The 57,671-nt window shown below is 48.8% G+C and carries 44 protein-coding genes, 1 tRNA gene and 1 other annotated feature (1 of these 46 running past the window's edge); of the genes, 6 read left to right on the forward strand and 39 right to left on the reverse strand.

The features are described 5' to 3' along the window. Positions 1-89 precede the first annotated feature (89 nt). Positions 90-686, reverse strand: a complete 597-nt coding sequence (locus Q4G98_RS05505; RefSeq protein ID WP_298562624.1) for an exonuclease domain-containing protein — start codon at positions 684-686, stop codon at positions 90-92. 175 nt (positions 687-861) lie between these two features. On the opposite strand from Q4G98_RS05505, the gene Q4G98_RS05510 reads away from it, so the two are divergent. Then, positions 862-1,761: a DMT family transporter gene (locus Q4G98_RS05510; protein WP_293548390.1), complete on the forward strand. Its 900-nt coding sequence runs from the start codon at positions 862-864 to the stop codon at positions 1,759-1,761. A 56-nt stretch (positions 1,762-1,817) separates the two neighbouring features. Here the strand turns inward: Q4G98_RS05510 and Q4G98_RS05515 are convergent, their stop codons facing one another. The 7 genes from Q4G98_RS05515 to Q4G98_RS05545 all read right to left on the reverse strand — a co-directional run bounded on the left by Q4G98_RS05515 (position 1,818) and on the right by Q4G98_RS05545 (position 5,762). Continuing rightward, positions 1,818-2,477, reverse strand: a complete 660-nt coding sequence (locus tag Q4G98_RS05515) for a M48 family metallopeptidase (protein WP_298562626.1) — start codon at positions 2,475-2,477, stop codon at positions 1,818-1,820. 38 nt (positions 2,478-2,515) lie between these two features. Beyond that, the gene (locus tag Q4G98_RS05520) at positions 2,516-3,430 is read right to left on the reverse strand and encodes an ADP-ribosylglycohydrolase family protein (protein WP_298562628.1); all 915 of its coding nucleotides are present in this window, start codon (positions 3,428-3,430) and stop codon (positions 2,516-2,518) included. Then, positions 3,423-3,662: a DUF1653 domain-containing protein gene (locus Q4G98_RS05525; protein ID WP_177560601.1), complete on the reverse strand. Its 240-nt coding sequence runs from the start codon at positions 3,660-3,662 to the stop codon at positions 3,423-3,425. The genes Q4G98_RS05520 and Q4G98_RS05525 overlap by 8 nt, the downstream gene beginning before the upstream one ends. A gap of 50 nt (positions 3,663-3,712) precedes the next feature. Continuing rightward, on the reverse strand, positions 3,713-4,144 hold the full coding sequence (locus Q4G98_RS05530) for a phage tail protein (RefSeq protein WP_298562631.1): 432 nt from the start codon (positions 4,142-4,144) through the stop codon (positions 3,713-3,715). A gap of 188 nt (positions 4,145-4,332) precedes the next feature. Continuing rightward, complete coding sequence (locus Q4G98_RS05535; protein ID WP_177560599.1) at positions 4,333-4,590, reverse strand: hypothetical protein; 258 nt, start codon at positions 4,588-4,590, stop codon at positions 4,333-4,335. Between the two features lie 329 nt (positions 4,591-4,919). Then, positions 4,920-4,996 (reverse strand) — tRNA-Val (locus Q4G98_RS05540). 85 nt (positions 4,997-5,081) lie between these two features. After that, positions 5,082-5,762: a L,D-transpeptidase gene (locus tag Q4G98_RS05545; RefSeq protein WP_298562633.1), complete on the reverse strand. Its 681-nt coding sequence runs from the start codon at positions 5,760-5,762 to the stop codon at positions 5,082-5,084. 131 nt (positions 5,763-5,893) lie between these two features. Here Q4G98_RS05545 and Q4G98_RS05550 point away from each other — a divergent pair, with 131 nt between their 5' ends. After that, entirely contained in the window at positions 5,894-6,130 is a 237-nt protein-coding gene (locus Q4G98_RS05550) for a hypothetical protein (protein ID WP_293548379.1), read from the forward strand. A 185-nt stretch (positions 6,131-6,315) separates the two neighbouring features. Here Q4G98_RS05550 and Q4G98_RS05555 read toward each other — a convergent pair whose 3' ends face one another. The 11 genes from Q4G98_RS05555 to Q4G98_RS05600 all read right to left on the reverse strand — a co-directional run bounded on the left by Q4G98_RS05555 (position 6,316) and on the right by Q4G98_RS05600 (position 30,538). Then, on the reverse strand, positions 6,316-8,763 hold the full coding sequence (locus Q4G98_RS05555; protein WP_301961881.1) for an autotransporter outer membrane beta-barrel domain-containing protein: 2,448 nt from the start codon (positions 8,761-8,763) through the stop codon (positions 6,316-6,318). A gap of 454 nt (positions 8,764-9,217) precedes the next feature. Then, positions 9,218-13,174 (reverse strand): autotransporter outer membrane beta-barrel domain-containing protein, encoded by a 3,957-nt coding sequence (locus Q4G98_RS05560; protein ID WP_301961882.1) that lies wholly within the window; start codon positions 13,172-13,174, stop codon positions 9,218-9,220. A 514-nt stretch (positions 13,175-13,688) separates the two neighbouring features. After that, positions 13,689-17,600, reverse strand: a complete 3,912-nt coding sequence (locus Q4G98_RS05565; protein WP_301961883.1) for an autotransporter outer membrane beta-barrel domain-containing protein — start codon at positions 17,598-17,600, stop codon at positions 13,689-13,691. 42 nt (positions 17,601-17,642) lie between these two features. After that, entirely contained in the window at positions 17,643-20,072 is a 2,430-nt protein-coding gene (locus tag Q4G98_RS05570; RefSeq protein ID WP_301961884.1) for an autotransporter outer membrane beta-barrel domain-containing protein, read from the reverse strand. A 410-nt stretch (positions 20,073-20,482) separates the two neighbouring features. Then, the gene (locus tag Q4G98_RS05575) at positions 20,483-20,908 is read right to left on the reverse strand and encodes a hypothetical protein (RefSeq protein ID WP_298565498.1); all 426 of its coding nucleotides are present in this window, start codon (positions 20,906-20,908) and stop codon (positions 20,483-20,485) included. Between the two features lie 149 nt (positions 20,909-21,057). Continuing rightward, a complete protein-coding gene (locus Q4G98_RS05580; RefSeq protein WP_301961885.1) occupies positions 21,058-27,594 on the reverse strand; it encodes a YadA-like family protein in 6,537 nt (2,178 codons plus the stop codon). Next, positions 27,591-27,980: a helix-turn-helix domain-containing protein gene (locus Q4G98_RS05585; RefSeq protein WP_177561536.1), complete on the reverse strand. Its 390-nt coding sequence runs from the start codon at positions 27,978-27,980 to the stop codon at positions 27,591-27,593. Before Q4G98_RS05585 ends, Q4G98_RS05580 begins: the two co-directional genes overlap by 4 nt. A 662-nt stretch (positions 27,981-28,642) precedes the next feature. Then, positions 28,643-28,720, reverse strand: coding sequence for a putative holin-like toxin (locus tag Q4G98_RS12385; protein ID WP_366780848.1), 78 nt, complete (start codon positions 28,718-28,720; stop codon positions 28,643-28,645). Positions 28,721-29,130: 410 nt separating this feature from the next. Continuing rightward, positions 29,131-29,286 (reverse strand): YvrJ family protein, encoded by a 156-nt coding sequence (locus Q4G98_RS05590; RefSeq protein WP_301961886.1) that lies wholly within the window; start codon positions 29,284-29,286, stop codon positions 29,131-29,133. 5 nt (positions 29,287-29,291) lie between these two features. Next, positions 29,292-29,504: a DUF2922 domain-containing protein gene (locus tag Q4G98_RS05595; protein WP_293546195.1), complete on the reverse strand. Its 213-nt coding sequence runs from the start codon at positions 29,502-29,504 to the stop codon at positions 29,292-29,294. An 803-nt stretch (positions 29,505-30,307) separates the two neighbouring features. Then, the gene (locus Q4G98_RS05600; protein WP_177562189.1) at positions 30,308-30,538 is read right to left on the reverse strand and encodes a DUF1659 domain-containing protein; all 231 of its coding nucleotides are present in this window, start codon (positions 30,536-30,538) and stop codon (positions 30,308-30,310) included. Positions 30,539-31,064: 526 nt separating this feature from the next. Between Q4G98_RS05600 and Q4G98_RS05605 the strand changes: the two genes are divergently transcribed. Genes Q4G98_RS05605 through Q4G98_RS05620 form a run of 4 tightly spaced genes read left to right on the forward strand, consistent with a single transcriptional unit; the run spans position 31,065 to position 32,575 of the window. Continuing rightward, positions 31,065-31,364 (forward strand): hypothetical protein, encoded by a 300-nt coding sequence (locus Q4G98_RS05605; RefSeq protein ID WP_177562187.1) that lies wholly within the window; start codon positions 31,065-31,067, stop codon positions 31,362-31,364. Further along, positions 31,361-31,588: a hypothetical protein gene (locus Q4G98_RS05610; protein ID WP_177562185.1), complete on the forward strand. Its 228-nt coding sequence runs from the start codon at positions 31,361-31,363 to the stop codon at positions 31,586-31,588. The genes Q4G98_RS05605 and Q4G98_RS05610 overlap by 4 nt, the downstream gene beginning before the upstream one ends. A gap of 13 nt (positions 31,589-31,601) precedes the next feature. Then, entirely contained in the window at positions 31,602-32,195 is a 594-nt protein-coding gene (locus tag Q4G98_RS05615; RefSeq protein WP_177562183.1) for a sigma-70 family RNA polymerase sigma factor, read from the forward strand. Continuing rightward, on the forward strand, positions 32,195-32,575 hold the full coding sequence (locus tag Q4G98_RS05620; RefSeq protein ID WP_177562181.1) for a hypothetical protein: 381 nt from the start codon (positions 32,195-32,197) through the stop codon (positions 32,573-32,575). Before Q4G98_RS05615 ends, Q4G98_RS05620 begins: the two co-directional genes overlap by 1 nt. Positions 32,576-32,650: 75 nt before the next feature. Here Q4G98_RS05620 and ileS read toward each other — a convergent pair whose 3' ends face one another. The 20 genes from ileS to Q4G98_RS05720 all read right to left on the reverse strand — a co-directional run. After that, positions 32,651-35,437, reverse strand: a complete 2,787-nt coding sequence (gene ileS, locus Q4G98_RS05625) for an isoleucine--tRNA ligase (protein WP_177562179.1) — start codon at positions 35,435-35,437, stop codon at positions 32,651-32,653. 35 nt (positions 35,438-35,472) lie between these two features. After that, positions 35,473-35,687, reverse strand: a binding site (T-box leader). A gap of 44 nt (positions 35,688-35,731) precedes the next feature. Further along, positions 35,732-36,403, reverse strand: coding sequence for a histidine phosphatase family protein (locus tag Q4G98_RS05630; protein ID WP_177562177.1), 672 nt, complete (start codon positions 36,401-36,403; stop codon positions 35,732-35,734). A 14-nt stretch (positions 36,404-36,417) separates the two neighbouring features. Further along, positions 36,418-37,335 (reverse strand): DivIVA domain-containing protein, encoded by a 918-nt coding sequence (locus Q4G98_RS05635; protein WP_293548197.1) that lies wholly within the window; start codon positions 37,333-37,335, stop codon positions 36,418-36,420. Positions 37,336-37,353: 18 nt separating this feature from the next. Then, positions 37,354-38,139: an RNA-binding protein gene (locus Q4G98_RS05640; RefSeq protein WP_177562173.1), complete on the reverse strand. Its 786-nt coding sequence runs from the start codon at positions 38,137-38,139 to the stop codon at positions 37,354-37,356. A 3-nt stretch (positions 38,140-38,142) separates the two neighbouring features. After that, a complete protein-coding gene (proC, locus tag Q4G98_RS05645) occupies positions 38,143-38,970 on the reverse strand; it encodes a pyrroline-5-carboxylate reductase (protein ID WP_298564983.1) in 828 nt (275 codons plus the stop codon). Continuing rightward, a complete protein-coding gene (locus Q4G98_RS05650; protein WP_298564985.1) occupies positions 38,958-39,512 on the reverse strand; it encodes a cell division protein SepF in 555 nt (184 codons plus the stop codon). Before Q4G98_RS05650 ends, proC begins: the two co-directional genes overlap by 13 nt. A gap of 26 nt (positions 39,513-39,538) precedes the next feature. Further along, a complete protein-coding gene (locus Q4G98_RS05655) occupies positions 39,539-40,234 on the reverse strand; it encodes a YggS family pyridoxal phosphate-dependent enzyme (protein WP_298564988.1) in 696 nt (231 codons plus the stop codon). Between the two features lie 53 nt (positions 40,235-40,287). Beyond that, entirely contained in the window at positions 40,288-41,088 is an 801-nt protein-coding gene (gene pgeF / locus Q4G98_RS05660; protein ID WP_298564990.1) for a peptidoglycan editing factor PgeF, read from the reverse strand. After that, a complete protein-coding gene (locus Q4G98_RS05665; protein WP_298564992.1) occupies positions 41,085-42,821 on the reverse strand; it encodes a radical SAM protein in 1,737 nt (578 codons plus the stop codon). Before Q4G98_RS05665 ends, pgeF begins: the two co-directional genes overlap by 4 nt. 35 nt (positions 42,822-42,856) lie before the next feature. Then, a complete protein-coding gene (gene pap / locus Q4G98_RS05670) occupies positions 42,857-44,338 on the reverse strand; it encodes a polyphosphate:AMP phosphotransferase (protein WP_301961887.1) in 1,482 nt (493 codons plus the stop codon). 36 nt (positions 44,339-44,374) lie between these two features. Continuing rightward, entirely contained in the window at positions 44,375-44,821 is a 447-nt protein-coding gene (locus Q4G98_RS05675; RefSeq protein WP_298564998.1) for a hypothetical protein, read from the reverse strand. A 30-nt stretch (positions 44,822-44,851) separates the two neighbouring features. After that, complete coding sequence (gene floA / locus Q4G98_RS05680; protein WP_298565000.1) at positions 44,852-45,856, reverse strand: flotillin-like protein FloA; 1,005 nt, start codon at positions 45,854-45,856, stop codon at positions 44,852-44,854. A 10-nt stretch (positions 45,857-45,866) separates the two neighbouring features. Then, on the reverse strand, positions 45,867-46,346 hold the full coding sequence (locus Q4G98_RS05685; protein WP_293661121.1) for an NfeD family protein: 480 nt from the start codon (positions 46,344-46,346) through the stop codon (positions 45,867-45,869). Positions 46,347-46,499: 153 nt separating this feature from the next. After that, positions 46,500-49,382, reverse strand: coding sequence for a filamentous hemagglutinin N-terminal domain-containing protein (locus tag Q4G98_RS05690; protein ID WP_298565004.1), 2,883 nt, complete (start codon positions 49,380-49,382; stop codon positions 46,500-46,502). A 26-nt stretch (positions 49,383-49,408) separates the two neighbouring features. Continuing rightward, positions 49,409-51,040 (reverse strand): ShlB/FhaC/HecB family hemolysin secretion/activation protein, encoded by a 1,632-nt coding sequence (locus Q4G98_RS05695; protein WP_298565007.1) that lies wholly within the window; start codon positions 51,038-51,040, stop codon positions 49,409-49,411. A gap of 75 nt (positions 51,041-51,115) precedes the next feature. Continuing rightward, entirely contained in the window at positions 51,116-51,448 is a 333-nt protein-coding gene (locus Q4G98_RS05700; protein WP_293720362.1) for a helix-turn-helix domain-containing protein, read from the reverse strand. Positions 51,449-51,836: 388 nt separating this feature from the next. After that, positions 51,837-55,367: a GLUG motif-containing protein gene (locus Q4G98_RS05705; RefSeq protein ID WP_301961888.1), complete on the reverse strand. Its 3,531-nt coding sequence runs from the start codon at positions 55,365-55,367 to the stop codon at positions 51,837-51,839. Positions 55,368-55,750: 383 nt separating this feature from the next. Continuing rightward, positions 55,751-56,524 carry a sugar phosphate isomerase/epimerase gene (locus Q4G98_RS05710; protein WP_298565014.1) on the reverse strand — a complete coding sequence of 258 codons (774 nt, stop codon included), beginning with the start codon at positions 56,522-56,524 and terminating at the stop codon, positions 55,751-55,753. Then, positions 56,505-57,611, reverse strand: coding sequence for an ABC transporter ATP-binding protein (locus Q4G98_RS05715; RefSeq protein WP_298565017.1), 1,107 nt, complete (start codon positions 57,609-57,611; stop codon positions 56,505-56,507). Before Q4G98_RS05715 ends, Q4G98_RS05710 begins: the two co-directional genes overlap by 20 nt. A gap of 3 nt (positions 57,612-57,614) precedes the next feature. Beyond that, positions 57,615-57,671 carry the final stretch of a carbohydrate ABC transporter permease gene (locus tag Q4G98_RS05720; protein ID WP_298565020.1) on the reverse strand. It continues 771 nt past the right edge of the window, so only the last 57 of its 828 coding nucleotides appear in the window; its start codon lies beyond the right edge, outside the window; it ends in the stop codon at positions 57,615-57,617.

Here is a 57,671-nt window from a genome sequence, read left to right on the forward strand (position 1 = left end):
GATATTCTACGATACGCTTTTCTTTTTTCTGTCTATTTTCTCTACAGCACTTCAGGATCGATCCTGCAGCGAAGCTTTTTTTATATCTTTTATTTTTCCAGTTCTGCCGCAGCAGCAAAATACGCCTCCGGCGTCCAACCGCCTGCCAGCAATTTTACCAGCAGCTTGCCAGTATTAGCAGCATCGTCATAAGCAGTATGCCACAAGCCGCCCGTATCGACGTTTTGTTCTTCCGTCGCCTTCTTCAACCCGGTCGTATAACTGTCGCCCTTCATCAGCTTGTAGGCGGCCGCCAGATCAAGGTAATCCTCTTCTAAAACAGGGTTTTCCAGCTTATGCCGCCGGCTGCCTTCTGCCACTACCTTATAATCCTCATTGCCCCAGGCCACAAAATAAGTCTTGCCCGGTACATACAACGCTTTGATCTGCTCCAGCATCTCACTAAATTCGATAGCTGTCTCCATATCTTTTTCAGTGATCATACAGAAATCCATCCCCTCTTTAGCCTGCTTCGGATAAAAATGCGGATGGACAAAATTTTGGATCTTACCTGTGACTTCAAGAGAAGTTCCATCAAGCTTCACCGCGCCGATCTCAATGATTTCTGAAAAAAATCCCCGCGGCCGTCCCATTCTTTTAGTATATTGCGTAAACTCAAAGTCCGCTACAAAAAAATCCCTGCTCATCAGTCTGCCCCCAGCTACTCTAAATATTTATCCTCATTATAACACTATCTGTCATCAATGCGCTATCTGCTGAATTTTCCGAATTATAAAATTTTGCATAAATACTTAAACTTTCCTTAAAATAATGCTAAAATATAAAAGTTCTTACTTTTATAAATAACAGGGAGTGTTATAGATGCAGCAACATCAACTTAAAGGCAGCCTGATGCTGTTTTTCTGCGCCTTGATCTGGGGCTTGGCCTTCGTAGCGCAAAGCGTCGGTGCCGACCACGTAGGCGCTTTCACCTTCAACGGTATCCGTTCGCTGATCGGCGCCGCTTTTCTGATCCCCTGCGCAGCCTTTTTTGACCGTCTGGCCGGCAAGCCTTTTTCTATTTGGGGCACTGATAACAAGACCGAACGTCAGGACCTGATCACCGGCGGCATCGTCTGTGGTATCGTGCTGACGATCGCCAGTACACTGCAGCAGATCGGCATCGGCTATACCTCTGTCGGTAAAGCCGGCTTCATCACCACACTCTATATCGTTATCGTGCCCCTGTTCGGGCTCATCGTCCATAAAGCCGTTACCAGGCTGCAATGGCTCAGTGTTTTGATTGCCGCTGCCGGTATGTACTTTATCTGCATCAACGAAAATTTCAGCGTCAACTACGGCGACATGATCATTTTCGCCTGCGCCTGCTTTTTCGCGCTGCATATCATCACCATCGAACGCTTCTCCGTATTGGTAGATGGTGTGCGGATGTCGCTGCTGCAATTTGCCGTCTGCGGCATTTTGAGCCTGCCGGCCATCTTCTTTTACGAAACGCCGACCTTGGAAGCGCTTGAGGCGGCCTGGCTGCCGATCCTATATGCCGGCGTCATGTCCTGCGGTATCGCCTATACCCTGCAGATCCTCGGCCAGAAATACGTCAATGTTATTTTAGCCTCGATTATTTTAAGTATGGAATCCGTCTTTTCCGTTCTGGCGGGCTGGCTGCTGCTGGGCGAGCAGCTTTCCCTGCGCGAACTTGGCGGCTGCGGCCTGGTCTTTGTCGCTATCCTGTTAGCTCAACTGCCGCCCAAACGTCAATAAATCATTAATACGCACATAGATCAAACCCGCTTCTATAAAATTATAGAAGCGGGTTTTTATCTTAACCACTGTAAAATATACGAATGCTCATGTAAATAACGCTGCCGCACCTGATAATCCGGCAAAATGCTGGCTACACGCCGCCAAAACCGACAGCTGTGATTCATATTACCGATGTGACTCAGCTCATGCACGACCACATAATCCAAAACGGACAGCGGATAAAATACCAGCCGCCAGGAAAAATTCAAATTGCCATTCGTACTGCAAGAACCCCAACGCTTCGCCGCTGACGACAGCTTCACGTTTTTGTAAGTGATACCCATCTGCTCCGCAAAAAATTCAGTCCGTTCCTGCAAAACCAGTAAGGCTTGCCCACGCAGCCATTTTTCCAGTGCCTGCTGCGAATCCCGCTGCGGGCACAGCAGTACCGCACCATTTTCCTGCACCTCTTTCACCTCTGCCAACCGCAAAGTATATCTTTTATCCAATACAGGCAGCTGTATTCCGTCTGCCACTAAAAACTGCCGCTTTTTCTGCACAGCAGCATACTGCTGCTGCTTCTGCAGTATCCAGGCGGTTTTTTCCTGCACAAAGCCTTCTATATCGCTTAAACGTGCCTGCAGCGGTGCCCGTACGCTGCATTTTCCCTCGCTGTCGATCACGATGGCAAGCGTCCTGCGTTTACTTCTGATCAACTCATAAGCTACTGTCATTCCTGTCTCCATATCGTTCTGTAGTTTTCTTCATCACGCTAACCGCACACTCTGACTATCGCTTCCAGATTTTTCAGCCCGGCCAGCCATTCGCGCGGAATACTGTCATAGCCATAATACAAACCTGCCAGGCTGCCGGCAACAGCCGCTACCGTATCGGCATCGTCACCCAAATTTACTGCCCACAGCAGGCACTCGCGGTACGAATCCGTATTAGCCAGACACCACAACGCCGCTTCCAGCGTATCTACCACATAACCGCTGCTCTCGATCTCAGCAGCCGGCAAATCATACAAACTGCGGTCAATAATACGGCTGTAATAATGCAGCTCCCGGTTATCATCGGCATCGGCCACCTGCCGCAGCTCCTCCACAGCCTTCGCCACACCACGCATCAGCAAGGTATGCAGTTTAAAGCGTTCGCGGTGCTGAATGATCTCACCGGCAACAGTACAATATAAAAAGCAGCCCAAAGTACAGCAAATATGCGCGTGAGTCAGTGCCGACACATTCCTGATAGCTTCATAACGAGCTGCTTCCGGATGGGCCTGCAGATAAAACTCCACCGGTAAGATCCGCATCAGAGAACCATTACCGCAGTTCCATTGGTTACGAGGCGCGCAGCGTTCCAGCGGCATCCTGTTCAAATAATTCAGCAGCGCCTGCTTCGTTGTCGCGCCAACGTCAAACGCCGTTCCCTCCGGTGTCAGATACCCCTCCTGCAGCCAGCTGGCAAAACGGCGCATCAAATCATAATAATCCAGCCGCCAGTCATTTTCACGCAGGCTCGCCAACGTGCATAAAGTCAGGCTGGTATCGTCCGACCATAAGCCCTGCTGCATTGCCAGTACCGGACTGAATTTTAAACTCTCGCGGCTTTTTCCCTGTGCCGGATAGCCCAAAGCATCACCTACCGCCAGCCCCAGTATGCCGTTTAAAATATGATCAGTCATGATTTTCTTCTACCAGCTCAAAACGGTACTGCTGCTCCGCCTCGGGATACTTTTCACGATCCACCTCAGAAGCAAACATCGCATAAGGCCGTACATAATAGGCAAAATCACCATACAAGGCCTGATAAACAACGCACTGCTCACCTGTTTCCGTATGCTGCGCCACAACCAGCACTTTATAAGCCTTACCTTTAAAATGCCTGTAAACCCTGCCCGCTAAAATCTTACGCATAAAAATTACCTCATTACAATATCTAAAATTTATTATTTTCAAAGACTGTTTTAAACTTCACGATTCAGCCCTTCATGGGCCAGTTCCATACTCTCTACCGCTATTTCTTCACTGCCAGTGCTAACATCAGGACAGCTCCACTTAACAGGCCAGGCGTTAAAAATCTGCCAGCGTGCTACAGCTTTTTGGTCGTCACCCAAAAGCTCGATCATCACATTTTTCCGCTCAAGATCGCCCTTCTTAATACTTGCAAACCAATCCGTCCAATACTGCGAATCAGCCATCCCCCATTTCAGTGTCACGTTGCCAAACTTTACAAAACCCGGCATTCTCCCAGGTGCAGTGGCCTGATGATTGCCTTCCCTGTATTCAATCGGATCGACATCTATATTAGGTGCCGACACCTCTGAAAAATGCCCTACTGATTTATCATCTATCAAAACATTATAATTATATTTTTTAAAAGGGTATACTGTTGCCATTTTCACTCACTCCTTTATAATTGCTGCCCGATATCTCACCACAGCCTGCATCTATATTTTAACCTATTTCAGCGTCAGACGGCCAGCAAAATAATTATAAACTGCAAATAAAAGAAACAGTCTGCAGCAATCATCACAAGCTACAGACTGTCTCAATCACAGCGCTCAACTAATTTATATCTGTGCAGCTAGATAAAATCTAAAAGCGTTACCGGCAATAACTGCATACCAAAGGCCGGCAAAATAACCAGTAAAGCATCGGCAATCAGCAAAAGTACCGTGCTCCAAAACAACAGCTTGCTCAAAATGTGCTCTTCCCGTTCTTCTTCAGTAAGATTGCGTAAAAGAATGTTTTCGACGACAAAACTGGCGGCACCATAATACAGGCCGATCACTGCCAGGCTCATAACTACCGTACCCAACTCACCGCTGACTTTGATTCTCATAATTTACATCCCCTGTCTTTAGTATGTTTTTTATTAGCAATAAGTTTTGTCTAACAATATAACATATATTATTAGCAAAGTCACTATACAGATTTAAAATTAACTGTCCTTTTAACTCGATACCATCATCTGATAAGAAAGTCATTGCCAGCAATCTATATCTGTGTTATAATTCCAATTGATATTGATGAGCCGATATCTTTTGCTCCGCCTGGAGCACAAAGCACCTGCGTTTTCACGCAGGTGCTTTTGTATTTTAAATTTATAGACAGCATGGCAAAAAATCAACCCCATAACTTCCACAGAAGTTATGGGGTTACTCTTCAATTTGGTGGAACTAACTGGACTCGAACCAGTGACCCCCTCGATGTCAACGAGGTACTCTAACCAACTGAGCTATAGTTCCGCAACGATGTTATTTTAGCGCAGAATCGCCTTTTTGTCAAGCTATAGCAGTATAAAAGCCATTATATGCTGAATTTTACGGCAATTTATTCTCTGATCGTGACTTTACTGCCAACCTGAACATAAGGCAGAAGCTCCAGCAGCTCGTCATTCCTCATTCTCACGCAGCCTTCCGAGGCCATCGTACCGATAGATTCCGGCGCGTGTGTGCCATGGATGCCGATGCCGTCCCAGCCTGTTACCAGCGAAATAAATTTAGGCCCGTAAGCGCCTTTGATCTCGCCCTTGCCGTCACCGAAATCATGCGTCCAATACGACGCATCTAAGATCTCGTCCACCTCAAATTTACCTGTCGGCGTAGTCATATCGCCGGCACGCTGCTTTTGCCCAGGCTTAGCACCAACGGCAACGCCCCACTGCTTAACAACTTCGTTATCTTTCAGCACATACAGCTTGTAATCACTTTTATCTATCAATATCGTATAGACCGTTTTAGCCGCTGCCGGCTGCTTCTGTTCTTCCTTCGCCGGTTCTGAAGCAGGTTTTTCAGGCTTTACCTCCTGCTTTGGCTGCTCAGTCGGCGTCGCAGTCTGTGTCTGCATAGTTTGCTGCGTCGCCTGCCGCTCTTTGCTGAGCCCTTCCAAATACCACAAAGCACCCGATACCAGTACGCCGATCAAAATTATTACAGCAGCGATCTGTTTCTGTTGACGGCGTCTGCGTCTGGCACTTTCTTCTTTGAACTGATCTCTATACGATTTACTCACAGTAACATCCCCTTTATGTGTTTATGGTATAACCGTTGCCTATTTTTGTCAATCGCCGCAAAAACATTTACCGGCCGTTATATCCGTGCTAAAATATACATAACGATCAACAACTGATGACGGAGGGCTGTATGGAAAATATCATGACAAACTTTAAGCTGCCTGCCGCTGCCGGCTTCGTACCCCTGCTTCTGGACGACGGCCACGGCGACTACAACCGCAGCTATGAGCAATATGAACATAACGACATAGATTATGCAGATTATTCGACCGACCACCGCGATAATAATTATCGTAACTTTGAAAAAAAGAAACGTAAAAAAACAGACAAAGAAATCGTAGCCGATATTTTGAAACGCTGGGATTAAGTAACGCAAAACCACTCAACTATGCAGTTGAGTGGTTTTTATATTTACAGCTTCCAGCCTATAAGCAAATTCCTAAATTGTGTGCAGAAACAGCTGCTTTTACCTTGCTGTTTCTGCACCTGACAGCAGTCACGACATTTTACCTTTATACATTGCTAATATTCCCCTATAACAATGTAAGCCAGTTAAAATGTCCAGCGTGCGCCGACGTTCCACTGCCAATCCTTAGTAAAGTCGCTGCCGGAGCTGCGCTCCACATCCAGATAAATATGACTTGTCTTGCCGGTAGCAAATGCCGCGCCGATACCATATTCAAACCAGGTATCGTTAAAAGTATCACCAGTCTTCACACTGTCAGTGCCGTCATGCATCGTCACATCATAACCGCCGCCAAACTCGTGCAGCAGATTTGCTTTCGCATAAACGATCCCCTTACTGCCAACCTCTTTACCGATATTGAAACCAATGCGTCCGACAGCACTCTTGATCCCGCTTTGGTCGACCTGGATGCCATTGCTGGTAGTATAGCTATCGCCGCCCAGATAGCCTAAAGTAAACTGCGCCTGCGGCTCGATGTACCAGCCATTTTGCAACGCATTTTTGCGGCCATACTCAGCGCTCAGCGACACACCTGTATTGTTAAAGTCGCCGGTGATCTTGTTATTTCTGGTATCGTAGACCGTAAAATCGTTATCCATATTGCTCACTTTAAAAACTACATCCAGATAATGACCTTTACTGCCTATTTCCGTATTATAGAAGCTGATCGCCTTGCTGCTGTTATCGCCGCTGCCGCGATTATAGCTGCTGTCACCGTCCACATAACTGATCGCAGCACCCTGATAACGCACCTTATCTTCGGTACGCTTAGTCACCGCATCATACCCCAGCTCATAGGCAGTATACTTGTTCTCAAAACTGAATTTACCATCGCGGCCGATCTTCGACCCACGCAGTCTGAACCAGGCCCCCTGCGTTTCTTCACCGTTATGCCGCAGTTCACCCATTCGCTGCAGCAGCTTGTCGTTCTCGCTGCGCCAGGTATGGTAGTTCAAAGCATTTGCCGACAGGATCGTATCCGTACTGGTAGTAGGATTACCGATATTCGTTACCTGCTTCAAATACCAGTCCTTGGTATAATTACCGCTGGTATCAGCAGTATCCTGATGATCCAGTTCATAACGCTTCCAGTACAGCGTGCCTTCGCCGTCCACCGCGGCAAAGCTGCCGTTATGATTGTTGACAGTTGCCAAAACCGTACCGACCCCCTCTGCCCCAAGCGGCTGATAACCGTTGACTTCATACAGATCAATGTACTGCGTCCCTGTCAGAGTATCGGTCACATATAGCTTATCACTGTTCAAAACATTCTGGCTGGCATCGATATCCATTTTGATAACACCATTATTGCCGCTGAGATTCTCGACCGTTAAGGTATGGAAAGTATTCCCGTCCTGCGTCATATCAACGATCGAATTATCATTGACCAGATGCTGCAGATTAGAATCCCCTGTCATATTCCACAGAGAATGCTCCGTCAGACTGAGATTGGTTTCAGCCGTACTGTCGGTTCTGATCCAGCCTTCAAGCAGCGAAGCCCCTTTGGCAGCAAGATCTATTTTCCCGCCGCTTTGGTTGAGTATCTTGCCATAAATGCTGTATCTGCCTTCATTGCCGGTCACAACGCCGTTATCACTGTTATAAATCGCATATCCCATTTCGCTGCCCTGCCTGGCAACGATCTCTCCACCGTTTAAAACCGCATCACTGCCCGTCCCCCGCACTACCAGCCCATAAGCCCCATTTGCTGCATCTTCGCCAGTAACGTGCAGCTTTAAACCATTACCTAAATTCAAATGACCGGTATTAAAGACGAAAGCGCCTACCGCTGAACCGTTTTTGCTCTCGACAGTAATTTCTGCATCGTCACCAATAGTAAGCTGCGCATCATGAAAGCCAACCTCGACTCCTCTGGTTTCCTTTTCGCCCGAAACAAACATCTTCATTTTGTCGCCAACAGTTATCCTGGCATCATCATAAGAATCAATGCCATAGGTCCAACCGTCACCGGCGTTGATAACATTCAGCTCAAACCTGTCACCGACTTCGATACGGCCCGGCCCCAGCGTAGCATTATCGCCTGCATATAATCCCTTCATCGTATAATAGGGATTATTGGGATCGATATTGCTGACATTACCGGAAACGGTGATCTTGGAACTGTCCCCCAGCTTAATAACGCCAGCCGCATAGGTTTTTACACCGTAAACATCCATATTATGTACGATACCCGGATCATCAGTAAAATTCAGTTCTATCTGCTTGAGATCGACTGTACCATTATATCCAAAAATCCCATTAGAACTACTGTTGTTAATAGCACCGGTAAAGCCTGTAATATCCAGCTTCACAGCTCCGCTATTGTAAATAAAATCGCTGTTGCTGACAGAAATGCCCTTATCACGATGGTTGATATTACTTGAATCAATAGACGCAATACCCCCAACCGCCTCTAAAGCACTTACTGTAGAAAAAGGCATATCTATGCCTTCTGCCGCCCATACTGCCTGCTGACAGGTCACAGCCAGCAAACCAGCCAGAACAGACTGTCTGATCAATTTTTTCTTTTTCATGTTAAGCACCCTCTCGCAACAAATATTCCCCTGGAAGATTTGTTTTGTTATTTTATATTCCCTTTGCCAATAATACAACAAATAAATTATAATAGCAAGTTATTTTATAAATATAAATTTTTATACTTTTATACAACAAATAGTTAATATAATGAACACTTTATAATACCCCCTATGTTATAATTCATATTTATTTCAATCAATTACAAAATAATTGTGTATTATATTTTTTCTTTTTTTCTCTGACCTCAAAAAAATTAGAGAAAAATTTACAAATACTCTTGCTGCACTTCTTAAATATGATTTTTGACCCGCTATAACTAAAACATTCCCTATCTTCATAAGAAAAACACCTGGTTTAAAACCAGGTGTTTAGGGGAATATTTTCAAACAGGGTAGAGGGTTTCTGACCCCTGTTGAAAAACAAAAGGAAAAAAAGGGAAACGGCGCTCATTTAAAACTCAAAACGTACGCCGGCGTTGATCTGCCATTTTTTTTGAATATCAGCGCCAAAGCTGCGCTCGATATCGCCATAGAAATGGCTGCTGTTACCTAATTTGACATTAGTTCCCAGCCCCAGCTCAAACCAGGTATCGCCATAATCACGACTGTCACTCAAGGTCTCGCCGTTAGCGGCACGCATATAAATATCGCGGTCACCGCCAAACTCATGCAGCAGATTAGCCTTGAAATACACATCATTGTTCTCCGACGTTTTCTGACCCAGCACAAAGCCTAAACGGCCGATGTAGCTGTTGACCCCGCCCATATAAACATGGTTGCCTCGGTCTGTCGTATAGCTGCTGCTGCTCAAACGGCCCATGATAAACTGCGCCTGCGGCTCGATAAAGACGCCGCGTTCTTTGCTCAGCTCTATCGTTTTGCCATATTCGATGCTCAAACTGTAAGCGTGATTTTTATTATTTGCTTTATCAGGATAATCACCATAAGAACTGATATCTGTATCAAACAAGCCTGCTTTGGCAACTACATCGGTATAGTTACCGTGCTCGCCATACCAGGTGCCATACAGGCTGCCGGCAAACAGCTTGTCCTTACCGCTGCCCAGGCTGTAATCAGCACGCCCTGTGCCTCTTTCCAAAGCAAAACCATAGGTGCTTTTGGCATTATCTGCTTTATCATAGCCCAGCTGGTACATATTATAATGGCTGTCAAAACTACCGCTGCCAAACTTGCCGCCGGTATAACGGGCCCACAAGCCGTCGCCGTCAGTCTGGTTGCTGCGGTGACGCAAGTCGCCCAGACGTTTGCGCAGGGTATCATTGCTGTTACGCCACAAAGCATAACTGTTATCGCCTGCATCCAGCAAAACACTGGTATCATTATTGATTTTTTTCGCAATCTTCGTCAAATACCACTCGTTGACTGTACCCACAGGATTACCGTTAGCATCTAAAGCCGCCAGACCGTTTTCGATCGTCGGCGTCACATCCCACAAACCGCCGGCATTAAGCTCCTTACCTACAAACTGTGCCGCCTGCTCGGCACTGTTGTCCGTTACCAGCAGCAGGTTTTTCACACCTGTCACCTCACCCAGACCGTTCGTCAAGCTGGCGTCTTTAACCTGGATATAAGTTACACCGGCAGTAGTTTTTGTGCCGATAGTGATCTTATCGCCGTCAGTTTCGCTGCCCAGATCCGTATCCATGATAAAATTGCCGCCGTCGCCCTGATACTCAGCCACAGCCAAAGTATCGGCGCCCTGCGTCATATCTATCGTCGCATCATTATCATTCACCAGCTTCGTCGCCACACTGTCGCCTGTCATATTCCACAGCGAACCATTGTCAAAAGACAAACTGGTCGTCCTGTCAGTATTGTTGGCCCCCAAACTGGCGCCGGTCAGGAACGAAGACGCATTTTTAAAGCTGATGTCGATAGACGCACCGTTATTAAGCATAGCCGCATCATCAAAATGCTTGACATCGCCCACCAGCTGCACCTTTTTCCCTGCATCTGGATCAATAGTGATCGAACTGGTGTAGGCATATGTATTATCCTTGCTGTCAATTGTCGCTACAGCAGTTCCCTTATTGGTATTGACGATCACATCGCCGTTATATACAGCATCGCTGGGTTGATAGCTTGATACCAGCAACCCGATACCACCCTCGCTGATGATATTGACATTCACATTACCGCTGGCCTGTACCGCACCGGAAATTCCGATAGCGCCGTTATAGCCGGAAGCATTAACTGCACAGCCGTTGATCGTCACATTAGTCTGCGACCCTTCCCGCAAAACGATCGGAATATAGTTGCTCCAACTTAAAATTCCTACCATGCCTTTTTGCTGCTCGTTGCCGTTGCCGACCGTAGCATTAGGCGCGATCACCGCCACATTCAGCACTGCGTTTTTACCCAGGTCCAGGCCTTCGCGCAGACCATCCAACATCTCTACACTGTTGCTGCCAGTACTGACCACGCTCACATTGGTAACAGAATTATCAGCAATAGTAGCCTTACCGCGGATAGCTCCCGCCCAGCGTAAACCATTGCCATTCTGGTCATAAACATGGATATTATTGACCGCTCCGTTAAGATTGATATGGCTGCCCTGCAGCGCATAATTATTACCGTTGTTCGCTCCATATAAAGTAACATTAGTATCGCCGTCCACATCAAGCGAACCATTCACGCAGTAAATATTGCCCGGCCCGCCGGTAACAGACATATTCAGATCGCCTTTGACAGATGTAGCACCGCTGATACCATAAACCCCGGAACCACTGTCACTGACAACAACCATATTTACATCACCATCAACTGTAGTACTGCCCATGATCCCATATGTAGCGCCATGAGAATTTACCGACATATTCAAATCCCCGGCAACCGTAGTATTACCATTGATGCCGGTAACATTTTTCTCGCCGCTCAATATCGCATTCACATCACCGGCAACTGTGGCCGTACCGTTAACACCCACGACATCACCGGTATTGCCCTTGATATCCAGTCCCAGATCACCGTCGATATCAGCCTTATAGCTGCCGACATTGATACCGGTAGTCTTATCCGTGCCCTTGGTATTATCCAGGATCACCGTTGTATTCTTAGCTGCAAAATCAATATACGGGTTCGATATTCCATGCATACCTGCCGTAGAACCGCCACCGCTATCCTTTTTCGTCAGCTTGACTGTAACATTCTCCAGCCCCATCTGATTGGCAGTCTGGTTTTCAATACCAAACATAAAACTTTTGCCAGTACCATCGATCACGATGTCCCCAGCGCTGAAAGTACTGCCCACCTTGTTAGTTATACCAATGATATTACCATTATTGTCGGCCTTGATATTGATCGAGCCTGCTTTAAAATCAGAAGCATTCGTACTATCCAGACCATTTTGGATACCATAGACCTCGCTGCCGTTACCCTGCAGCTCCATCGTGATATCAGCAGCTTCAAAAGACGATACCTTACCGGAAACGCTGCTGATATTGGCGATCCCCACGACCTGCCCGCCGGTGCTGGACGCAGTGATATCAAGATTTTTAAGGTTATAGCTGCCGCCGGCATAATTATAAATACCAAAAGCTTCACTGCTGCCGCTGCTGCTGGCTGCTATTTTCACATCCTGCATCACCACGGCACCGTCGCCACGGTTTTGGACACCGGCAACACGGCCGCCATTAGCACTGTTGCTCACAGTAATATCAACCGTATCATTAGCAGTATAACTACCGCTCTGCTCTACAGCAATGCCTGCATCATACTCACCCGCACTGCTGCCGCCATTGATCGTCATCTTTACTGCACCGGTCTCTACATGACCGGCATCCCCTGCCTCGCCAAGATGCGTATCGACAGCAATGCCATAAGCAGCTCCGCTGCCGCCGGCAGTTCCGGCAGTGATGTCCATTATCAGCGGATTACTGACGATGATCTGACCATTTTTATAAACACGCAGACCGCTGTTATGACTGCCGTTGCTGACAGTGATATCAACAGCCGACGAATCGATCCTGATCACCGAATCCGTCCCTGCTACGATGCCATGATTATCAAACGTTGTATGAGTAGCGGCATTATTGACCGACAACGTCGTATCGGCTGCAAAATTGATCTCCGCACCGTTATAAGCGCCAATACCGTGGGCATCCAAACCAGTGTTATAGCTGCTGCCGATATTGACCCCAAAAGCACCGCCGCTGACATTCATCACTACACCGGTTCCATTACCGCTCACAGCCGCATCAGCCGGAGCCAGATAACCAGGTCCATAACCGGCAAAAGCAAGCCCCTTCACATCTGTTACTGTCTGCGCACCGACAGCATATGCCCCTGCCGTATCATGGTACACAGCTGCTGCGGTCCCCACGCCGCCGCTAAATGCCGTTAATACCAAACTCATTGCAATAGCCTTTTCCAATTCTTTTCTTTGCATCCTGTTCAACCCTTTCTCCTTTTATTTTAAAAGACCATTAAAGCTGTCGGTGATAATCCTGCTGTAAGTATAGAAATCACCATTCAGCTTGCCATGTTCCCCTCATGGTCAGGCCACTCTTATTCCGACTGTGACAAACCTGCGCCTAATTTTCCACAGTGCCAAAAATAAATTTCCAGCCAAAATCAAAGCCTGCCTGATTTTTAACTTTCATTTTATTTGCAAAAGATAAAAAACTTTTAATCAAGTAATTTATATTTTCCTAAAATTAAAAGTTAAACCAGAAGAATTTTACGTATTATATCACACTTGTCCCCCCCCGCAAGACATTATTGTTCGAGTTTAAATTTTTTTTTTCGATGGTCTTGCAACCGGGAACCTTTTATGACTCTTCTCTGTACACATAAAAGTAAAAAACCCGGCCATTAGACCGGGCTTTTTAAGGGAATATTTTCAAACAGGGCAAGGGTTGCTATACCCTGTTGAAAAACAAAAGGAAAAACACAGTGCTCACTTAAAACTCAAACCGTACACCGGCATTGATCTGCCATTTTTTCTGGATATCGGCGCCAAAGCTGCGTTCAATATCACCATAGAAATGGCTGCTGTTACCTAATTTGACATTAGTTCCCAGCCCCAGCTCAAACCAGGTATCGCCATAATCACGACTGTCACTCAAGGTCTCGCCGTTAGCGGCACGCATATAAATATCGCGGTCACCGCCAAACTCATGCAGCAGATTAGCCTTGAAATACACATCATTGTTCTCCGACGTTTTCTGACCCAGCACAAAGCCTAAACGGCCGATGTAGCTGTTGACCCCGCCCATATAAACATGGTTGCCTCGGTCTGTCGTATAGCTGCTGCTGCTCAAACGGCCCATGATAAACTGCGCCTGCGGCTCGATAAAGACGCCGCGTTCTTTGCTCAGCTCTATCGTTTTGCCATATTCGATGCTCAAACTGTAAGCGTGATTTTTATTATTTGCTTTATCAGGATAATCACCATAAGAACTGATATCTGTATCAAACAAGCCTGCTTTGGCAACTACATCGGTATAGTTACCGTGCTCGCCATACCAGGTGCCATACAGGCTGCCGGCAAACAGCTTGTCCTTACCGCTGCCCAGGCTGTAATCAGCACGCCCTGTGCCTCTTTCCAAAGCAAAACCATAGGTGCTTTTGGCATTATCTGCTTTATCATAGCCCAGCTGGTACATATTATAATGGCTGTCAAAACTACCGCTGCCAAACTTGCCGCCGGTATAACGGGCCCACAAGCCGTCGCCGTCAGTCTGGTTGCTGCGGTGACGCAAGTCGCCCAGACGTTTGCGCAGGGTATCATTGCTGTTACGCCACAAAGCATAACTGTTATCGCCTGCATCCAGCAAAACACTGGTATCATTATTGATTTTTTTCGCAATCTTCGTCAAATACCACTCGTTGACTGTACCCACAGGATTACCGTTAGCATCTAAAGCCGCCAGACCGTTTTCGATCGTCGGCGTCACATCCCACAAACCGCCGGCATTAAGCTCCTTACCTACAAACTGTGCCGCCTGCTCGGCACTGTTGTCCGTTACCAGCAGCAGGTTTTTCACACCTGTCACCTCACCCAGACCGTTCGTCAAGCTGGCGTCTTTAACCTGGATATAAGTTACACCGGCAGTAGTTTTTGTGCCGATAGTGATCTTATCGCCGTCAGTTTCGCTGCCCAGATCCGTATCCATGATAAAATTACCGTCGTCGCCCTGATACTCTGCTACCGCCAAAGTATCGGCGCCCTGCGTCATATCTATAGTAGCATCATTATTATTCACCAGCTTCGTCGCCACACTGTCGCCTGTCATATTCCACAGTGAACCATTGTCAAAAGACAGACTGGTCGTCCTGTCAGTATTGTTGGCTCCCAAACTGGCGCCGGTCAGGAACGAAGCCGCATTTTTAAAGCTGATATCGATCGAAGACCCTTTCGTTAAATCACTGCTGCCGCTAATATCCCGAAAATGCTTGACATCTCCTGTCAACTGTACTTTTTTACCAGTTGCCGGATCGATCGTAATAGACGCATTCCAATTAGCATTGCCATTTCCTACAGTACCAACAGCAGTCCCCTTATTAGTAGTGACGATCACATCGCCTGTATATTCAGCAATTTCGTCAACAGCGCGCGCCCGCAAGCCAATGCCGTCCTCGCTTTGGACAACAACATTTACATCACCTGCAGCCTTGATAGAACCGCTGATACCAACCGTACCGGCAATACCCGAAGCATTGACGGCACTGCCCTTTACATTCACATTGATTTGTGAACCTGCTTGTGAGACCGACTCCGTTGCTCTGACATTGGTCAGAAGCAGGCCAAAAGTACCGTCAGAATTACCGGCGCCTAAACTTTGCTGGCCGCTGGTTTCTACTGCAACATTCAAAACAGCGTTCGCCCCTAAATTGAAGCCCTTATCATCGCGGTCATAAATACCCTGGGTCTGATAAAATGCAGTTTCGCTGTTTTTGAGACTGATATTGGTTACCGAATTATCAGCCAGCTTCACACCGCTGTACAAACCTTCCATAAACTGGCTCCTGCCATCAACATTAATATTATTGTTAAGGCCGCCAATATCAATATGAGTCGCCACAGTCACGTTGCCCAATACAGCAGCCATCCTGATCGGCGCATACGTATCATGAATATTGACATTCAAATTTCCATCTACTTTGATAGCGCCGGTAGTTGAAATGCCGCCTACAGAACCATTGGCAGTGGTTATATCCATATTCACATCACCGCCGATCGTGACAGCGCCGCTGCCGGCAAGGATACCGTAAGTATTATTCTTACCATCGAGCTTCATATTTACATTACCATCAACAGCAGCCGCGCCATTAATGCCGGTAACATTACCACCACCGCTCAATATCGCGTTCACGTCGCCGGTAACCTCAGCTGTACCGTTAACACCCACGACATCGCCGGTATTGCCCTTGATATCCAGTCCCAGATCACCGTCGATATCAGCCTTATAGCTGCCGACATTGATACCGGTAGTCTTATCCGTGCCCTTGGTATTATCCAGGATCACCGTTGTATTCTTAGCTGCAAAATCAATATACGGGTTCGATATTCCATGCATACCTGCCGTAGAACCGCCACCGCTATCCTTTTTCGTCAGCTTGACTGTAACATTCTCCAGCCCCATCTGATTGGCAGTCTGGTTTTCAATACCAAACATAAAACTTTTGCCAGTACCATCGATCACGATGTCCCCAGCGCTGAAAGTACTGCCCACCTTGTTAGTTATACCAATGATATTACCATTATTGTCGGCCTTGATATTGATCGAGCCTGCTTTAAAATCAGAAGCATTCGTACTATCCAGACCATTTTGGATACCATAGACCTCGCTGCCGTTACCCTGCAGCTCCATCGTGATATCAGCAGCTTCAAAAGACGATACCTTACCGGAAACGCTGCTGATATTGGCGATCCCCACGACCTGCCCGCCGGTGCTGGACGCAGTGATATCAAGATTTTTAAGGTTATAGCTGCCGCCGGCATAATTATAAATACCAAAAGCTTCACTGCTGCCGCTGCTGCTGGCTGCTATTTTCACATCCTGCATCACCACGGCACCGTCGCCACGGTTTTGGACACCGGCAACACGGCCGCCATTAGCACTGTTGCTCACAGTAATATCAACCGTATCATTAGCAGTATAACTACCGCTCTGCTCTACAGCAATGCCTGCATCATACTCACCCGCACTGCTGCCGCCATTGATCGTCATCTTTACTGCACCGGTCTCTACATGACCGGCATCCCCTGCCTCGCCAAGATGCGTATCGACAGCAATGCCATAAGCAGCTCCGCTGCCGCCGGCAGTTCCGGCAGTGATGTCCATTATCAGCGGATTACTGACGATGATCTGACCATTTTTATAAACACGCAGACCGCTGTTATGACTGCCGTTGCTGACAGTGATATCAACAGCCGACGAATCGATCCTGATCACCGAATCCGTCCCTGCTACGATGCCATGATTATCAAACGTTGTATGAGTAGCGGCATTATTGACCGACAACGTCGTATCGGCTGCAAAATTGATCTCCGCACCGTTATAAGCGCCAATACCGTGGGCATCCAAACCAGTGTTATAGCTGCTGCCGATATTGACCCCAAAAGCACCGCCGCTGACATTCATTACTACACCGGCGCCATTACCGCTGACAGCCGCATCAGCCGTTGCCAGATAACCAGGCATATAACCGGGAAAAGCGTTATTCTTTACATCAGTAACAGTCTGCGCGCCCACATTATACGTTCCCGCAGAATCATGGTACACAGCTGCCGCGGTCCCCACGCCGCCGCTAAACGCTGTTAATACCAAACTCATTGCAATAGCCTTTTCCAACTCTTTTCTTTGCATCCTGTTCAACCCTCTCGCTTTTTATTTTATTTTCAAAGTCCCTTAAAACTGAAACTGCACCCCGGCATTGATCTGCCACTGCTTTTGGATATCCGCGCCAAAGCTGCGCTCGATATCCAGATAAACACTGTTGTTCTTACCAGTACGCCAATTCGTGCCCAGACCCAGCTCAAACCAGGTATCGCCATAATCCTTGCTCTCGCTCAAACTGGAACCGTCTGACGCCAGCATATTTACCTCACCCCGGCCACCCAACTCATGCAGCGCCGAAGCCTTTAAATACACATTGCCTCGCTCAAAATCGCGGCCCATTGCCAGCCCCAAACGGGCGATAGCGCTGTCCATGCCGTTATATTTGATACGAGTGCCGTTCTTCGTCGTATATTCCGTACTGTCGATATGTCCCACAGTAAACTGTGCCTGCGGCTCGATAAAGAAACCGTCCTTCTGCGTCAGCCGCTTGTTATACTCAAAGCTCAGGCTGGTAGCCCTGGTATCAAAATCACCGCTGTCGGTGATCCTGCCGTAAGTATCAATATCGCCCTTCAGCTTGCCATGCTTCAAAACTATATCCACGTTATCGCCGTATTTACCTTTTTTCGTAGCATACAAAGCCACTGCACCCATATCCATATCGCCATTACCGGCAGTATAGCTGGCATTGCCTTTACTGTATTCCAAAGCTGCGCCGCCGTACCAGACGCCGCTTTGCTTGCCGTCTTTATCGGCAAAAGCCGCATCATAACCGATCTGATACGTGTGATAGCTGCTTTTAAAGCTGTCGCCCTTCAGCTGGCCGCCATAAACGCGGGCCCACATACCATGCTTATCCGTATGGTAATCCAGCTCGCCCAAACGGTTACGCAAAGTATTATTGCCGTTGATCCACGTAGCATACAAAGCATCATTAACTGCGATCAGCGACTGGGCATTAACAGTCTGCGACCTTTGATAACCATAAATAAACCAGTTCTTGGCACCGTTGCCCAAAATACTGTTCACCTCTGCATTCGCCGCAGCTTTATCGTTATACACCGCATTTTCCGGGTCGCTCACATCATAATCTTCACTGCCGATCAGCAGCTCGTAATCCCACAGGCTCTTGCCGTAAATATTTTCCGAATCCTTAAAAGTTATCTTATTGGCTGCGCCAGCCCCTACTGTAGCAAAACGCAGGGTATTATCTGCGCTGATCGCCGAAAAATCGTCCGTCGCATACGCCTGGATCGAATGTTCGCCCGTACCGGCAGTCGCGTTTTTGATATAGATCATATCGCTCTGGCTCTTATCACTGGAATTCAGGTCCAGCTGGAAAATACCGTCCTGCCCCTTCAAATTGCCAATATAAACATAATCATGCTTCACATTGTTGATACTGCTGTACACCGAATCCAAGCCGTAATTATGCCATTCCTGCTTCAGATAATCGTCATACAGATTGACGATGCCGCCGCTTTCCAAAGTCAGAGCCGTTACGCCCTTACCCTGCGAATAATGACTGCTGTCACCAAAATACCCCCACTCAGCGCCATCCTTAACAGTTATATTCAAAGTACCCGTAGTTGGGAAAATAGAATAACCGGCATTCTTTTCATCACCATACCAGTATGAATCCTTACCGCTCAGCACCGCATTGACACTGCCAAACCCGGCCAAATCTATAGAACCAAGGATCTGGGTAGTTTTGGAATTGATATTGACCTGGGTTTTACTCAAAGCATGGCTGGTATCATTTTTAGCGCTGATAGCGTCAGGCTCATTGCTGACCGCCATGATCCTTGTCGTATTGCCATTGAAATTGATAATGCCGCCGTTCTTTACGTACACAGCGTTAGCGCCGCTGGTGATATAATTGCCGACACGGTTATAAATATAAGCATCGCCAGCTACATTGATCAACCCGCCGTCAATAGCCTGAAAAGTAGTCTGCGAAGCTGACGGGATCGAATCATTATCATCGATCATCGTCACCGAACCATTAAAATCAGCTCTGCCGGCTACATTAAAATTCTCACGCAGCGCTCCATTAACATGCGACGAAATATCATTGAGCCAGTAAAAATCGCCGTTGACCACCATCTCGCCGCCCTTTTCTACCTGCTGACCAAAGGTATAGATAGAAGAAAGCCCCTGCTGATGGATATTAAGATTACCATTGACCACCAGCTTTTCGCCGTTATTGATCCTGATAAGTCCCGTATCGCCGACTGTTACATTCAAAGTATTATTGTTGGCATTGCTGATCGTATATTCGCCCTCTTCAAACAAATGCTGCCCCCAGACAAGAACAGCAGCATCAGTATCCGTGATCAGCCCCGGAGTATATACCGCGGCACTTGCCGCCATCGGCATAACCCCAAAACTGCCCGCACAAATAAATGACGCAGCCAATAAACCCCTTGCAACGCCACCGCTTAGAGCCGTCGCCCTTAAATTTAGTGCGACGGCTCTTGCCAAGTCCTTTTTTAACATTTCAACCCATCCTTTCTTTCCATGTTCCCCTCATGGTCAGGTAACGCTTATTCCGGCTGTGAAAAACCTGCACACAAATTTCTGCTGTGCCCAAAATAATTTTTCAGCCCAAATCAACGCCCGCCTGATTTTTAACTTTTATTTTATTCCCAAAAGATAAAAAACTTTTAATCAAGCGATTTATATTTCGTTAAAATTAAAAGTTAAACTAGAAGAATTTTACGTATTATATCACACGTGTCCCCCCCGCAAGACATTATTGTTCGAGTTTAAAAAAATTTTTGTTCGATGGTCTTGCAACTGGGAACCTTTACAAACCCTCTAAGAACACAAAAAAGCACAGATCTGAAAATCAGATCTGTGCTTTCGCACTGCTTATGTATGTAATTTTATGCCTTAAAACAACAATTTTATTTCTGTTCTGCCTCGATCTCTACCGGTACAAACACAAACTCGGCCAGCTTGCCGTCCTTATCGAACACATACGCCGCGCGCACCACCTGCTGACGGCTATAACCCATCAGGTACAGCAAACGGTCTGCCTGGTCAAAACGCTCAAAAGAAGCAAATTTTACTTCCTTCTGCTTGCCAAATTTTTCCCGCAGCTGCTTTTGCAGCTCGGCAAAATTACCTGCAGTCAGCTTGCTTTGCAGACCCGGCGCCAGATCTCCCTGCAGCTGGGCCAAGCCGCTGCCTGCCGGTGCTTCCAACGCCGCCACAAATTTATCTACCACACGCTGCTGTTTATTCAACTCGTTGCCATCACCGGCTGCTATGCACACGCTGCTGATAGCCATAGCCACCAGCATTACTACTGTCAATACTGTTTTTTTCACTGTTATTTACCTCTTATCATCTGTATTAGGTATTTAAGCTCACACTTGCAGCTTCCCTTTGGGTTTATCATTTACCGGGCCGCCTTTCCAGGAGCCCGGCCTTTTAAGTTTTTCAAGTCTTTAGAGTTTTCTAACACTTTTACTGCTGTTTATGCAACGACAGCTTCTTGGTCAGCAGCTTCCTCCTTAACGGCTGCCACTGCTGCTTCACCTGCAGCCTGCTCCTGGTTTTCCAGCTCCCGCTCAGCCTCATAAGCTTCCTGCATACGGGCATATCTGGCTTCCAAACGCTCCATGCGGGCTTCATAAGCCGCTTCCATTTTGGCCAGCCGCGCTTCGTAATCGGCTTCCAGCTTCTTCATCCGTGCCGACAGGTCAACATTGCTTTCCTGCTCTTTGCGTTCTGCCTCCGGCATTCTGTCAAGGGCAATGCTGATGCCCATATTCATCATATGCTTGCTGCTGGTAGTCGAAGCGCCGATACTCAGCATCGTCCGCTTATCCGGGCGGTAGAAGCCGCCCACAGCCAAAGCCTGCTTGCCTTCATAGCTGCCCATGGCCATGGCAAAGTCTGCACGGCTGTTAGCGTTTTCAGGCTGCGGGTGCAGGCCTGCCAAAGCAGCGCTCAATGCGCCCACTTCTTTAATCTCGGCACCCATCCGGTTCACCTTGCCGTCCAGCGCCTGCACATCGCTTTGCAAGCCTTCGATAGCACTGCCCACTTCGATGCGGCTGCCATCCTCACGGTGCAGAGTTACTTCGCCCCCGCTGATCTCCGTACTGCTGGTCTTTTTCTCTTCTTCGCCCTCTTTATTTGTAGTGGTAGTGGTTTTGCTCACCGTCATACCGTGCTCATTGGTATTCACACTGCTGCTCTGCACTGTTGTTTTACCAGCACTGTTAGTGCTGGTTTTAGTAGTGGTAATGCTGGTACCTCCGGCAGAAGTATTATTGGTGGTCTCCCATTTTTCTTTCTTATCGTTATTAGCATCCGATTCTTTGGTCGCCGACTGAGTAGTGCCGCCCACTTCCGAAGTGGTAAAACCGTTTGTATAATCGTAACCGTCTTTATTGTTGGAAAGCTGGTTATTGATGGCATCATTCTTATCCACAGTACCGCCGGATACATTTACTTTATTGCCGCCGACCCATAATTCGTTAGTCTCGATCTTGCCGCCGGTGATAGTAGTTTTGCCGCCGCTGTTGCTGAACTCTGCGCCGTTGCTGCTGTTAATGAAGCTATGCCCGCCCGCATTACTGGTCAGCTTGCCGCTGCTGCTATTGATACTGAACTTGGCAGCATCAAGATCGCCGCTGCTGCCCACACCGATATACAGACCATTGCCGTTGATAATCGAATGGGAATTGTTTTTACCAACGGTAATACCTTCTTTATTGATCGTGGTCTGGTCTTTATCGCCTTTGGCGATGATAAGCTCATCACCGTAAAATCCTGAACCGTCACTGCTGCCGCCACTTCCACCGGTGCTGCCGCCTGTACTTCCACCGCCGGAGCCTAAGCCGTCTACTTTATCAGCCAGCTCTTGGATATCCACGCCGTTAAAGCTGGTGCTGGTAATCACAGCGCCGTTGATTTTGCCATCGCTGCTGAAAGTAACGCCGTTGATGCTGCTGACGCCAGTCACTACACCGCTGGCAGCAAACTGAACGCCGCCAATAGTTGCCGTAGCTGCTTCCAGATTACTTGTTTTCATACCCGCTTTAGTAAAGCTGGTAGCGCTTTCGATGGTAGTGGTATCGTTTAAGCCGTCGCCATCCTCGTCAGTGCGTGTCACACCTGCCATATCGGCAGTTGATGTACCGTTATTCTGAATGTTTTCTACAGCTTTTTTCAAGTCAGTCACATCAGAATCCAGGTCATTCACATTCACGCCGCCAATGCTCAAACCATCAGCAGCGTTGCCGCTGATCGCCGCACCATTCACACTCAGCTGGGTTGCTGTTACCGTGCCTGTTTTCAGGCCTTCATGGTCAAGATGCGTGCCGCCTGCAGCAGCGGCAAAAGTGCTGATGCCGTTCCCTACATGGATGCCGCTGGCATCGACAGTAACCTGCATATTCCCGCCCTCGCCAAAGATAATGGCACTTTCGGTGATCTGGGTATGGGTGCCGCTGCCGGCAACCCCCACTACAAAATTGCCGCTGAAAGTAGTGCTTTGGCTGGCTGCGTCATAGCTCATGCCCGTAGTCACCGTTTGCAGATCAGCCGTAGCTTTCACCAGGCCGCCGTTTTCGTCACCTACCAGTGTCGATACATCCTCAAACGCTTCTTTACCGGCATATATCTCTGCCAGCGTTTTGCCGTTTTCAATAAACTCAGTCGCAGTTACCTTACCGGTCACAGCTATGCCTTCGCTGTTGATTTTGGTACTGCCCTCAATCGTAGTATAACTGTCTGCACCCGTGCCGCCGTTGTGTTCTACACCTGCAGTATTGGCGCTGGTAGTACCGCCGTCATTTTTCAGCTGGCTCAGGTTGATGCCGCCTACGATGACGTCGCCGCTAGTACCGCTCTTATCGATCGTCACGCCGTTAAAGCTGGCCGCTGTCAACGCGCCGTCGCTGCTCAAGCCAAAAGCAGTACCGGTGAGCTTAAACTCGCCTGCCGTCACTACAGTCGCCGCCACACCGCCGGCAAAGGTTGTCATTTCCGCACCTGCCGTACCGCTGTATGTCATACCGGTAGTAGCTGTTTGCAGCTCGCCGATAGCACTGGCGTTATCAGTAGCGATCTTGTTAGTTGTCGCCAAACCTGTAGTAGTATCGTTAACAGCTGTTTCCAAATCGTCCGTACGTTTCAGCAAACCATTAGTGCTGTCGCTGATCGTTGTTTTCAGCTCTGTTACGTCAACATCGCCGACTGTATAATTGCTGCCGTCTTTTTGCAGCAGCACACCGTTAAAAGTATCTGTACCGCTGATGCCTGCTGCGCCGATAGTTACGCCGCCCACCTTGCCGTCGGCAAAGCTGATACCGTTGATGCTGACTACTTCCTCCAGCTTGCCGGCTTTGATCACCACGCCGTCCACTGTCGTTTCAGCTTTATCTTTATCGTAACTGATATTGGTGGTTTTGGTCTGCAAATCGCTGATATCGCCGGCATTGCCGCCGCTGCTGGTTTGCAACCCGGCAATATCATCACTTATATCTTTTAAGCTATAACCGCCGATGGTCGCATTCTTATCTGCGTCAGTACCGGTGATCGTCACGCCGTTGATGGTTGCCGCCGTCAATGCGCCGTCAGCAGTTACACCAAAGTTACTGCCAACTTGTAAATTAGCAGCCGCCACGCCGCCGGCAAAGGTGGTCATTTCCGCACCTGCTGCACCGCTGTAGCTCATGCCGGTGGTGGCTGTTTGCAGCTCGCCGATAGACACAGCATTTGCTTCTGCTTTCGTATAAGTAGCAGACAAGCCAGTTGTAGTATCGTTAACAGCCGTTTCCAAAGCTGTTGCTCTGCTGCTCAAATCTGTATCGGCACTCTCCAAAGCACTCATTTTGGTATTATAAGCACTTACATCTACTTTTTCAGCCAGTTTAACGTTAGCTTCTTCTTTGGTATAAGCGTCGGTGATACCATAACCTGACAGCGTTGTCGCTTTATCGGCCTTCCCTGCTACGTCAGTCTGCAGCTGCGTTACGTCAACGCCGCCCACAAGCACATTATCTTTATCATCAGCAGTGCCGCCTTTAACTCCTAAAGTAACGCCATTCACTGCGCCCGTCATTTCAATATCTTTGATACCTGCCAAACTGCGGTAGCTGCTTTCATCTGCGCCGCCAAAGCTGACCTGATTTGCTGCCGTTGTGGTACTTTCTGTGCCAATAGCGACACTGTTTTCGTGCTTAACCTCTGCCTTGGCACCTAAAGCAATGCCGTATTTAGCGCTGGAAGTAGCATAAGCTCCAATAACAGTGCTTCTTTTATAATCAGCATTACTTACATTAGCACTTACCCCAATTACTATAGTTTGATCAGCCCTGTTTGTGCTATTACTACCTACACCAACACTTTCCTCCCCAGCAACTTCTGCAAATATGCCAATAGCAGTAGCCTCCATTTTCGTAGCCGAGGCATAATTCCCCAAAGCCGTAGAAAAAGCGCCAGACGCAGTAGCATTGTTTCCCACAAGAGTTGCTTCATAGCCAGAAGCAACAGCATCCATTCCGATGGCAATAGTATTTGCTCCGACTGTGTCAACATTTGCACCAAGGATTATGTTACTATTATACCCATTATAGAGAAAATTCATACCATTGATACTGGTTATACCGTTCAGCGCTCCTTTACCATTAGACGTGTATTTTGTCATGTTGAAGCCAGGAGCGTCAGGATTAGTTTCCAGACTTTCTGTCCACACGCCGCCAAGATCAAGAGCATCACTGCTGAATTTGATACCTTCGATGTCAGTCACGTAAGGACTTACGTCAGTACCGGCACCTGTACGCTTGATGCCGCCAATATTGGTTCCCAGTTCCGTTACGTCAACGCCGCCCACAAGCACATTATCTTTATCATCAGCAGTACCGCCTTTAACTCCTAAAGTAACGCCGTTTACTGCGCCAGTCAGCGTTATATCCTTAATTCCCGCCAGGCTGCGAAAAGTGGCAGGATCAGTCATTTTTCCAAATGCTACCTGATTAGCAGCACTTGTTGTGGAATCATAACCTATAGCTACACTCTCACTATGCCCAGCATTGGCCCCGCCGCCAATAGCTAAAGCATTATCTCCAACCGCCTCTGCCAAAACACCTACGGCTATGGAAGCCTCACCAGATGCTTTTGCCATCATCCCAACTGCTGTACTATCCACATTAAAAGCCTCTGCCTGATTACCAATAGCAGTGCCATTAGTTGTAGCCACTGCACCAATACCGATAATAACGCTACTGGTACCCCAGGGTTCTTCATCACTGATAGCCACATTTTCATTATCTTTATCAATCACAAAATGTACATCGTTGACTTTAGTCAAGCCTGTGATCGCGCCCGTATCTCCATATTCGCCGGCGATAAAATCGATACTGCTGATACCTGCCAGGCTGCGGCCGTAATAAGTACCATTTATGTCTACATTACCATCGTCATTAAGAGTATAATAGCCAAAATTAACTTCGTTATCAGCAAATGTATTGCTGCCCGTACCGATGGCAACACTGTTTACGGCTTGATAAACACTAGCCATATACCCTAAAGCCATACTACGTTCAGCATCTACATTACTAAAAGCACCTATTGCAGTGCTATAAGCACTATAAGCTCCAGACCATGAGCCTATTGCCGTAGCTCTGTCCTTTCCCGTATCTCCAGCAACAGCTGAATCACCAATAGCTACTGAACCAGAACCAGAAGCAATAGCCTCCTTACCAAAGGCTATTAAACCAGAACCAGAAGCAGAAGCCTCCCAACCAAAGACCATATTATCGTTTTCCATATCCAGAACTGCGCCGTTTATGTGGGTGACGCCATTCAAATAGCCCCTATTTAAGGTAATGCCGCCGATAGTGCCGCTGGCTGCTGTGATGCTGCCTGCGGTAATGACGTTGCCGGTAGCGTGGTCAATGCTGAAAGTAGTTGCCGCACCAGCTGCCTCGCTGGCTTTGACTGCGAGGTTTGTTGTGATATTTGTCAGATCAACGCTGCCTCCGTCAAGGATATCATTGATGTCCACACCGTTGATGCTGGTCAAGCCTGTGATCGCGCCTGTCATTTTAATACCCTTAACATTTATCAGATCACGATATAAATCAGTATCCGCGTCACCAAAACTAACTTCATATTCATTTTCGACTATGGAATTAGCACCTATGGCTACACTGTTTTCAGCAGTATTATAAGCCTTAGCACCCCTACCAATCGCTACACTGTTAGGATTAAACGCTGCTGCACCATAACCAAGCGCTGTAGAACCCTCATCCCACGCTTCAGAAGCAACACCAACAGCCACACTCTTTGTACTATTCGTATTCTCCCCAGTAATTGATACATTACCGTTACTTCTATCAACTTTAAACCCAATGCCATTAATATACAATGCGCCTGCCATTTCAATATCTTTGATACCGGCCAGACTGCGGGTTGTGGTCCATGTACTGGTAGTACTGTCCCATTTGCCAAAAGATACCTGATCTACTGCAGTAGTAGTGCTGTTAGCGCCAATAGCGACGCTGTTTTCGTGGCTGCCTTTAGCACTATAACCAAGCGCTACAGCATATTTGGCAGTAGTTTCACTGTACGCACCCAAAAGTACACTATACGGAGCACTTGTCGCTTTAGCGTTGTAACCAATACCAACAGCTTCATCACTTGACTCGCCACCAGCATTAGTACCTGCCCAATATGCATTTGGATTCCCACCAGGAGCAACGATTGTCGGCATCACGCCATACTCGTCATCAGCATTAAGGGTATTGACACTGTAACCCATAATAGTAAGAGCCTCATCGGCTTCTTGTTTCGTATCTGTCTTCCTTACAGTTTCTGCTTCGTCCCCAGCAAGCGTTGTGGTGCCATCGCTCTGCCCTTTTCCGTCCACAGTATCGGTCTGCCCGGCAAGCTGTCCATCCTCTGCTGCCCAGGCCGGAGCTGCATAATAACTTTGCACACTCATGGCTAAAAGCACTGCCAAAAGCAGTTTTTTGGCACGCATATCTCTTTTACTCATCTGTTTCCCATTCCTTCTTTCTTCATCCTTCGGCTCACTGTTAGTCTTTGTTCTGCCCCTGTCAGGCTGCCTGCCACCGGCGCCGCCGGTTTCAGCTGTGCCAGCAGCTCAAGCAGGGTAGTGAAATCCGCTGCCGTATAGCTGCCCTGTGGTGCAGGGGCAGCTGCCGCCGGCACGTCAAAAAATTCGTCTAGGCGGTGCTGCAGCAAATTGGCCAGCCGCAGCAGCAGCTTCAGGCCGATCTGTACCCGTCCGCACTCGATGTTGCTGAGGTGGGTCTGGCTGATACCGATCTGCTGGGCCAGCTCGCTTTGGCTGATGCTTTTTTCCATACGAAAAAAACGGATCCGAAAGCCAACATTACTTAGTTTCGTTTCGTCGTACATAATTCACTCCTTACAGATTGCGTAAACAAATAAAAAATATGTAAAAATTTCACTTGGCGGCACTTCCAGTTTATAATTTTAATCACATTTTTATATTTATTTACATAAGCAATATCTTTTGGCATTATAACACACCTGTACCCCCCCACAAGACATACTAGCGTATATTTTTAAACTACTTACTTTTTTAGCTTCCCCAGCACTTATTCAACAAACCACCAAGAAATGCTTAAAACATGGTGCTGCCCCCGCACCAGGGCGTACTTGCGCAGGCAAAGAGTGGGGGGACTTTTTTGCAAAAAAGCCGACAAAGAATTTTTAAATATTCATAAAAAATGAACAGCTAAAGAAAAATATAATAAAAAATACCAGTTAGACTGCATTTTATGCAGTCTAACTGGTATTTGAATTTACTTGACAGATGCGCTGTAATATAAACAAAGAGATAGTTTGATGAGTGGGATCGTCAGCTTTCCCCGTAAAATTTAGAATTCGACAGGAAGCTGCGTAGCCACCAGGTTATGCGGCTTTTTGCTTTTACTTGACAAGTACGGTATAATATAAATACAAAGAGATAGCAAATGTTTCGCAGCGTTGGCTCATCTCGTAACTAAATTAACTTGAAGATGGGCCCGCATACTTATGTTGGGCTCATTTTCTTGCTATTTTACGGCAAGAATAATGGTTGCCACGAGGATACCAAAAGCAATCATCAATGATAATGCCTGATATACACTCATAGTCTCACCACCAATCCGCTACGGGACTGATGAGCCAACTCATTTGCTATCTCTCGCCTTAGTATAGCACTTTACATTCAAGTTTACAAACAGAAGTTCACTTTTTATTCGTACACAAAATATTTTTGCCCGGTCAGTTATGACCGGGTTTATTTTTTTGTCTGCTGCTGCACGATCGCCATATCAAATAGGTTTACTTTTGTTTTTTATCGCAGTACTGCATTGGCATTTTTAAATATTTTTTAGAAAAATGCTTGCATTTGTTATTTTAAAGGCGTATAATGCGTTTTAGAAAAGATAAGGCGACGCTTACCTTTCGGTTTGCGTCGCCTTATCTTTTTTTGTTTGTCCCAAAACCATACAGGCTTATGCCACGTCGAAGGCATGACCGCACAGCAGGTTCCAGTATTTTATTCAGTTTTACTCTGTTCTTTGACAATGGCGCTGCTCAGCTCATGCAGGCAGTCGCCCAGCTTGTCCAGCCGCTGCTCCATGCGCAGCAGCAGGTACCAGCTCAATACTATCGGGAAGCCAAAATTGCCAACTGCTTTGAATATTTCCTGCATATCCACTAGGCCAGCACGTCGATGGTGACTGTTTTGATGCGAGCTTCGGTAAATTCGGTCAGTTCCAAACCGCCGCTAGTAAGCACGTTGGCTTCGATGATCTTATCGGCAGCTGTTTTGGCTTCGGCAAGAGTAAGGCCTTCGCGCGGGTCGGCGATGCTGAGGGTTTTTTTGGCGCCGTCGCTTTTGGTGAAGATGAGTTCAAGTGTTTTTTCCATGGTGGTTGCTCCTTTTTTGTAGGTTTTGCGCCTACTTTATTTTTTTGTCTTTTTGGACTTTTGTATTTTGTTTGTGGATTTTGGTTTTGCGGTTTTTTACTTTTAAATTTGGGTTCAATGTTTTGAATTTTGGTTTTCTTTTTTTGCTATGTACCTTTCTTGGGCAAGAAAGGTACCCAAAGAACTTTGCGCACTGTGGTAAGTCCTGTTTTGCTTTGTTCGCTGTCCGGCTTCCGGGCAACTCGGCATTGTAGTGCAAAGAAAATCTTTAGCTACAAATCGTCAATGCCTCAAACAGTCCCTCCAGCATTTACAGCTCACATCGCACACAACGGACTTGACCACAATGTGCGCTAAAACCCTGCATCGTACAAATTGTTGCTGAATTTCATAATAACGGTATCGACAGACTGATGTTATCAGTGTTTATTGACTACAGCAGTAGAACGTATGGTGTTAGGGCACATTGAGCAGATTTTGTTATGTGCGATGCGAATAAGGCGATAGCGGAGTGACTTGTTTGAGGCATTGTTGCTCAGATGATTTATCTTCGGCAACAATGCCGAGTTTCGCGGAGCCGCCGTTGAGCAAAGCTAAATAAAAATCTGCGACGTGCCGGTTTTTCTTTGGTTCGTTTCTTTTGCCGCCAAAAGAAATGAACATTTAAAGTGAAAAGTCTTTGCGCCGCTTGCTTTCAAGAAAACGGCATAAGAAAAACTCTAAACTAAATAAATTCAATGGTTAACGCGTTTTTTGAAAAACGCGGCCAATAAGTTTAAGCAGCCGCAGAATGAATCTTAAATTCATTCTGCGCTGGCCAGCTCGGCCTTTTCCGTCACGTAGACGTTGACTACCTCATGGCTCATCAGCTCGCTCATGGCATTGGCGACGGCAAGGCATTTGTCGTCTTCTGCGTCCAGCTTGACGCTGCCGACGGATACGGATTTGACCTGCGCCGCTCCCAGCGCGTTGACACCGTTTTCGACGGCCAGGGATAATTTGTAGGATGTTGCTGTTTTGGTTGTTGTTGGCATGATTTTCGCTCCTTTGTTTTTTGTATTGGTTGTCTGTCTTGTTATGACTGGTTTACGCCCGGCTCAGCGGGCCACCACTTGCCTGCTCCTTTCTGCTGGATTTTGAGGTTATTGAGCAGCAGCGCTGCCTGCCTCTATATACTAAAGGGCAGGCAGACCCCCTTTTTACATACACGCGGCTAAATATTTTTTTATTTATTTGGCCACACTTAGGCGGCAGGCTCAGCAGCACCGGCCTGACGGCCTGTTATGATTTTTGGGCGAAAAAATAATTTTCTGACGCTGTATGTTTTTTGCCTTTTCGCCGCCCTTTAGTATATGAGGGGGTTTACCTTTTCTTTTATTAAATTTTCTTTTGGCTCTTACGTTAACGTTCTGGCGTAGGTCAGCGTTTGGGGTTTGGCAATTATCTCCTGCGTTAGCCTGAATAAAACCAGTAAGAAATGTTAAGTTAGTATCTATAGTACTGCTAACGTACTAAGAAGAAGAAAAGGCAGGCCAATTTTACTCGCGAAGGGACAGCATTATGACTAAAACTAATCCATCTTTAAACCAAAACGACGAGGAGACTTTAAAAAACAGACTGTTTTATCTTTTAACAAACTGCCCGCTTTTGGCAGGTCGCAGCTGCGCTGCCGCAGGAGCTTCAGCAGCTAAGACAAGGCTGCGTACTGTGACGATACCGGCAGACGAGATGGAGTTGGTGAGCCTGCACATTACCCTGCCTTATAAGCTGCGCCAGGAGGCGCTGGCTGCCGGCATCAATTGCAGCGAGCTGATGCGTAAGGCGTTAAAACGCCAGTTGAAGAAAGCGGCGCGCCAGTGAGAGACATATTTTCCCGGGCCGAGGGCAACTGGCTGACGCCGCCGGAGAAGGAGCCTGAGACTGTTTATGAGTGCTGCCTGTGCGGCGAGGCGATCTGCGCCGGGGAGGAATATCTGGAGACCGGTGAAGGCGTGCTGTGCCCGGACTGTTTGGATGCGGTGACGATCCGTGAATTTGCCACTGCTGTTTTGAAAATGACTACAAATATTGCTTATACAGACTAAGGAGCTGTTTTATTTGACAAAAGTATCAGCAAAAACAAGACCTCTGCCCGATTTTATGGCTTTGACTGCCAGGGCCAAGAATGGCAGCGAAGCTGACCAGCTGGAGATTTTGCAGTGCTTTAAGAAACTGGCTTTTAAGCTGATCTACCAGAGCGGCGCTAATGACAGACTGGGTGAGGACGCGCTGCAGATAGCCCGGCTGGGTATCCTGAAGGCGATCTATGATTGGCGGGAAGGCGATGACATTCATCGTTTTGTGGCTTTTGTGACTAATAAGATGCGGACAGAACTGCATACTGCCATGCGCCGTCAGGTGGCGGCAGAAACATTAAAGAGCGGTTCCGGGCTGGAGGATGCGGCTATGGAGCAGGACGCACAGGTTTACCGCGATTATCTTTTGTCAGAGAAGGACAGATTGAGGCTGTGGCTGGTGCGCGAGTGCCTGCCGCTGCTTTCTGGCCGGCAGACATATATTATCAGCGGTCTGCTGCAGGGCAAAACGATCACACAGCTGAGTGAGGAGCTGCAGCTTGATACAAGGACGGTCAGCCTGCACCGCAGCAGGGCGATCAAAAAGCTGCGGCAGCTGTTAGAGGTGGAGCCCTGATGGCAGTGCTGACCGGTTACCGGCATATCAGCGAGGCTATCGAACGCTGGCGGGCGGCGGGATTATATCTGCCCTGCGATTCTGAGGGCAGCCGCCGGCGGCTGCAACAGGTATGGCTGGAGCGTTATCAGGCTACGGAAGCGGCTTTGTTTATGGAGTGCGTGAAGGTTTTAGCGGCCGGAGCCCGCTTTCCCCGGCTGTATGATATGGATGCAGCGCTGGCAGAGGCACGGGCCCGGCACAAACTGCAGGCCAGAATAACGGCAGCCCGGACAGAGCCTGAAACGGTGCGGCCTGATTATGACGTTACAGCCAGTAAAAAACGTATCAACGAGATCATCGATCATTTACAGAACAGGTTTACGATAGGCGGCGTATAAGCACATAAAAATACCGGACAGCAAAGCTGTCCGGTATTTTTGTTATTACTTATTAAATCGTTACTGAGCGAAGGCTTATTTCAAGGCTGCGGCGCAGCGTGCGCACAGGGTGGGATGCTCGGCATCTTTGCCTACGGTGTCGCTGTAGATCCAGCAGCGTTCGCATTTTTCGCCTTCGGCGGCCTGTACGGTCACTTTCAGGTCTTCACGTCCGGTGGCTTCCACACCGCCGTCCAGCCCTTCTACAAGTTGGGCCTGCGATACGATGAGCAGGGTTGCCAGGTCGCTTTCGACAGATTTCAGGATCGCCAGCGCTTCGCCGGTGGCGTGCAGCTCGACTTTAGCGTCCAGAGAGTGACCAATGGTCTTGGCACGGCGTGCGCCTTCCAGAACTTTGGTGATCTCGCTGCGGATCTCGATGAAGTTGTCCCATTTTGTTTCCAGGGCTTCGTCGATATATTCTTCCTTACATTCCGGCCAGGGCATCATAAAGACGGATTCCGGCAGGGATGCAGGTTTTTTCATGAACTGCCATACTTCTTCCATAGTGAAGCTGAGTACCGGGGCGATCATGACGACCAGATCGAGCATGATCTCGTACATGGCGGTCTGGGCGCTGCGGCGTTCAAAGGAATCGGCCTTGTAAGCATACAGGCGGTCTTTGAGGATATCCAGATAGTAGCTGCTCATTTCGACGCTGCAGAAGTTGTGGATAGCGTGATAGAGCACATGGAAATCGTAGCTTTCGTAAGCTGCGGAAACTTCTTTTTTCAAAAGCTGCATATGCATCAAAGCCCAGCGGTCCAGCTCCAGCATATCCTTAAATTCAACTTTGTCGGTTTCGTAGTTGAAGTCGTTGGTGTTGCCCAGGATATAGCGGATAGTGTTGCGGATCTTGCGGTAGACCTCGGACAGCTGTTTCAAAATCTCTTTGGAGATACGGATATCAGCTTTATAGTCGGAGGAAGCCGCCCACAGACGGATGATATCAGCGCCGTACTGGGAGATGACGTCCTGCGGGGCAACGGTGTTGCCGACGGATTTGGACATTTTGCGGCCTTCGCCGTCAACTACATAGCCGTGAGTCAAAACGGAGCGGTATGGTGCTTTGCCCGTAGTCGCTACCGAGGTGAGCAATGACGATTGGAACCAGCCGCGATGCTGGTCGCTGCCTTCCAGGTACATATCGGCAGGCCAGGCCAGTTCGGGACGGGTCCTGCAGACTGCCGCATGGGAAGAACCGCTGTCGAACCAGACGTCCATGATGTCACTTTCTTTGCGGAAGTGAGTGCCGCCGCATTTGGGGCATTTAGTCCCTGCGGGCAGGATCTCTGCGGCAGTATGCGCCCACCAGGCATCGGAGCCTTCTTTGGCAAACAGGTCGGCAACGGCGTTGATGGTGTCGTCGTTGACCAGATGCTCGTTGCAGTCTTCGCAGTAGAAGATCGGGATCGGTACGCCCCAGACACGCTGACGGGAAATACACCAGTCGTGGCGGTCGGCGACCATATTATGGATACGTGCTTCGCCCCAGGAGGGAATCCACTGCACGTCGTTGGCGATAGCGTTCAGCGCTTCTTCACGGAAGCCGTCGACAGAAGCGAACCATTGCTCGGTAGCACGGTAGATGATGGGATTTTTGCAGCGCCAGCAGTGTGCATACTGGTGGCGGATATTTTCTTTGCCGAACAGACGGTTGAGGCTGGCCAGATATTTGATGATGGGCACGTTAGCATCAAAGACGAACATACCGGCAAAATCCGGGCCTGCTTCGGCGGTCAGTTTACCGGAGCCGTCCACAGGGCAGATGATGGGCAGGTTGTAGCGCACGCCGGTCTCAAAGTCGTCGGCGCCGTGACCGGGAGCGGTATGGACGCAGCCGGTGCCTGCTTCTAAGGTGACATAGTCAGCCAGCACGACCAGTGATTTGCGGTCGATAGTTTCAAAGGGATGCTTGCATTCGGCAAATTCCATTTCTTTACCTTTGCAGGTGTCCAGGATGTTGCTGAGGTCTTTTTTGCAGACCTTGCCTACGGATTCCAGCATTTCCTTAGCCATGAACAGCACTTCGCCTTCACATTCCACCCAGGCATATTCAAAGTCAGGATGCAGCGCGATGGCTACGTTGGCCGGCATGGTCCACGGAGTAGTGGTCCAGATAACGATATAGGCCGGTTTGCCTTTAGCGGCTTCCGGCAGCAGGCCGTTGTCTTTGACTAGCGGCATTTTAACAAAGATCGCCGGGGATTTTTCTTCGCCGTATTCGATCTCGGCTTCAGCCAGCGCAGTTTCGCAGTGCGGGCACCAGTAAACGGCTTTTTTGCCTTTATAGATATAGCCTTTTTTAGCCATTTCGCCAAAAACATGGATCTGCACTGCTTCATAGTCGTGGGTCATGGTGATGTAGGGATGGTCCCAGTCACCCAGCACGCCCAGACGTTTGAAGTCGGTACGCTGTTCGTCGATCCATTTTAAAGCATAGTCGTGGCACTCCCGGCGCAGCACCAGCGTATCAAGCTCGTGGCGGTTGAGGCCAAGATTTTTGATAGCGGCGTGCTCGATCGGCATACCGTGGGTATCCCAGCCGGGAACATATGGGGTGTCGAAGCCCTGCGCATATTTATATTTCATGATGATGTCTTTTAAGATCTTGTTGAGCGCCGTACCCATATGGATCTTGCCGTTAGCGTACGGAGGGCCGTCATGCAGGACGAATTTTTTGTGGCCTGCGTGCAGCTCCTGTTTCTTTTCATAAATCTTGTTGTCTTCCCAGTATTTCAAAAATTCAGGTTCGCGCTCCGGCAAGCCGGCACGCATCGGAAATTCTGTTTCCGGTAAATTAAGGGTCTTGCTGTAATCCATGTGTACACCTCCAAAAAAATAAAGCCCCGCTCCCAAAAAGGGACGAGACTGTAAACCCGTGGTACCACCCTCATGACAGACTGCGCCTGCCACTCGAAACACCATAACGTGTGTTACCCGTCCCGGCTTACTGCTTTCAGCCGAAAAGCTCTGAAGTGATCTTCCCCTGCCATCTTCCCGGTCGGGCTCACACTGTCCCCGACTCGCTTGACTGTGCCCGGCAGGCTACTGTCTTCGTCATCGCTGCTGCTTTTATTAAAACAAAGTCATTATACACCATTATGCAAGCTGTAGTCAATGGCCTTTGCCATATTTAAACTCAAAGATACCGTAACCGCTGCCGCTATGCAGATGCGAGGTATCGTTGAGCCTGAACACAGCGTGTTCGCGCCATTTGTTGATACCCAGCACCGACACGCTGGACGGCAGGATATCGACAGAAAAGTTCAAAGCGTTGACGGCGGCTATATCCAGCCCCAGCCAATGAAAAATAATATTCTGGATCGTGCCTTTATGGGCAACGATCAAAAGGTTTTCCCGCTCCAGATCGGCGCATTTTAACAGGCCCTGCACGGTGCGGTCATAAAATTCCTGCCGCGTTTCGCCGCCCGGATAGTTGCGGTGATGCAGTTCCTTCAGTGTCGGCGGCTGCTGATACAGGGCTTTGGCCGCTGTTTCAGTCAACCCTGCCGCCTGTCCGTTATTTTTTTCGCGCAAAAATTCATAGGGTTCCAGCCGGGTGAAACCCAGCTTATCCGCAAGGATCTGCGCCGATTCCACGGCCCGCTTCAAATCACTGGTCAGGAGCCGCAGATTGCGGCTCTGCCCGGCAAAATCGCAGGCTAATTTGGACGCAACGGCCTGCAGCTGGGCCCTGCCCGCAGCCGTAAGCTCCGAGTCGGTCCAACCGCCTGTCAAATGCTCTGTATGATGAGTTGCTTCACCGTGGCGTACCAGAATAATCATGCTGCCAACCTCGCTTATTTTTCAGTATCTTCGTTAAAGTTTTTCAAAAGCTCCATCTGGCCTTCCAAAATGCTCATCATGTGCTGACGGTGCACAGCGGCTTTTTTGACCTGGTCTTCAAAGATACCTTTAGCGAGTGAGGCTTTGTTTTCGGCGTCAAAAATCATTTTTCTTACTTTTTCATCGGTGTCAGCCAAAAGCGTTCTGGAACGGTCTTCGGCATCGGCGATCATCGTTCTGTAGCGTTCGTCGGCTTCGCCGGTCAGCTTCTGAGCTTCAGCGCGGGCATGGGCCAGCGTTTCGCTTGCTTCTTCTTTGGCTTTGGCCGTCATCTGCTTGCACAGGTCCTCAGTCGTAACTTTCATTTTAGCTACTTCCACTTCGGCGGCGCTGCGCATTTTCTCGACAAAGTTCTGCGTTTCGTTTTTCATCTGTTTCAGTTCGGCTTCCGCCTCAGCACGCAGACGGGCGATCTCGGCCAGGGTGTCGTTGCGCAGTTTGGTAGTTGCGCTTTCAGCATCGCTGCGCAGTTTCTCGGCATAGGCTTCGGCTTCGGTTTTCATCTGCGTCGCCGCGATCTCGGCATCCATTTTGGCTTTAGCGGCAGCAGCCTGACATTCGGAAGTGATATCCTTGCATTTCATGGCAGTTTCCTGCTCCAGCAGGGCAGCCTTCTGCTCGCTGTTTTTCTTCACTTCGTCGGCAGTTTCCTGCGCTATGACCAGAGTGTTCTGCATGGTGGATTCCATCTGCTGATAGTATTCCAGCTTGGCGCTGACGCGTTCTACGGCATCTTTCAGCTCGACGTTGTCCTGATACAGACGTTCAAAATCCTTGGCGACTTTGGTAAAAAACTCATCTACTTCCTCGGTATCGTAACCGCGGAAGCCCTTGGAAAAGTTCTTATTGTTCAAATCTAACGGTGTCAACATAACGTGATACCCTCCCCATTAAATATATCTTTTCAGCGTAATGCTTAAACGGCCTTTTTTGGTAGTACCCCTGATCTCGGCGACTTCGACCCTGCCGCGGCTGCGGAAGGAAATGATATCGCCTTCGCTGACCGGCTGGGCGGCGTTTTTGGCTTCTTTCCAGTTCACCTTCACGTTCTGCCCTTTGATCTCGTCCGCCATGCGCGAACGGGATACGCCGTAGCCTGCGGCGGCAACGGCATCAAGCCTTAAAGCTGCTACCGTAGCGCTGATGACCTTGACTTTTTCTTCTTTCTGCAGCAGGTCGGCTTCTGTGATCTCGGTCAGCGACACAGGCGCTGAACCGATCTGCGTCAGATTGTTCATAATATATGAGGTAAAGGATTTATCGGCGACAAACTGCGCCCCTTCAGGGATAAAAATAATATCACCCAAAATCTCGCGCTTGCAGCCCATCCCCATAAATGCCCCCAGAATATCGCGGTGGCTGAGCTCATAGTAGCGTTTGTCCCACTCGACTTTAAAGCATACCAGACCAAAATCCGGCTGCCCGAAAAAGTCTTCGGACACAAAAGCCACCTTCATGCGTTCGGCGTTTTTAAAGCCGCCGCTGGTTGCCAGCTTCACATTCTCAAAGTTGGCCGCGATGATCTCGGCCACATTACAGCCGTGCGGGTCTAAAAACTCGCTGACACGGAATTTGCGGCTCCTGTGAGCGCCTTCCGCCAGATCCAGCAGCTTGGCTGCCAGTTCTTCGTCGCCGCCGGCCCGAAAATAGCGTAAAATCTTTTCTCTATCTGCCATCGGTTATTTACCCTTCAATTTCTCACTGCGTGCCATGGCCGCCAGCACAGCATCATACATAGCCGCACGCACGCCGCGGTTTTCCAAAGCGTGGATACCGGCAATAGTCGTGCCGCCGGGCGAAGTTACCTGATCGCGCAGCTGCGCCGGGTGCAGGCCAGTTTCCAGCACCATTTTGCCGCTGCCGGCAAAGGTCTGCGCCGCCAGTTTGATCGCCATGGCACGGGGCAGTCCGGCATTGACGCCGGCGTCTGCCAGGGCGTCGATCAGCATAAACACGTAGCCGGGGCCGCAGCCTGATACAGCGGCGATCGCCTCGATCGCGCTTTCGGCAACCACCTCGACCTCGCCGCAGGAACCGAAAATAGTTTTAGCGGCGTCCAGCATCGCTGCGCTGACCTTGCTGTCAGGAGCGATCGCCGTCATGCCGGCACCTACTGCCAGCGGCGTGTTGGGCATCACCCGGATCACCGCATGGCCCGGTACGACGTTATGCAGCTTGTCCAGATCGACACTGCCCATGATCGAAAGTACGGTAGCCTGCGGCGGCATGGCCGCCACCAGGTCTGACGTGATCGCCGCATCGACGACCTGCGGTTTGACGGCTAAAATGATCAGCCCCGCATTTTTTACAACGGCTTTATTATCCACCATGGCCTCCACGCCATAGGTCTTTTGCAAATATTCACAGCGCGCCGGCGTCGGGTCGCCCACAAAGATCTCGCCAGGCTGGGCCAGCCGGGCGCCCAAAATACCTTTGATGATAGCTTCGGCCATAGCGCCGCCGCCGATAAAAGCGATCGCGCCTGTTTGAGCTGTTATTTTTTCCACGGTTGACCACCCTTTTCATCATAAATGTTGACGCTGGCGTCGATGTCGACGTTTTTGGGAGCGCAGACCAGAATATTACGGCCGATCTTTTTCATACTGCCGCCTAAAGCGTAGATCGTGCCGCTGATAAAATCAGTCATGCGCTTAGTGACCAGCCCTTCGGTACCTTCAAAATTCACAACTACCGGCTGGTTGTTGCGCAGATAATCGGCGACCTTCTGTGAATCGTCAAAATTAGCAGGCTCCAGCACTACTACCCTGACCTGCTTTTGAGCAAGCGGCAGGGAAATGGTTTTGCCTTCGGGCGAATTTTGAATGTCCTTTTTTCTGAAGAAGGATTTTTTCTCTGTCTGCTGCTCGCTTCTTGCCGGGACTTCAGGCTCGGCAGGCGCTGCCTGTCTGCTGACAGGAGCAGGCGTGCTGCGGGGGATACGTTTGGGAGCCGGTTCAGTTTTGCGGACGGGTTCCTCTTCCTCTAACAGTTCATCATCTTCCTCTTCATATAAACCTAAGGTTTCAGAGATACGATCAAAAAATTTCATACATTTCACCATACCTTCATGCTCATTTATTTTTTAGTGTAATCACGTTTGCCAAATAAAGCCGTGCCCACCCGCACGATATTGGCGCCTTCTTCCACCGCCACAGTAAAGTCGTGGGTCATGCCCATCGACAGCAACTCGATTTCAGGCCGCAGCTTTTTCAGCTCGCAGAAGCAGCGGTAGCCTTCCTTAAAAACGGGACGCGTTGCTTCAATATCGTCACACAGCGGCGCGATCACCATCAAGCCCCGCACCCGCAGGTTTGGATAGCTGTCCAGCGTCGGCACTACCGCCTCGTAGTCTTCCAGCAAGAAGCCTGTTTTCTGTTCTTCGCGGGCGATGTTGAGCTGCAGCAGAATATCCTGCACCTTGCCCTGCTGCAGGGCTGCTTTGTCCAGGGCGGCCAAAAGCCGCTGGCTGTCAACAGATTCGATCAGATCGAACAAAGCAACGGCCTGTTTGGCTTTGTTGGTCTGCAAATGACCGATCAGATGCCAAACGCCGCGGTCAGGCACGACAGTGCGTTTTTCTTTCGCTTCCTGCACCCGGTTTTCACCGATATTGGCTATACCAAGCGCCAGCGATTCCAGCACCACGTCGACAGGATGATTTTTAGTTACGGCGACCAGAGTTGCCTCCGTGCCGGTCAGTTTAGTTTCAGTCCGCTGGGCCAAAGCCTCGGCGATCCGGGTCTGTACTTTGTGCAGATTGTCTTTTAACAAAATAAAGACCTCCTAAAAGTTTTATATTCGCCACAAAAACTATTATTCCTTTTTTATCTTCGGCAAATGCTTACTCCCATGCGCCCGGTTTTACCCTGCTCGGCACGATAGGAGAAAAACAGTTCCCTGTTATCGCAGGTACAGACAGCGGCGCAGTCGATCTGCCCGGGTGCCAGCCCTGCTGCTTCTAATTGTAATCTATTCATCAGCCATAAGTCCAGCTGATATTTTCCATTTGTTTTAGGTGTGAAGCACTGGCGGTATTTAGCCCCTGCCGCCAGCACTGCGTCGTCCACTTCGTAACAGCAGCTGCCGATAGAAGGCCCGATCGCTGCCAGCAGCTTTTCAGGTTTGCTGCCGTAATGCTGCTGCATGGCCTGCACGGTTTTCATGGCGATCTCGCCCACACTGCCGCGCCAGCCGGCATGCGCCAGTCCCACAGCGCCGCTTTCAGGATCGGCCAGCAGTACCGGCACGCAGTCTGCATAAAACAGCAGCAGCGGTACGCCGGGCAGATCGGTGATCAAAGCGTCGGTGCCTGCGACCGTATCGGCAAAAGCTGCCGCGCCGCTGCCCACCAGGTCTGCCGTCACTTTGGCGACCTTGCTGCCATGCACCTGGGCGCAGGTAGTGAATTTAGCTGCATCGACGCCTAAAGCCGCCGCAAACTGCCGACGGTTAGCCAATACCAGCTCCGCAGCGTCGCCCACATGCAGCGCCAGGTTGAAACCGTCAGGCACGATGCTGCTGGCTCCGTGCAGACGGCAGCTGCAGCCATTAGTAAAGCCTGCGTCTGTCAGCGCCGTAAATTCGCCCAGCCAGATCCTGCCGCTCTGCCTTAATCTAAAGCTCATGCCTGCACCTCCCCGCACACGCCGCAGCGGCGGCACAGGTCAAAGCACATCGGCGTAAATTCCTCACGCTGCGCTTTCTGCCACTCGCTGATCAGATATGCTTCGCTGAAGCCCATATCCAGATGCCGCCAGGGCAAGGGGCCGCCGATCTCGTAAGCCGTAGTTGCCAGCTTTTCCAGATCCAGTCCCTGCTCCTTCAGCACCTGCTTCAGGGGCAGTTCTCTTTGGAACGCTTCCAGCAACGCCTTGCCGATCCTGCGGTCGCCCCGGGCCAATACAGCCTGCAGGACGGTTTCCTTCAAAGATTCGGTCTGCACCTGGATATGCTTTGCTTTTTTAAAAGCGCTTTCCAGCATTTTAAAACGGCGTTTCAGTGTCTTGACATCGCACAGCGGCGACCACTGAAAGGGTGTAAAGGGCTTGGGAATAAACCCGTTGACCGAGATAATCAGCTCGCCCCTGTTCAGTGCGGCGTCCATTTTTTCCCGCACCCGCCGGATCATGGCGATCATTTCTTCAATGTCGCTGTCAGCTTCGCCCGGCAGTCCCAGCATATAATAGAGCTTGATATTTTTCATACCGGCGGCTGCCGCCAGTTCCACCGCATTTAAAACGTGCTGCTCCGTAATGCCTTTATTGATGACGTTACGCATTCTCACGCTGCCTGCTTCCGGTGCCACTGTCATCGTCCGCTGGCCGCTGGCCGCCAAAGCCTGCGTCAGCTCCACGTCCAAAGTGTCGGCCCGCAGCGACGCTACTGTAAACGGCACCTGCTCGTCTACCAGCGTCTGCGTCAGTTCTTTGATATAAGGGTAATCAGATACCGCCGCACCCATCAGGCCGACTTTTTTAGTCTGCGGCGGGCGGTTACGGATCTTCGTCAGCAAAATATCCAAAGCTCTTGCCCGTGGTTTGCGGAAGCAATACCCCGCCATGCAGAAACGGCAATGCCGCCCGCAGCCGCGCGCCACTTCAACGATATACATATTTTCAAATTCCGTCGCCTCGGTCATGATCGCCGAAGTCTGCGGATAGTTGTCCAGCTCGCGTACCCACTGACGTTTGACTGCTGCCGGTACCTGCGGCGACGCCTGCATACCGCAGAACGCACCGCCGGCATCATACTGCGGCTCATAAAACCGCGGCACATAAATGCCCTGGACCTGCGCCAGTTCCAGCAGCGCTGCTTCCTTGCCCAGGCCTTTGTCCTTCGCCGCATAAACAGTGTCCAGCATCCTGGTAACAGTTTCCTCGCCTTCGCCGATGACAAAAGCGTCGGCGATCCCGGCCAAAGGCTCGGGATTAAAGGTCGCACAGGGTCCGCCGATGATCACCAGCGGTTCCTTCTCGCCCCGCAGCGCCGCTTCCGGCTTCACGTTGCTCTGCGCCAGCATCGTCAGTAAGTTTGTGTAATCCATCTCAAAGGACATCATCACGCAGATGATTTCAAAATCCGCCAGCGGACGCTGCGTTTCCAGCGACAGCAGCGGCGTTTTAGTGCGTTTATACTCTGCCAGGAGCCTGCTGTCAGGCAGAAAGAAACGTTCACAGGCTGCGTCACCGCGGCTGTTGATGATCTGATACAGGATATGCAGCCCCAGATTGGACATGCCCAGATGATAGGTATTGGGATAAATAAAGGCCACCGGCCTTCTGGCTCCCGGCGCAAACACCTGCACCCCGCTCTCGCGGGCAACTATTTCTTTCAACGCATTTTTAAGCTCCCAGGTCAACTTGTCTACCTCGTTTATATTCTCTCAGTATGGTTTTAATCTTTCAAACGTTTTTCAAACATTTCGATCACCGTTTTCAAAACCTTCAGGCGGGCATAATACTTGTTATTACCCTCCACGATCGTCCACGGCGCATAATCGGTACTGGTGCGTACCAGCATTTCGTTCACTGCCGCTTCATAAGCGTCCCATTTTTCACGGTTCCGCCAGTCTTCATCCGTGATCTTCCATTCCTTGTTGGGGTTCTGCTCACGCTCCTTAAAGCGTTTATACTGCTCGTCCTTGTCGATCTGCAGCCAGAACTTGCCGATCACCGTACCATATTCAGCCCACTGAAGTTCCATTTCATTGATCTCGGCGTAAGCACGGCTCCATTCGTCCTGTGTGGCAAAGCCTTCGATACGTTCTACCATGACCCGGCCATACCAGGTACGGTCAAAAACAGCGATCTCGCCCCGTTTGGGAAAGCGGGTCCAGAAACGCCACAAGTAATTGAACTCTTTCTCTACTACGTTGGGCGCCGCCACCGGATTCACCGAATACCCCAGCGGGTCCAGAGCAGCTGTCAGACGGCGGATAGCGCCACCCTTACCGCCTGCGTCCCAGCCTTCAAAGCCGAATACTGCCGGGATACCTTTTTTATACATTTCATATTGCAAAAGACTCAGCTTGGACTGGTACTTGTCCAGCTTTTCTTTATATTCCGCTTTCGCGATCTCTTTGGACAGATCGACCTTTGATAAAACATCATAAATTTCTGTACGCGGCAGCACCAGCTGCTTTCCGGCCTGCTTGCGGGCTTCCGCTTCAGCCAGCGCCAGCTCCAGCCGCTGCACGATCACGTCAAAGATTGAAACCTCGGCAAAACGGGTATCGTCGCCGGCGATCAGATACCAATGGGCATTAGGCCGGTCGCTGTCGATAAACATTTTCTCATAGATCTCCAGATAACGCTGATAATCGACAAAATCATCATCGCTTTCATTGACCTTGTCCCAGCCTTTGCCATAGGTCTTTTCAGCCTTCTGCACATTGGCTTTCAGCTGTTTTTCGGACACATGCACAAAAAATTTCAGCAGCACATAATTATCATCAGTCAGCTGCTTTTCAAAAGCATTGATATGCCTGTAACTGGTATTTATTCTTTTAACTTGCTCCGCATCGCGGTCAAAGGTATATTCATTTTTCAGGTAGTACCAGCTGCGGTAATACACAGCCATATTGCCTTTAGCCGGCAGCTGCCGCCAAAAAGGCTCAAAAAACGGCTGGTCCGGTTCTTCGTCCGCCATTTTCGACGCCGAATAAACTCTGAACCCGCGGGCATCCATCTGCTGCATCATATGGTTGATGATGACATTGCGCTGAGCCCCGCGCCAGCCCTCGAACAAAATAATAACGGGGATCCCCGCAGCGCGGCAAGCGCGCTGCAGTTCACCGAGTTTAACACTGAAATAATCCATCTTTTCGTTATAAGCGTCTTTTTTCAGACTTTGTTTTAAGTCTATCTTTTCTAACACACACTTCACCCGGTTCTAAATAATTTAGCAAAACATTCAAAAACTATCATCGTACGGTTTCAGCGACCGTGGTTTATCCAAAAGCATCGCCATAACAAAGCCGTGGCGCACTTCCCCGGCCACCGTCCGGCAGCTGCGAAAGCCTTTAAAGGCAGGCTGGGGCTTCTGCGTTTCAAAGCGTTTATAAAGCGGTTCAGAAACAGCAGCTTCTGCAGCAACTGCCGTCGCAGGCTCCTGATAGACCTTCTCTTCTACAGGCGGCTTTTTGGGCGCCCGGTCTTCCGGGAACTCTACATACCACGGTACGGCATCTTCGTCCTCATCTTCATAGCGGCGGCCCTGCATCTGCTCCGGCATTTCCATCGGCCATTCAGCCTTGGGCTGCTGCGGTGGCGGAGCCGGACGCTTTTTGCGGTTGCGGACGTCGAAAAAGATAAAAAACAGCAGTACGATGAGAGGATAAAATAACATCAAATTGTCCATACATTCGCCTCATCTCACTGTAATAACAGCTTATTTCTGCGGATTGCTGTTGTTGGCGTCGGTTTCGTGATCCGAACCGGCGATCATCTTACGCATATCGGTATCGGCATTGATATTGTTCATGCGGTAGTAATCCATCACACCCAGACGGCCGTTTTCCAAAGCATCTGCCAATGCTGTCGGTACCTTGGCCTCAGCTTCGACGACTTTTGCCTGCATTTCCTGAGTATAGGCCTTCATTTCCTGCTCTTTGGCAACCGCCATGGCGCGGCGTTCTTCGGCACGGGCCTGGGCGATACGTTTATCGGCTTCAGCCTGATCGGTCATCAAAGCAGCGCCAATGTTACGGCCTACGTCAACGTCGGCAATATCGATGGACAGGATCTCAAAAGCAGTACCGGCATCCAGACCTTTAGCCAGCACGGTGCGGGAAATGAAATCAGGGTTTTCCAGCACGTCGCTGTGTTTGACAGCCGAGCCGACATTGGTAACGATACCTTCGCCGACACGGGCGATGATAGTAGCTTCACCGGCGCCGCCTACCAGACGGTCGATATTGGCGCGGACAGTAACGCGGGCTTTGACCTTCAGCTCGATACCGTCTTTAGCCACTGCCGAAACGATCGGAGTTTCAATAACTTCGGGGTTAACGCTCATCTGCACTGCTTCCAGCACGTTACGGCCTGCCAGGTCGATAGCGCAGGAACGCTCAAAGGTCAGCGGGATCTGGGCACGGTGTGCCGCGATCAAAGCGTCGATAACACGGTCGACGTTACCGCCGGCCAGATAATGAGCTTCCAGCTGATTGACATTGACGTCCAGACCGGCCTTATTGGCCTTGATCAGCGGCAGCACGATGTGTGAAGCCGGTACACGGCGGAACCGCATACCTACCAGATTGAAAATACCTACATTGACGCCGGCGGCAATAGCCGAGATCCACAGCGCCAACGGCACAAAATTCAAAAATACGGCAATAGCGGCAATGATCAGAATAAACATAAAGCCGCCGTTAAACAGAAAATCAAACATCATAACACTTCCTTTATTCTTTAATTTTTACTTCCTGAACGAACAGTTTATTGCCTTCCACTTTCACGATCTCTACCATCGCCCCGGGCATGATATAATCGCCAAAGCTCACCACGTCGACGCGTTCGCCGTCGATGATGACAGTGCCCGCAGGACGCAGCGGCGCTACGACCTCACCACGTTTACCCAGGTATCTGGAGTGATCGCCGGCACCTGTATAACCACTGCGGTTCTCTTGCTTATCCCATAAAACAAAGGGATTCCACTTACTTTCAGCAGGCAGATAAACAAACAACAGCGCAATTACTGCCCCCAGTGCCAATACCACACCAAGCAAAATATACGCAGCCTCGGCACCACCGCCCAACAGATAATATGAGCCTGCCAGCAGCGAGATCAGACCTGTAACGCCAAAAAATCCGAACCCCGGAACTATTGCTTCGATTCCCAAAAGCACGATTCCGACGCCCAGTAAAATATATTCCATTGGCATAGGCTTTTACCTCCCTTCGTATCGTTATATTATACCAAAAAACTTACCTATCAGGCAAATTTCACTATTCTTTTACAAAAGTAAACCCCCTGCCAAAAGCAGGGGGCCATCCATATTTTTACCCAGACAGTATTTTTATTTTAGCTTATGCCGTCACTCTTCTGTTTCTTCCAGCTTGATACCGTCACCATCCACAACTACTGCAGCATAGTCCAGCAGATTGTTTCTGCGTTTATCAAGATTGCGGTATTCCTCCTGCTGCATCTTTTCTGTTTTCAAATGCGTCAGCGAATCGGTATATTTAGCGTCAGAGGCAGGTACAACAGGCTCTACCGGCTGTTCTGGATTAACTGGTGGATCGGGATTGACTGTTTTTTCTTTAATGATCAGCTTGCCGGTCACGTTAAGTGCATAACCGTCCTGCGTTGAATACAGCAAGTCGCTCAAATCATATTCCCCGATCTCTGTTTTACTGTCGGCCAGCAGCTTATCAACGTCGATGATGATCCCCTGTTCGGCCAGCTTGTCGGCGATCGCCTGCGCCAGTCCTGTATAATCGCTGCCGGTATATCCTACCTCAATATTACCGACATTGATGTCCAGCGGCTTCAGCAGACCTTTCAGCAGCGGCGTCGTATGGTCGCCATAAGTCAGCCACAAGGCTTTATCACTTTCCTGCATTCCTGCCAGAAAAGCTTCATTAAAGGCTTTGACAGTGCCGTATTTCGTACCGTCGCCATATTTTTGAAAACCGGCAGCAGTTGCAAAATAAGCATTGGTAATAGCGCCGCCATTGTCTGATTGACCAATGACAGAGCCGTAAGCATTACTGCCGCTGACTGTGCCGGTATTATAAACATTCTTTAGAGTGTTGCCGTTATCATTAGAACCTACGATCCCCCCAACCGCTTCCGTGCCTGTAATGTTACCGATATTATAGGCATTCTCGACTGTAGTAGCCGCCCCATCGCTAGCTCCGCAAATACCGCCGACAAAACTGCCTTGCCCAAACACAACTCCTGTATTGACAGCAGAAAAAATTTGACCACTGTTAGAATTATACCCTGTAATACCGCCAGCCAGACTCTGTCCAAAACCATCAACATCAGCATTCACCTTACCGCTATTACGGGCATTTTCTATTTTAGCAGCTTTATTATACCCTGCAATACCGCCGACAAAGGTTTTCCCAGTAACAAACCCAGTGTTAATGACATTCTCTATCGTCCCACTCTTAGCATCGAGCATTCCATTCAGACCGACGATACCACCAGCCTTTTGAAGTGTTCCGATAACATCGCCGCTATTAATACTATTAGAGATATTGCTGTAGTTTTCACCGACAATACCACCAACACTCACGCTGCCGCTAATTACTCCGGTATTATTTGCCTTATCTATGGTTCCTGCATTTTGTGATGAGCTAGCGTTATTATGATTTACACCGCTGATGCCACCAACTTGATTTGTTCCTGTTACTTTGCCAGAATTATCGATGTTGGTTAGAGAACCTTTATTTATTCCACTGATACCACCAGTGTACTGACCTGTACTTGTTACTTCACCACTATTACTGGCATCTGCAATAATACTATTGACAAGATTAGTGCCAACAATACCGCCAACATTACCATTACCCTTGATACTGCCAGTATTTTTGGCGTCAATAATACTTCCCGTTTGTGAACTTGAAGCGCCATTAGAACAAGCAATGCCGCCAACATTACTGCCTGTGCCAGTCACCGCGCCCTCATTGGTCACTGATTCCAAGCGCCCATAATTCATACTGGTGATACCGCCGACTGATGATACGCCGCTCACTTTAGCCTTATTAACAACATTTCTGATCATGCCTAAATTTTTGCCGGCAATCGCCCCAACGTTATTCTTGCCCAAAACATTACCCGTAATGTTTAGATTCATTACTGCGGCTGTTTCGGTAAGGCCGCCAAATAGACCCACATATAATTCGTCACTTCTGTTTATTGATAAATCCAGCACTGTGTAACCTGCTCCATCCAGCACCCCGGTAAAACCACCCTGAAATCCTTGTGGCGTCCCCATTGTCAACTGTTTCAACTGGCCAATGCTAACGAACCCCTTGCCATCATTCCAGGTGCTTGTGGCAGACGCATCTATATCGTTTGCCAGCATATAATTGCCATGCACATATTTATATGCCAGGTATTTATCATTGTATTTTTCTTCCGCATTATTATTTATCGCCTGCAGCTCATATACATCGTGCACCAGCATAGCGTCGTTGATGCTTTTGGTTCCTCCTGTCAGATCAGAAACAGAAGCTCCGCTCAAGACACTGCTTGCTTTCGTACCGCTGCCGTCCTTGTAATCGCTTACCTGATGCGTACTACCATTGCCGTCACCAACATCTATCGTCGTTTTAGCTGTTACCTCGTAGCCGATATTGATATTTTCTTTGGCCCGCAGCGTGATTTGGCCTTTGTCCGTTACATCCAGACTGTCGGCACCAATGATCGAAAGATTGTTACCTTCCAATACCAGTGTTCCTGCTGTCAGTTTGCCCAGATTGATAATGTCTGCCTGCACCTCCGCCGCCTTTGCTGTCGTCAACGGTGCCAAACTGCCGTCAAAGCCGCTCAGCTCACCTGCTTCCAGCCTGCGTGTCGATGCCGTCAGCTGCCCGACGTTGACCTGTGCCGTTTTGCCGAACAGAATACCACTGGGATTTACTAAAAACACATGCACGCCAGCGCCGCTTTTAAGATTGCCATAAATCTCACTTCTGCTGCCGCCGCTGACATAATTCAAAACGGCCTGCATATTTTGAAAATTCACAGTTTCGTTCTGGGCGATATTAAAGCTGTTCCAGTTGATCGCCACATTGCCGCTGCCGGTTACATCCATGCTGCTGCCATTAGTCACAATACTGCCGTTTTGAGTCACTACATTGCCGCCGCTGGGCAAAGCATAACCCCAGTTGGGCAGCAGCAGCATCCCGCCGCTCAGCAGCGCCGCCAATATTTTTTTAGACAAAAGTCCTGCTCCTCTTTGCATCTTCCTTTACCTCCCCGAAACCTCACTCACAAAAGTTTATACGCCAAAAACCACAGTCTGCCGTTTTTATCCTGTTCTTCACTTTGGAACGCCTCACCGTTAAGCTTGCGGGCATAGTCCAGCCGCAGAAAATAATCATTGGGCCTTGCATATTCTATACCTACGCCCCAACCGGCCAGATTGCGGTGCTGACCATAGCTTTTAGACAGCGTGACTTCGCCCCAGTCTGTAAAAGCCGCCAGACTGAGATAAGGCACCGGTGTCGCATAACGTAACTCGACTGTAGCCTGATAACCGCTGTCGCCGCTGGCTTCACCCTGCGGATAGGCCCGCACGCCATCGGCGCCGCCCAGGCTGAACTGCTCACTGCCGTCCAGATCTCTGCTGGCCAGCTGGCTGTGGAAATTAAGATGCAGATTGATAGTATTGCCCAAACGCCGAATATGGTTGACATCAGTCGTAAACTTTGAAAAACTGCCTTCGGTATAAGGATTGTTGGCATCATCATAGCTGAGTTTCCCCCAATAGTACAAAGCGCTGTAGCCTGTAACGCCGTTGCTGCTGCGATGATTGCCCACAACACCGCCGTGCAGCGTATTACTGTGTTTTTTGCTGCTGCCCAGCTCGCCAAAGCTCCTCATTTCGTCCTTCAGCTGCCTGTTATCATAACCATAGATAACACTTAAATGGTTGCTGCTGGTATTAACCAGCGGCGTTGACGCGTAAATACTTAAAGTTTTTGCCCGTCCTACGGCATCCAGTACTGCAAAATAATCACCCAAAGTATAGTCCATCAGGCTGTAGCTGATCCCCAGCCTTGTACCACGGCTGCCCAGCGGCATCTCATAACCAAAATTATAGTTGTGCAGATCTTCATTGCTCAGCAACCCGCCGGCAAAAATTTTATCACCTGTACGCCCGGGATCATTAAGTGTTGTCTGAAAACCGTACCTGTAACGGCCGCTGTATTTACCGCCGTAGTTATCAGTATAGATAATACTTTCGGCCGCTTTACTGTCGCTGACAGTAATAGTTAGATCTGTACTGCCGATTTCTTCACCGGCACTCAAAATTCCAGCAGCACTGATGCCGGGAAGATCATTGAAATTGTTGAGAACTGTTTCGATCCTGTTCGTTCTTACATAGCTCCCCGGCTGCAATACAGCGGCAAAAGCAGCTGCCGTATCGGCATTTAAGCGCGAAGTATTGTCAATTACTACCTTCCCCAAAGTACCTAAAAAGATCCTGAGCTCAACAGTACCATCCTGCACATTCTGCTGTGGTATTAAGGCTGTTGCCACCGTATAGCCCTGCTGCCGGCAATAATCAGTTACTTTGGCCGCAGCCTGTTCCAGTTCCGCAACAGTCACTTCCCTGTCCAGATAAGCCTGTGTGACTCTGGTCAGTTCTGCAGCGTCTATTTCCTGCTGCCCGGTAAAAACAAATTTTTTCAGCAGCAGTTTCTGCGGCATTTCTTCTACTGGTGCCGGCATCTGTTCCTCCTGCTGCACTTCTGCCTGCGGCTGTCTGCCGCCGCGGTTCTGTTCTAAAGCTCTGACCTCAGGATTACTGCCTGGCAAAGACGGCGCCGCCCAGGCAGATGCTGCCAACCCCAGACTCAATACTGCCGCCAAAGCTTTTTCCACATTTTTTAACACTTTTATTCGCTCCTCTTTACTCTTTTTCATCAACTTTCCCGTATATCCTTACTGCACTTTCAGAACAAAACGGACTTAGCCCAAGCCACTCTTTTCTGTCTTTCTGCCAAGCTGCAATGTTTCTAAAAGTTGTTTTACTTCCTCCAGCGAATAACTGCTGTATGCGGTTTCCGCCTTTGTAGTTTCGACAGCCCCCAACTGAAAAAAAACCTCCAACGTACAGTCAAACACATTTGCCGCACGAACCAAAAACCTTAAATTGACAGTGACCCTGCCATTTTCAATATTGCTCAGATGAGTCTGACTGATAGATAACGCTTTTGCCATTTCATTTTGACTGATGCCTCGGACCGTTCTCAGCAGCTTGATCCGGCCTCCCAGTTTTTTGAGGCAGCTTTCATCGTACATACTCTCTCCGTCTTTCTTCCCGATTAAATCCTTTAACTTTCTTGCGTATTTTTGGGATTTTAATTAAAAATATTTTAAATAAGTTATACCCATTGTTATTATAGCACTGTTGTACCCCCCCACAAGACATACGAACAGATATTTTCGACGCAGTTTGGTTTCGTTATTGCCCATACGTTTTGATAGCCGCCAAAGTTCCCGGTGGCACCAGTCCCGCGACTCATTCAACCAGCGGCGCAAAAAGTAAAAACATCCTACACAAAAGAAAAGCAGACACTGTTAAAAACATAAATCTTAATAGTGTCTGCTTTTTCTTGACTGATACGATTAAAAAGCAGTGAATTAAATTTTTCATGCCAGCGTCAATTTTATTTATCTTTTATTAGCATTATTCTTCTGTTTCTTCCAGCTTGATCCCGTCACCGTCTACAACTACTGAAACATATTCCAGCAGATTGTTTCTGCGTTTATCAAGATTGCGGTATTCCTCCTGCTGTGTTTTTTCCGTTTTCAAATGCGTCAGTGAACCGGTATATTTAGCGTCAGCCATCGGTGCAACAGGCTCCACAGGCAGTACAGGATCAACAGCTTTTTCTTTGATGATCAGCTTGCCGGTCACGTTAAGTGCATAACCGTCCTGCGTCGAATACAGCAAGTCGCTCAAATCATATTCCCCGATCTCTGTTTTACTATCGGCCAGCAGCTTAGCCACGTCGATAATGATACCCTGTTCAGCCAGTTTGTCGGCGATCGCCTGCGCCAGTCCTGTATAGTCGCTGCCAGTATATTCTGCTTCGATATTGCCGATATTGATGTCCAGCGGCTTCAGCAGACCCTTCAACAGCATCGTCGTTTTGTCGCCGTAGGTCAGCCACAAAGCTTTATCGCTTTCCTGCATCCCTGCCAGAAAGGCTTCGTTAAAGGCTTCGACAGTGACGTATTCCGTGTCGTCGTCATATTTTTTGTAACCGGCATCAGTTTTATAGTACGCATTAGTAATAGTGCTGTTACCTGCGCCGCTGATTTCGCCAAAATTTGCAGAACAGCCTGTTATACTGCCCAAATTATAAACATTAGTAACAACGCTGTTAATATTGTAACCAGTTATACCGCCAGCAAAAGTTGTAGTTCCATCACCTGTTATGTCACCCTCATTATAAGAATTACTGATTTCGCTGCTATTATAACCTACGATCCCGCCTAAAGATTGTATCCCTGTTATCATCCCGGAATTCCAACAGCCTGTAACCCTTGCGCCCTTACTTTGTCCGGCAATTCCTCCGACCTGTTTAGCACCATTATTACCAATAGCGCCTTTATTATAAGCATCAACGATATCACTGACAGTAAACCCTGCTATCCCACCAAGATAATAAACCCCGCCGCTGACATTACCAGTATTATGGACATTGCTCAATGTATCTTTAGCATATCCTATGATTCCTCCCAGATATTGGCTGGAGCCAGTACCGATTATTTCACCTTCGTTATAGGATTCGCTGATAGTATCGGCACTATAACCTGCTATACCTCCCAAATAATGTGATCCTGTGATTTTACCGGTATTCCAGCTGTTTTCTATCTTTCCGCTTTGAGCGCGGCCTGTTATACCGCCAACGTATTGTGTTCCTTTAATGTTCCCAGTATTATAAACATTTACAATATCACCGGCAGTATATCCGACGATGCCACCAACATAATAATCACTGCCTGTTACGTTGCCAGTATTATAAACATTACTGATATCACTTGTTTCATAGTTATAACCAACGATGCCGCCGACAGCTTTTCCAACACCTTCAACGCTGCCAGTATTGTAGCTTTCACCATTTATAGTACCTTTATTGTAACCACTGATACCGCCAACCTGAGAAAATCCACTTCCATCCGCTTTTATGCCGGTAACATTGCCGGTATTATAAGAGGCAGTGATCAAAGAACCGGGATCATTTCTGCCGGTGATACCACCGACAAGATTATTGCCTGTTACCGCACCGGTATTATAGCTGTTAATAATTGACCCTTTAAGGTTTCCAGTCCCATTCGACCCTGCAATACCACCGGCATAAATAGTGCCGCAGTTTATTACTGCGTTATTATAGCTGTCTTTGATAGTGCCTGTATTATATCCGGTCACACCGCCTACAGACATTCTGTTCGCTGTAATTGTACCGGCAGCAATATTCCGCGTAGCCTCAAGCCTGCCCTCGTTACTGCCGGCAACGCCGCCAACTGTACTGTCTCCACTTACAGCACCGCTGTTCTCCGCATTTTTTACAACACCGCCAGCATTGTTTTCACCCACGATACCACCGACGCAGCTGACACCCATAATATTAGTGCCATATATATGCCCTTTAATAATTCCGCTGTTCTTGACGTTTTCGATCAGGCCATCGTTATCTCCACTGATCCCGCCAACCTCACTGCCGCCACCGTCCTTTAATTCCACTAGTCCTGTATTTTCTGCCCCTGTGATCGAACTGCCAGCACTGTTGCTGCCCGTTATGCCACCAATATTTCCCATAGTTTCAGAAGTAATATTGCCGTTATTTTTGACATCGATCAAAATACCGGCGTTTCCCCAAACAGTATCGCCATTACTTCCAGTAATACCGCCGCTTCTGCCGTCTATTGTCAGTCTACCGTTATTGACAGCATTACGAATCACGCCGCCGTTAGTCCCAACGATACCACCCACGCCGCCACTGCTACAGACCAGCTCGGCAGAATTGATAATATTATAAATCGTGCCCCAGTTCAATCCGGCAATACTGCCGAAATTCGACGTTCCTTCAATATGTCCGCCGGCAATATTTACATTGCCCACGCTGCCGCCCTTGCCAATACCTTCAAACAAGCCTATATAACCATCATCCCAATTTTCAATTTGTTTAATGTACAAATTTTTGATGCTATAACCCATACCATCAAAATTGCCGCTAAAACTGCCTGTTACATCATCGGAAACACGTTCCAGACGTCCTATAGGATCAAAACCCCGGCCGCTGTTCCAGTTTTTAGTAACCTCCGCATCAATATCCCCAGCCAACATGTAGTTGCCCACCACATAGTTACTGCCATTGACATTACCGATATTTTTATCAATAGCCTGCAGTTCATACACATCGTGTACCAGCATAGCGTCGTTGATGCTTGTAGCGCCGCCGGTCAGGTCGGTAACAGAAGCACTGCTCAGAACGTCGCTGGCTTTCGTGCCGCCGCCTTTGCCGTAATCGCTGACCTGATGTATATTACCCAGTCCATCGCCTACGTCGATCGTTGTTTTATCAGTCACCTCATAGCCGATATTGATATTTTCGTTGGCCCGCAGCGTGATTTGACTTTTGTCAGCTACATCAAGAGTGTCGGCACCAATGATCGAAAGATTGTTGCCCTCCAATACCAGCTTCCCCGCTTTCAGTTTGCCCAAATTGATAATGTCTGCCTGGACTTCAGCCGCCTTTGCTGCCGTCAACGGTGCCAGGCTGCCGTTAAAGCCCGTCAGCGCACCTGCTTCCAGCCTGCGTGTCGATGCCGTCAGCTGCCCGACATTGACCTGTGCCGTTTTGCCGAACAGAACACCACTGGGATTTACTAAAAACATATTCACACCGGCGCCGTTGATCTTGCCATAAATCTCACTTCTGCTGCCGCCGCTGACATAATTCAAAACAGCGTTCATCTTTTGAAAATTCACAGTTTCGTTCTGGGCGATATCAAAACTGTTCCAGTTGATGGCCACATTGCCGCTGCCGGTTATATTCATGCTGCTGCCATTAGTCACAATGCTGCCGTTTTGAGTCACTACATTGCCGCCGCTGGGCAAAGCATAACCCCAATTAGGCAGCAGCAGCATTCCGCCGCTCAGCAGTGACGCCAATATTTTTTTAGACAAAAGTCCTGTTCCTCTTTGCATCTTCCCTTACCTCCCCTAAAGTTCATTCAAAAAGTTGGTACCTCAAAACCCACCCAGTACTCCCTTTAAATTTTCTGCGTATTTTTAAAGCTTTTAATCAAAAGTATTTTAAATAAGTTATACCCATTGTCATTATAGCACTGTTGTACCCCCCCACAAGACATACGAACAGATATTTTCGACGCAGTTTGGTTTCGTTATTGCCCATACGTTTTGATAGCCGCCAAAGTTCCCGGTGGTACCAGTCCCGCGACTCATTCAACCACCTGTAAACAGAACGCCAACTTCCAAAATTCTCTCAGTAAAAAAAACTAAACAGACCTATGACTGTAAAAGTCATAGGTCTGTTTAATTTGTGGGCAGTTTTAAAAATAATTTATATTTTAAAATCTCAGCGCACCGTAGCGGCTTTCCAGCTTTTGCAGATGTTCCGTCAGTATGCCCGGTTCGATATAGGCATATTCCAAAATCTGCAAGGCATGGGGAGCGTAATCCCTGATAGCGGCGAAATAAGGTTCCCATTTGATCGTCCCCAGCCCTACAGGCTGATGACTGTCACCGCTGCCATCGTTATCGTGCACATGTACAGCCAGCAGCTTTTTCTGCAGGCGCCTGACGGCTTCAGGAATATCCCATTCGTTGACATGGGCATGCCCCGTATCCAAAAGTGCCAGCGCCTGAGGATACCGGTCGAACAATTCCAGATATTCCTCAAAATCAAACAGTAACGAACCGCAGGGACGCAGGCCTACGTTTTCAATGACTGCCTGCACGCCATAGCTTTGCGCAAGGCTGATCACTTCGCCTAAACGCTGATAAACCAGTTCTCTTACTGCTCTGGCCTCTCCATGATAACCTTCGTTGGTATGCACTACCACAAATTCAGCTTTGATTTTCTGGGCATAGGCAAAGGTTTCAGCATAGGCCTTTAAATAATATTCATCACTGCTGTCAGCCAGATTTACGGCTACGCAGGGGCCATGGATCGAAAAAGTGCGTTTTTCTTTATTGTTCTGCGCCAGCGGCAGCAGCACCTTATCCCAATAATGGTCGGTACCGAATTCATAAAAGAATTCTATGTTATAGGACAGCGGCAAGCCGCTGAGATATTTTTTATTGAAGCCGGCAAAAGCCAGATCACTGACAGCCCATTGCATCAGCAACAACCTCCCCTTGTTCAACATAGCCGATATTTTTGCCACTGGCGGCGTCAAACAGGCTCACATCATCCCAGCTAAAGTTAATGCCGCAGGAGCTGTGTACATCGGCATTACGGTCGCTGACGGTGACGCAGATGTTTTCGCCGCTTTCCAGCTGCAATTCAACAGTACGCTGATGGCCTGTGTTTTCGACATAGGTAATACTGCCCTGCACGGCAGCGCCGCTGCTCAAACGGCAGTGTTCGGGGCGAATGCCCAGCAGCAGCTCACGCCTCTCGCCGATCACCTGACGCCAAAGTTCCGGTACCGGCAGCACGGCTTTGCCGATACAGATACAGTCACGGTCAAAACGGGCTTTGACGATATTCATCGACGGTGCGCCGATAAAGCCGGCGACAAACGTATTGGCGGGATGACGGTAGATCGTATCAGGAGCGGCGATCTGCTGCAGTTCTCCGCCCTTCAGTACTACGATGCGGTCAGCCACTGTCATTGCTTCCACCTGGTCGTGTGTAACGTAGATCATTGTCGGTTTATAGATCTCGTGGATACGCACCAGCTCTGTTCTGGCCTGCTGGCGCAGCTGGGCGTCCAGGTTGGACAGCGGTTCGTCCAGCAGAAAGTAAGGTGACTGTTTGACCAAGGCACGGCACAAAGCCACTCTCTGCTTTTGCCCGCCGGAAAGCTGCTTGGGCTTATAGTTTTCGTAGCCCTGCAAATTAAGTATGCTCAGCGCTTCATAGGCCCTTTTTTTGATTTCCTCTTCCGGGAGCTTTTGGATATGCAGGCCAAAGGTTATGTTGTCCCAGACGGAAAGATGCGGAAACAGGGCATAGCTTTGAAAAACCATAGCGATATTGCGCTCGCCGGGAGCAATGTCGTTGACTACCTGTCCCTCCATTTTCAGCTGGCCGCTGGTAATATCCTCCAAACCTGCGATCATGCGCAGCGTGGTAGTTTTACCGCAGCCGGACGGCCCCAGCAAGATCAGGCGTTCGCCTTCTTTGATTTCCAGGTTGAGCGACTTGACGATCCTGGCATCGCCGTAGGATTTGCAGACATTTTCAAATACGATACTGTTCATAGATTATCCTTTGACCCCCGATTGCATAAAGGTATTGAGTATAAATTTCTGACAGATGAG

Origin of the sequence: uncultured Phascolarctobacterium sp. (assembly GCF_958349595.1) — a bacterium.
Classification (GTDB): Bacteria; Bacillota; Negativicutes; order Acidaminococcales; family Acidaminococcaceae; genus Phascolarctobacterium.

Coding starts and splice junctions, on each gene's coding strand:
- Q4G98_RS05595 (WP_293546195.1), bottom strand. CDS start 29,504: ATGGAAAAAACACTTGAACTCATCTTCACCAAAAGCGACGGCGCCAAA.
- Q4G98_RS05535 (WP_177560599.1), bottom strand. CDS start 4,590: ATGAGAATCAAAGTCAGCGGTGAGTTGGGTACGGTAGTTATGAGCCTG.
- Q4G98_RS05715 (WP_298565017.1), bottom strand. CDS start 57,611: ATGAACAGTATCGTATTTGAAAATGTCTGCAAATCCTACGGCGATGCC.
- Q4G98_RS05705 (WP_301961888.1), bottom strand. CDS start 55,367: ATGCAAAGAGGAACAGGACTTTTGTCTAAAAAAATATTGGCGTCACTG.
- pgeF (WP_298564990.1), bottom strand. CDS start 41,088: ATGAGCTTTAGATTAAGGCAGAGCGGCAGGATCTGGCTGGGCGAATTT.
- Q4G98_RS05685 (WP_293661121.1), bottom strand. CDS start 46,346: ATGCCAATGGAATATATTTTACTGGGCGTCGGAATCGTGCTTTTGGGA.
- Q4G98_RS05520 (WP_298562628.1), bottom strand. CDS start 3,430: ATGACTGATCATATTTTAAACGGCATACTGGGGCTGGCGGTAGGTGAT.
- floA (WP_298565000.1), bottom strand. CDS start 45,856: ATGATGTTTGATTTTCTGTTTAACGGCGGCTTTATGTTTATTCTGATC.
- Q4G98_RS05630 (WP_177562177.1), bottom strand. CDS start 36,403: ATGATTATTCTGGTACGCCACGGTGAAGCAACTCATCATACAGAGCAT.
- Q4G98_RS05580 (WP_301961885.1), bottom strand. CDS start 27,594: ATGAGTAAAAGAGATATGCGTGCCAAAAAACTGCTTTTGGCAGTGCTT.
- Q4G98_RS05605 (WP_177562187.1), top strand. CDS start 31,065: ATGACTAAAACTAATCCATCTTTAAACCAAAACGACGAGGAGACTTTA.
- Q4G98_RS05570 (WP_301961884.1), bottom strand. CDS start 20,072: ATGTTAAAAAAGGACTTGGCAAGAGCCGTCGCACTAAATTTAAGGGCG.
- Q4G98_RS05515 (WP_298562626.1), bottom strand. CDS start 2,477: ATGACAGTAGCTTATGAGTTGATCAGAAGTAAACGCAGGACGCTTGCC.
- Q4G98_RS05505 (WP_298562624.1), bottom strand. CDS start 686: ATGAGCAGGGATTTTTTTGTAGCGGACTTTGAGTTTACGCAATATACT.
- Q4G98_RS05690 (WP_298565004.1), bottom strand. CDS start 49,382: ATGCAAAGAGGAGCAGGACTTTTGTCTAAAAAAATATTGGCGGCGCTG.
- Q4G98_RS05525 (WP_177560601.1), bottom strand. CDS start 3,662: ATGCGTAAGATTTTAGCGGGCAGGGTTTACAGGCATTTTAAAGGTAAG.
- Q4G98_RS05510 (WP_293548390.1), top strand. CDS start 862: ATGCAGCAACATCAACTTAAAGGCAGCCTGATGCTGTTTTTCTGCGCC.
- Q4G98_RS12385 (WP_366780848.1), bottom strand. CDS start 28,720: ATGAGTGTATATCAGGCATTATCATTGATGATTGCTTTTGGTATCCTC.
- Q4G98_RS05620 (WP_177562181.1), top strand. CDS start 32,195: ATGGCAGTGCTGACCGGTTACCGGCATATCAGCGAGGCTATCGAACGC.
- Q4G98_RS05710 (WP_298565014.1), bottom strand. CDS start 56,524: ATGCAATGGGCTGTCAGTGATCTGGCTTTTGCCGGCTTCAATAAAAAA.
- Q4G98_RS05675 (WP_298564998.1), bottom strand. CDS start 44,821: ATGGACAATTTGATGTTATTTTATCCTCTCATCGTACTGCTGTTTTTT.
- Q4G98_RS05600 (WP_177562189.1), bottom strand. CDS start 30,538: ATGCCAACAACAACCAAAACAGCAACATCCTACAAATTATCCCTGGCC.
- Q4G98_RS05700 (WP_293720362.1), bottom strand. CDS start 51,448: ATGTACGATGAAAGCTGCCTCAAAAAACTGGGAGGCCGGATCAAGCTG.
- Q4G98_RS05530 (WP_298562631.1), bottom strand. CDS start 4,144: ATGGCAACAGTATACCCTTTTAAAAAATATAATTATAATGTTTTGATA.
- Q4G98_RS05640 (WP_177562173.1), bottom strand. CDS start 38,139: ATGGCAGATAGAGAAAAGATTTTACGCTATTTTCGGGCCGGCGGCGAC.
- Q4G98_RS05560 (WP_301961882.1), bottom strand. CDS start 13,174: ATGCAAAGAAAAGAATTGGAAAAGGCTATTGCAATGAGTTTGGTATTA.
- Q4G98_RS05585 (WP_177561536.1), bottom strand. CDS start 27,980: ATGTACGACGAAACGAAACTAAGTAATGTTGGCTTTCGGATCCGTTTT.
- Q4G98_RS05555 (WP_301961881.1), bottom strand. CDS start 8,763: ATGAAAAAGAAAAAATTGATCAGACAGTCTGTTCTGGCTGGTTTGCTG.
- ileS (WP_177562179.1), bottom strand. CDS start 35,437: ATGGATTACAGCAAGACCCTTAATTTACCGGAAACAGAATTTCCGATG.
- Q4G98_RS05590 (WP_301961886.1), bottom strand. CDS start 29,286: ATGCAGGAAATATTCAAAGCAGTTGGCAATTTTGGCTTCCCGATAGTA.
- Q4G98_RS05635 (WP_293548197.1), bottom strand. CDS start 37,335: ATGTTGACACCGTTAGATTTGAACAATAAGAACTTTTCCAAGGGCTTC.
- Q4G98_RS05565 (WP_301961883.1), bottom strand. CDS start 17,600: ATGCAAAGAAAAGAGTTGGAAAAGGCTATTGCAATGAGTTTGGTATTA.
- Q4G98_RS05550 (WP_293548379.1), top strand. CDS start 5,894: ATGGAAAATATCATGACAAACTTTAAGCTGCCTGCCGCTGCCGGCTTC.
- Q4G98_RS05650 (WP_298564985.1), bottom strand. CDS start 39,512: ATGAAATTTTTTGATCGTATCTCTGAAACCTTAGGTTTATATGAAGAG.